General features: G+C 46.1%; 57 protein-coding genes (2 of these 57 cut by a window edge). 53 read left to right on the top strand and 4 right to left on the bottom strand.

Going from position 1 to position 57,671, the window contains the following annotated elements; translation table 11 throughout:
- From OCV77_RS05810 to spoIVB, 37 genes are all read left to right on the top strand, one after another.
- On the top strand, positions 1 to 297 hold the 3' end of the coding sequence (locus OCV77_RS05810) for a sugar phosphate nucleotidyltransferase (RefSeq protein WP_262574012.1). It extends 1,017 nt beyond the left edge of the window; only the last 297 of its 1,314 coding nucleotides appear in the window; the start codon falls outside the window, past its left edge; it ends in the stop codon at positions 295 to 297.
- 92 nt (positions 298 to 389) lie between these two features.
- Positions 390 to 1,700, top strand: a complete 1,311-nt coding sequence (locus tag OCV77_RS05805; protein WP_118797828.1) for a UDP-glucose dehydrogenase family protein — start codon at positions 390 to 392, stop codon at positions 1,698 to 1,700.
- 11 nt (positions 1,701 to 1,711) lie between these two features.
- The gene (locus tag OCV77_RS05800; RefSeq protein WP_262574011.1) at positions 1,712 to 2,665 is read left to right on the top strand and encodes a CPBP family intramembrane glutamic endopeptidase; all 954 of its coding nucleotides are present in this window, start codon (positions 1,712 to 1,714) and stop codon (positions 2,663 to 2,665) included.
- 128 nt (positions 2,666 to 2,793) lie between these two features.
- Positions 2,794 to 3,258 carry a ribosome maturation factor RimP gene (locus OCV77_RS05795; RefSeq protein ID WP_118797830.1) on the top strand — a complete coding sequence of 155 codons (465 nt, stop codon included), beginning with the start codon at positions 2,794 to 2,796 and terminating at the stop codon, positions 3,256 to 3,258.
- Between the two features lie 18 nt (positions 3,259 to 3,276).
- Entirely contained in the window at positions 3,277 to 4,416 is a 1,140-nt protein-coding gene (nusA, locus tag OCV77_RS05790) for a transcription termination factor NusA (RefSeq protein WP_262574010.1), read from the top strand.
- A 14-nt stretch (positions 4,417 to 4,430) separates the two neighbouring features.
- A complete protein-coding gene (gene rnpM, locus OCV77_RS05785; protein ID WP_317246621.1) occupies positions 4,431 to 4,700 on the top strand; it encodes an RNase P modulator RnpM in 270 nt (89 codons plus the stop codon).
- On the top strand, positions 4,693 to 4,995 hold the full coding sequence (locus tag OCV77_RS05780; protein WP_317246620.1) for a L7Ae/L30e/S12e/Gadd45 family ribosomal protein: 303 nt from the start codon (positions 4,693 to 4,695) through the stop codon (positions 4,993 to 4,995). Before rnpM ends, OCV77_RS05780 begins: the two co-directional genes overlap by 8 nt.
- An 18-nt stretch (positions 4,996 to 5,013) precedes the next feature.
- Positions 5,014 to 7,851, top strand: a complete 2,838-nt coding sequence (infB, locus tag OCV77_RS05775) for a translation initiation factor IF-2 (RefSeq protein WP_262574008.1) — start codon at positions 5,014 to 5,016, stop codon at positions 7,849 to 7,851.
- The gene (rbfA, locus tag OCV77_RS05770; protein WP_118797835.1) at positions 7,848 to 8,228 is read left to right on the top strand and encodes a 30S ribosome-binding factor RbfA; all 381 of its coding nucleotides are present in this window, start codon (positions 7,848 to 7,850) and stop codon (positions 8,226 to 8,228) included. The genes infB and rbfA overlap by 4 nt, the downstream gene beginning before the upstream one ends.
- A complete protein-coding gene (locus OCV77_RS05765; RefSeq protein WP_118797836.1) occupies positions 8,215 to 9,201 on the top strand; it encodes a DHH family phosphoesterase in 987 nt (328 codons plus the stop codon). Before rbfA ends, OCV77_RS05765 begins: the two co-directional genes overlap by 14 nt.
- Before the next feature lie 6 nt (positions 9,202 to 9,207).
- The gene (truB, locus tag OCV77_RS05760) at positions 9,208 to 10,137 is read left to right on the top strand and encodes a tRNA pseudouridine(55) synthase TruB (protein WP_262574005.1); all 930 of its coding nucleotides are present in this window, start codon (positions 9,208 to 9,210) and stop codon (positions 10,135 to 10,137) included.
- 15 nt (positions 10,138 to 10,152) lie between these two features.
- The gene (locus OCV77_RS05755) at positions 10,153 to 11,088 is read left to right on the top strand and encodes a bifunctional riboflavin kinase/FAD synthetase (protein ID WP_118797838.1); all 936 of its coding nucleotides are present in this window, start codon (positions 10,153 to 10,155) and stop codon (positions 11,086 to 11,088) included.
- A gap of 80 nt (positions 11,089 to 11,168) precedes the next feature.
- Positions 11,169 to 12,188, top strand: a complete 1,020-nt coding sequence (locus OCV77_RS05750) for a C40 family peptidase (RefSeq protein ID WP_262574004.1) — start codon at positions 11,169 to 11,171, stop codon at positions 12,186 to 12,188.
- A 181-nt stretch (positions 12,189 to 12,369) separates the two neighbouring features.
- Positions 12,370 to 12,636 (top strand): 30S ribosomal protein S15, encoded by a 267-nt coding sequence (gene rpsO / locus OCV77_RS05745; RefSeq protein WP_118797839.1) that lies wholly within the window; start codon positions 12,370 to 12,372, stop codon positions 12,634 to 12,636.
- A gap of 155 nt (positions 12,637 to 12,791) precedes the next feature.
- On the top strand, positions 12,792 to 14,882 hold the full coding sequence (locus tag OCV77_RS05740; RefSeq protein WP_262574003.1) for a polyribonucleotide nucleotidyltransferase: 2,091 nt from the start codon (positions 12,792 to 12,794) through the stop codon (positions 14,880 to 14,882).
- Between the two features lie 167 nt (positions 14,883 to 15,049).
- Entirely contained in the window at positions 15,050 to 15,985 is a 936-nt protein-coding gene (gene spoIIIAA, locus OCV77_RS05735; RefSeq protein WP_262574002.1) for a stage III sporulation protein AA, read from the top strand.
- Positions 15,975 to 16,496, top strand: coding sequence for a stage III sporulation protein AB (locus tag OCV77_RS05730; RefSeq protein ID WP_262574001.1), 522 nt, complete (start codon positions 15,975 to 15,977; stop codon positions 16,494 to 16,496). Before spoIIIAA ends, OCV77_RS05730 begins: the two co-directional genes overlap by 11 nt.
- A 17-nt stretch (positions 16,497 to 16,513) precedes the next feature.
- Complete coding sequence (gene spoIIIAC / locus OCV77_RS05725) at positions 16,514 to 16,708, top strand: stage III sporulation protein AC (protein ID WP_262574000.1); 195 nt, start codon at positions 16,514 to 16,516, stop codon at positions 16,706 to 16,708.
- 13 nt (positions 16,709 to 16,721) lie between these two features.
- The gene (locus tag OCV77_RS05720) at positions 16,722 to 17,111 is read left to right on the top strand and encodes a stage III sporulation AC/AD family protein (RefSeq protein ID WP_262573999.1); all 390 of its coding nucleotides are present in this window, start codon (positions 16,722 to 16,724) and stop codon (positions 17,109 to 17,111) included.
- A gap of 1 nt (position 17,112) precedes the next feature.
- Positions 17,113 to 18,168 carry a stage III sporulation protein AE gene (locus OCV77_RS05715; RefSeq protein ID WP_262573997.1) on the top strand — a complete coding sequence of 352 codons (1,056 nt, stop codon included), beginning with the start codon at positions 17,113 to 17,115 and terminating at the stop codon, positions 18,166 to 18,168.
- Between the two features lie 7 nt (positions 18,169 to 18,175).
- Complete coding sequence (locus OCV77_RS05710; protein ID WP_262573995.1) at positions 18,176 to 18,685, top strand: stage III sporulation protein AF; 510 nt, start codon at positions 18,176 to 18,178, stop codon at positions 18,683 to 18,685.
- Entirely contained in the window at positions 18,676 to 19,296 is a 621-nt protein-coding gene (locus OCV77_RS05705; RefSeq protein ID WP_262573993.1) for a stage III sporulation protein AG, read from the top strand. The genes OCV77_RS05710 and OCV77_RS05705 overlap by 10 nt, the downstream gene beginning before the upstream one ends.
- Before the next feature lie 21 nt (positions 19,297 to 19,317).
- Positions 19,318 to 20,040, top strand: coding sequence for a SpoIIIAH-like family protein (locus tag OCV77_RS05700; protein ID WP_317246626.1), 723 nt, complete (start codon positions 19,318 to 19,320; stop codon positions 20,038 to 20,040).
- 45 nt (positions 20,041 to 20,085) lie between these two features.
- Positions 20,086 to 21,237 carry a phosphopentomutase gene (locus OCV77_RS05695; protein WP_262573991.1) on the top strand — a complete coding sequence of 384 codons (1,152 nt, stop codon included), beginning with the start codon at positions 20,086 to 20,088 and terminating at the stop codon, positions 21,235 to 21,237.
- A 29-nt stretch (positions 21,238 to 21,266) separates the two neighbouring features.
- Positions 21,267 to 22,859: a peptide chain release factor 3 gene (locus tag OCV77_RS05690; protein ID WP_118797848.1), complete on the top strand. Its 1,593-nt coding sequence runs from the start codon at positions 21,267 to 21,269 to the stop codon at positions 22,857 to 22,859.
- Positions 22,860 to 24,041: a transglutaminase domain-containing protein gene (locus tag OCV77_RS05685; protein WP_262573990.1), complete on the top strand. Its 1,182-nt coding sequence runs from the start codon at positions 22,860 to 22,862 to the stop codon at positions 24,039 to 24,041.
- An 87-nt stretch (positions 24,042 to 24,128) separates the two neighbouring features.
- Positions 24,129 to 24,503, top strand: a complete 375-nt coding sequence (locus OCV77_RS05680; protein ID WP_262573989.1) for an Asp23/Gls24 family envelope stress response protein — start codon at positions 24,129 to 24,131, stop codon at positions 24,501 to 24,503.
- Positions 24,504 to 24,528: 25 nt separating this feature from the next.
- A complete protein-coding gene (nusB, locus tag OCV77_RS05675; RefSeq protein ID WP_262573987.1) occupies positions 24,529 to 24,939 on the top strand; it encodes a transcription antitermination factor NusB in 411 nt (136 codons plus the stop codon).
- Positions 24,939 to 26,132, top strand: a complete 1,194-nt coding sequence (xseA, locus tag OCV77_RS05670) for an exodeoxyribonuclease VII large subunit (RefSeq protein ID WP_262573985.1) — start codon at positions 24,939 to 24,941, stop codon at positions 26,130 to 26,132. The genes nusB and xseA overlap by 1 nt, the downstream gene beginning before the upstream one ends.
- A 4-nt stretch (positions 26,133 to 26,136) precedes the next feature.
- On the top strand, positions 26,137 to 26,349 hold the full coding sequence (xseB, locus tag OCV77_RS05665) for an exodeoxyribonuclease VII small subunit (RefSeq protein WP_262573984.1): 213 nt from the start codon (positions 26,137 to 26,139) through the stop codon (positions 26,347 to 26,349).
- Positions 26,339 to 27,241 carry a polyprenyl synthetase family protein gene (locus OCV77_RS05660; RefSeq protein ID WP_118797854.1) on the top strand — a complete coding sequence of 301 codons (903 nt, stop codon included), beginning with the start codon at positions 26,339 to 26,341 and terminating at the stop codon, positions 27,239 to 27,241. Before xseB ends, OCV77_RS05660 begins: the two co-directional genes overlap by 11 nt.
- A gap of 28 nt (positions 27,242 to 27,269) precedes the next feature.
- The gene (dxs, locus tag OCV77_RS05655; RefSeq protein ID WP_262573982.1) at positions 27,270 to 29,135 is read left to right on the top strand and encodes a 1-deoxy-D-xylulose-5-phosphate synthase; all 1,866 of its coding nucleotides are present in this window, start codon (positions 27,270 to 27,272) and stop codon (positions 29,133 to 29,135) included.
- A 20-nt stretch (positions 29,136 to 29,155) separates the two neighbouring features.
- Positions 29,156 to 30,052 (top strand): TlyA family RNA methyltransferase, encoded by an 897-nt coding sequence (locus OCV77_RS05650; RefSeq protein ID WP_262573981.1) that lies wholly within the window; start codon positions 29,156 to 29,158, stop codon positions 30,050 to 30,052.
- Positions 30,053 to 30,056: 4 nt separating this feature from the next.
- A complete protein-coding gene (locus OCV77_RS05645) occupies positions 30,057 to 30,914 on the top strand; it encodes an NAD(+)/NADH kinase (protein WP_118797926.1) in 858 nt (285 codons plus the stop codon).
- 4 nt (positions 30,915 to 30,918) lie between these two features.
- Positions 30,919 to 31,371: an arginine repressor gene (gene argR, locus OCV77_RS05640; RefSeq protein WP_262573979.1), complete on the top strand. Its 453-nt coding sequence runs from the start codon at positions 30,919 to 30,921 to the stop codon at positions 31,369 to 31,371.
- A gap of 28 nt (positions 31,372 to 31,399) precedes the next feature.
- Positions 31,400 to 33,079: a DNA repair protein RecN gene (recN, locus tag OCV77_RS05635; protein WP_262573978.1), complete on the top strand. Its 1,680-nt coding sequence runs from the start codon at positions 31,400 to 31,402 to the stop codon at positions 33,077 to 33,079.
- A 154-nt stretch (positions 33,080 to 33,233) separates the two neighbouring features.
- The gene (spoIVB, locus tag OCV77_RS05630; protein WP_262573976.1) at positions 33,234 to 34,535 is read left to right on the top strand and encodes a SpoIVB peptidase; all 1,302 of its coding nucleotides are present in this window, start codon (positions 33,234 to 33,236) and stop codon (positions 34,533 to 34,535) included.
- Here the strand turns inward: spoIVB and OCV77_RS05625 are convergent, their stop codons facing one another.
- Together OCV77_RS05625 and OCV77_RS05620 are read right to left on the bottom strand one after the other, a co-directional pair.
- Entirely contained in the window at positions 34,536 to 35,234 is a 699-nt protein-coding gene (locus OCV77_RS05625) for a 5'-methylthioadenosine/adenosylhomocysteine nucleosidase (protein ID WP_262573974.1), read from the bottom strand.
- A 35-nt stretch (positions 35,235 to 35,269) separates the two neighbouring features.
- On the bottom strand, positions 35,270 to 35,749 hold the full coding sequence (locus OCV77_RS05620; protein WP_262573972.1) for an S-ribosylhomocysteine lyase: 480 nt from the start codon (positions 35,747 to 35,749) through the stop codon (positions 35,270 to 35,272).
- A gap of 93 nt (positions 35,750 to 35,842) precedes the next feature.
- Between OCV77_RS05620 and OCV77_RS05615 the strand changes: the two genes are divergently transcribed.
- Both OCV77_RS05615 and OCV77_RS05610 read left to right on the top strand, forming a co-directional pair.
- Positions 35,843 to 35,992 (top strand): hypothetical protein, encoded by a 150-nt coding sequence (locus OCV77_RS05615; RefSeq protein WP_262573971.1) that lies wholly within the window; start codon positions 35,843 to 35,845, stop codon positions 35,990 to 35,992.
- A 50-nt stretch (positions 35,993 to 36,042) separates the two neighbouring features.
- Entirely contained in the window at positions 36,043 to 37,056 is a 1,014-nt protein-coding gene (locus tag OCV77_RS05610; protein ID WP_262573970.1) for an aldo/keto reductase, read from the top strand.
- Between the two features lie 20 nt (positions 37,057 to 37,076).
- Here the strand turns inward: OCV77_RS05610 and OCV77_RS05605 are convergent, their stop codons facing one another.
- Both OCV77_RS05605 and OCV77_RS05600 read right to left on the bottom strand, forming a co-directional pair.
- Positions 37,077 to 38,216 carry a DUF4317 domain-containing protein gene (locus tag OCV77_RS05605; protein WP_262573968.1) on the bottom strand — a complete coding sequence of 380 codons (1,140 nt, stop codon included), beginning with the start codon at positions 38,214 to 38,216 and terminating at the stop codon, positions 37,077 to 37,079.
- 13 nt (positions 38,217 to 38,229) lie between these two features.
- Positions 38,230 to 42,471 carry a 2-hydroxyacyl-CoA dehydratase gene (locus OCV77_RS05600; RefSeq protein ID WP_262573967.1) on the bottom strand — a complete coding sequence of 1,414 codons (4,242 nt, stop codon included), beginning with the start codon at positions 42,469 to 42,471 and terminating at the stop codon, positions 38,230 to 38,232.
- Positions 42,472 to 42,692: 221 nt separating this feature from the next.
- Here OCV77_RS05600 and OCV77_RS05595 point away from each other — a divergent pair, with 221 nt between their 5' ends.
- The 14 genes from OCV77_RS05595 to OCV77_RS05530 all read left to right on the top strand — a co-directional run.
- The gene (locus OCV77_RS05595) at positions 42,693 to 43,583 is read left to right on the top strand and encodes a rhomboid family intramembrane serine protease (protein WP_262573966.1); all 891 of its coding nucleotides are present in this window, start codon (positions 42,693 to 42,695) and stop codon (positions 43,581 to 43,583) included.
- A gap of 14 nt (positions 43,584 to 43,597) precedes the next feature.
- A complete protein-coding gene (locus OCV77_RS05590; RefSeq protein ID WP_262573965.1) occupies positions 43,598 to 44,347 on the top strand; it encodes a sigma-70 domain-containing protein in 750 nt (249 codons plus the stop codon).
- A gap of 24 nt (positions 44,348 to 44,371) precedes the next feature.
- Positions 44,372 to 44,815 carry a hypothetical protein gene (locus OCV77_RS05585; RefSeq protein ID WP_262573963.1) on the top strand — a complete coding sequence of 148 codons (444 nt, stop codon included), beginning with the start codon at positions 44,372 to 44,374 and terminating at the stop codon, positions 44,813 to 44,815.
- A gap of 17 nt (positions 44,816 to 44,832) precedes the next feature.
- Positions 44,833 to 47,760: an insulinase family protein gene (locus OCV77_RS05580; protein ID WP_262573962.1), complete on the top strand. Its 2,928-nt coding sequence runs from the start codon at positions 44,833 to 44,835 to the stop codon at positions 47,758 to 47,760.
- 46 nt (positions 47,761 to 47,806) lie between these two features.
- Entirely contained in the window at positions 47,807 to 48,895 is a 1,089-nt protein-coding gene (locus OCV77_RS05575) for a DUF4349 domain-containing protein (protein ID WP_118797868.1), read from the top strand.
- Positions 48,888 to 49,790 carry a GTPase Era gene (gene era / locus OCV77_RS05570; RefSeq protein WP_262573960.1) on the top strand — a complete coding sequence of 301 codons (903 nt, stop codon included), beginning with the start codon at positions 48,888 to 48,890 and terminating at the stop codon, positions 49,788 to 49,790. Before OCV77_RS05575 ends, era begins: the two co-directional genes overlap by 8 nt.
- Positions 49,791 to 49,840: 50 nt before the next feature.
- Positions 49,841 to 50,017, top strand: a complete 177-nt coding sequence (locus OCV77_RS05565) for a hypothetical protein (RefSeq protein ID WP_262573958.1) — start codon at positions 49,841 to 49,843, stop codon at positions 50,015 to 50,017.
- Positions 49,956 to 50,606: a DNA repair protein RecO gene (gene recO / locus OCV77_RS05560; protein ID WP_118797870.1), complete on the top strand. Its 651-nt coding sequence runs from the start codon at positions 49,956 to 49,958 to the stop codon at positions 50,604 to 50,606. Before OCV77_RS05565 ends, recO begins: the two co-directional genes overlap by 62 nt.
- A 59-nt stretch (positions 50,607 to 50,665) precedes the next feature.
- Positions 50,666 to 51,283 (top strand): hypothetical protein, encoded by a 618-nt coding sequence (locus OCV77_RS05555; RefSeq protein WP_262573956.1) that lies wholly within the window; start codon positions 50,666 to 50,668, stop codon positions 51,281 to 51,283.
- Positions 51,284 to 51,310: 27 nt separating this feature from the next.
- Positions 51,311 to 52,699, top strand: coding sequence for a glycine--tRNA ligase (locus OCV77_RS05550; RefSeq protein ID WP_118797930.1), 1,389 nt, complete (start codon positions 51,311 to 51,313; stop codon positions 52,697 to 52,699).
- A gap of 18 nt (positions 52,700 to 52,717) precedes the next feature.
- Positions 52,718 to 55,372, top strand: coding sequence for an alanine--tRNA ligase (gene alaS / locus OCV77_RS05545; protein WP_262573954.1), 2,655 nt, complete (start codon positions 52,718 to 52,720; stop codon positions 55,370 to 55,372).
- Between the two features lie 143 nt (positions 55,373 to 55,515).
- Positions 55,516 to 55,692, top strand: coding sequence for a 30S ribosomal protein S21 (rpsU, locus tag OCV77_RS05540; RefSeq protein ID WP_004222305.1), 177 nt, complete (start codon positions 55,516 to 55,518; stop codon positions 55,690 to 55,692).
- Positions 55,693 to 55,868: 176 nt separating this feature from the next.
- Positions 55,869 to 56,462: a putative ABC transporter permease gene (locus OCV77_RS05535; protein WP_262573953.1), complete on the top strand. Its 594-nt coding sequence runs from the start codon at positions 55,869 to 55,871 to the stop codon at positions 56,460 to 56,462.
- Between the two features lie 120 nt (positions 56,463 to 56,582).
- On the top strand, positions 56,583 to 57,671 hold the 5' portion of the coding sequence (locus tag OCV77_RS05530; RefSeq protein ID WP_262574155.1) for a D-alanyl-D-alanine carboxypeptidase family protein. It continues 33 nt past the right edge of the window; only the first 1,089 of its 1,122 coding nucleotides appear in the window; it begins with the start codon at positions 56,583 to 56,585; its stop codon lies beyond the right edge, outside the window.

The raw sequence follows: 57,671 nt of genomic DNA, 5'->3' as shown, positions 1-57,671 counted from the left end.
AGCTTCCGGGTACTGGATGTAGAAGAAGAAAGTATGACGATCAAGGTCATACTGAATCCTGGGCATAAGATGAACTATCACAGCCATGAGCACAGAAATGAGATCTGGAATGTGATCGCAGGAAACGGAAAGGCGATCCTGGATGGCAGGGAGCAGACGGTAAAACCGGGTGATGTGCTTTATATGCCGGCAGGCTGCAGGCATACCATTATTGCAGATACAGAGCTTAAGGTCATTGAGTCACAGCTTGGAAGGGATATTACCGTACAGGACAAGATCAAGTATCCGATGCCCTGAGAAGAATTTGCAAGACAGTACAGTTTGAGGTAATATAAAAAGAAAAGATAGAATACCACTGCGAAGGCAGGGATAAGAAAGGTAAGAATAAAATGAAGATAGCAGTAGCAGGAACCGGATATGTAGGACTGGTAGCAGGTGTATGCTTTGCAGAGAAAGGTTATGATGTTACCTGCGTAGATGTAGATGAGAAGAAAATAGAAATGATGCGTCAGGGGATTTCGCCTATTTATGAGGACGGACTGGAAGAACTGATGCAGAAAAACAATGCAAGAGGAACGCTGCACTTTACCACTGATCATGTAGCAGCTTATAAGGATGCAGATGTTATTTTTATCGGTGTCGGCACGCCGGAAATGCCGGATGGCAGTGCCAATTTAAGCTACATTGCCACTGTATCCAGGCAGATTGCAGAATCTGTGGAGAAGGACTGTCTTGTTGTTGTGAAGTCCACAGTACCTGTAGGAACCAATGACAAGGTAGAGCAGTTTATCAAGGATTTCCTTGTCCATAATGTGGAAGTGGAGGTTGCTTCCAATCCGGAGTTCCTGGCACAGGGAACTGCAGTCCATGATACTCTTCATGCAGCAAGGATCATCATCGGTACAGAGAGCAAAAAGGCAGAAGAGCTGCTGAAGAAGATCTATGAGCCGTTCGGACTTCCCATTGTATCTGTCAAGAGAAGATCAGCAGAGATGATCAAGTATGCCTGCAATGATTTTCTGGCACTTAAGATTTCCTATATGAATGATATTGCCAATCTCTGTGAGCTGGTTGGTGCAGATATCAAGGATGTGGCAGAAGGCATGCGTTATGATGAAAGGATCGGTTCCCGTTTCCTGAATGCCGGTATCGGCTATGGCGGAAGCTGCTTCCCCAAGGATACCAAGGCACTGAAATTCCTGGCAAGAGAGCATGGCTACCAGCTTCGGACGGTGGAAGCCTGCGTGGCAGTGAACAGTGACCAGAAGACCAGACTGTTTGAAAAGGCAAAGGACAGAATGATCTCCTTCAGCGGACTTAAGGCAGCAGTCCTTGGACTTACCTTTAAGGCCGGAACAGACGATTTAAGAGAAGCACCTTCCATTGACAATATCAGACTGCTGTTACAGAACGGTGCTGACATCTATGCGTATGATCCCAAGGGGGAGGCAAGGGCAAAGACTCTTTTCCCGGAAGGAAAGCTGGATAAGGGAACCATGAATTATGTGTCCTCCCCGGAGGAAGCACTGGAAGGAGCCAATATCTGCTTTGTGTTTACCGAGTGGAAGGAAATGAAGGAGCTGACACCGGCAGATTATAAGAAAATGATGCATACACCACTGGTATATGATGGACGTAATCTTTATGCACCGGAGGCTATGAAGGCAGCAGGTGTTGAGTATTACAGTATCGGACGATAGAGGGCAGGCATATGGAAAGAGATAAGCTGGATGAAAAACGGATTTTTCTGTTTCTTGCAATTACATTCCTGATCACTTATGTAATAGAGATTGTTTTTATAGCACCTATGGCGGGAAGCGGGGATGCAAGCAGAGCCATGATGGCACAGAGCCTGATCGCAGCGGTGATGTTTGTGCCGGCGGTCAGTGTGGCGCTGACAAGGCTGCTGACGAAGGAAGGCTTTGCCATTAAGGAGCTGCATCTGGCATTTAAGTGGAAGGGCAACCAGAAATATTATATGCTGGTCTGGCCGGGACTTGCCGGAATGATCCTTCTTGGTGCTATCCTGTATTTCCTGATCTTCCGGGAACAGTTTGACAGTAACCTTGGTTATATCGGGGCATTGCTTACTGCACAGGATGGAAATACCTATACGACAGGACAGCTCTGGCAGTACATGTTCTTTCAGCTTCTGATCGGAGTGGTATTGTCACCGCTTGTCAATCTTGTGAACTGCTTTGGTGAAGAGTGGGGCTGGCGGGGCTATCTGCTTCCGAAGCTTTTGAAATGTATGCCGGTGGTACCAGCGGTACTTCTGGATGGTGCGATCTGGGGACTTTGGCATGCACCACTGATTGCTCTGACCGGCTATAATTATGGAATCGGTTATGCAGGATATCCGGTGACCGGAATCCTCGCAATGTGCGTATTCTGCATGGCAGTGGGTACGATCTTTTCCTACACAGAGATCAAGACGGGAAGTTGTATTCCTTCCATTCTTGGACATGGAATGATCAATGGTTTTTCCATGATAGGAGTATACTTTACTTCTTTAGCACATCCTTACAATGTATTCCTTGGACCTATGCCGCTTGGCTTCATTGGAGGTCTGTTTATCCTGATCATGGCCGGGGTACTTCTGTATCAGCTGGATCAGGAGGAAAAAGCCGCAAAATCAACAAAGGAACAGGTAAAAGATTTGTAAAACCCTTGCAATTTGTAGACAGGAGTGCTACAATGCAGATGTTGTTAAATGATTACAGTTTTAAGTGGACTTGCGAGAGTCCACTTTTTTACTGCCGTGTGTAATGAAAATACAGGAGAGGAAGAGAGATGTCCAAGAAGGAAAATTATGAATCAAAGACAGAAGCGCTTCTTCTTCCCATCGCAGAAAAGAATCATGTGGAGATCTATGATGTGGAGTATGTGAAGGAAGGAAGTGAATGGTATCTTCGAGCATATATTGACAGGGAGGGCGGCGTCAGTATCAATGACTGTGAGGCTGTGAGCCGGGAGCTGTCCGATGCCCTTGACAGAGAGGATTTCGTAGAGGATGCCTATATCCTGGAGGTAAGCAGTCCCGGACTTGGAAGGGTACTGAAGAAGGATAAACATCTTCAGAGAAGCCTGGGAGATAAGGTAGAGCTTAAGACCTATAAGCCGGTAAACGGAAGCCGTGAGTTTGAAGGGATCCTGAAGGGCTTCGATGGCAGTACAGTGACAATACAGAATGAGGAAGAGGAACTGCAGTTTGACAGAAAAGATATTGCCGTAATAAAACTGGCATTTGATTTTTAGCGAGGAAAGGATAAGAAAATGAACAAGGAATTAATGGAAGCACTGGACATTCTGGAAAAAGAAAAGGAGATCAGCAAGGAGACACTGTTTGAGGCAATCGAGAATTCACTTCTGACAGCCTGCAAGAACCATTTCGGAAAGGCAGATAATATCAAGGTAGAGATTGACAGAGATACCTGTGATTTCCTCTGTTATGCAGAAAAGGAAGTAGTGGAAGAGGTAGAAGATGACTGTCTGCAGATCTCTCTTGAGGATGCACAGAAGATCAAGGCAGATGCCAAGATCGGTGATATGATCCACGTAGAGATCAAGTCCAAGGAGTTTGGACGTATTGCTACCCAGAATGCAAAGAATGTGATCCTGCAGAAGATCCGCGAGGAAGAAAGAAGCGTGATCTATAATCAGTATTATGAGAAGGAAAAGGATGTTGTTACCGGTATTGTACAGCGTTATGTAGGAAGAAATATCAGTATCAATCTTGGTAAGGCAGACGGTATCCTGAATGAGAGTGAGCAGGTAAAGGGCGAGGTATTCAAGCCTACCGAGAGAATCAAGGTTTACATCCTTGAAGTAAAGAATACACCTAAGGGACCGAGGATCCTGGTGAGCCGTACCCATCCTGAGCTGGTAAAGAGACTATTTGAGGCAGAGGTAACTGAGATCAAGGACGGAACTGTAGAGATCATGAGCATTGCCAGGGAAGCAGGAAGCAGGACTAAGATGGCAGTACGTTCCAATAATCCCAATGTAGATGCGGTAGGTGCCTGCGTAGGTATCAACGGTGCAAGAGTAAATTCCATTGTAGATGAGCTGCGTGGAGAAAAGATCGATATCATCAACTGGGATGAGAATCCTGGTAATCTGATTCAGAATGCACTTTCACCGGCTAAGATCGTGGCAGTATTTGCAGATCCTGATGAGAAGACAGCCAAGGTAGTTGTTCCGGATTATCAGCTTTCCCTTGCAATTGGTAAGGAAGGACAGAATGCAAGGCTGGCAGCAAGACTGACAGGCTATAAGATAGATATTAAGAGTGAGACCCAGGCAAAGGATGCTCCCGGCTTCCGTTATGAAGATTATATGGACGAATATGATGAATATGACGATGAAGAATATGAAGAGGGATATGCAGAGGAGTCTGACAGCACACAGGAATAGGAAGGAGTATTTGCATGGCGAAAAAAATTCCGGTAAGACAGTGTGTTGGCTGTGGTGAGATGAAGAACAAGAAGGAAATGATGCGGGTTCTTCGTACACCGGAGGGAGAAACCGTGCTTGACAAAACAGGCAAGAAAAATGGCAGAGGCGCATATCTTTGCATATCGAAGGAATGCCTTCAGAAAGCCAGAAAAAATAAAGGACTGGAACGCTCCTTTAAAATGAGTATTCCAAATGAAGTTTATGACAGCCTGGAAAAGGAGTTTGATGAAGAGAATGGATAGGATCTTATCCCTGCTGTCACTTTCCGCAAAGGGAAGAAATCTGGTCAGTGGAGAATTTTTGGCAGAAAAAGCGATAAAGGAAGGAACGGCGAAGGTCGTGATCGTATCAGAGGATGCCTCGGAGAATACGAAGAAGCATTTCCGTGATATGTGTAATTACCGGAAGATACCGGTTTTCTTCTATGCCACAAAGGAAGAGCTCGGAAAGGCAATAGGCAGGGAAATGAGGGCATCTCTTGCAGTAACAGATGCCGGAATGGCAGCAAACATAATCGGACATTTGGAAGAAAGGTAATGAGACGGAGGTAGTAGAATGGCCAAAATGAAAGTGCATGAATTAGCAAAAGAACTGCAGAAGCAGAGCAAGGAGATCCTTGCATTTCTGCAGGAGCAGGGAATAGAAGCCAAAGCACCTCAGAGTACACTGGAGGAGGATACCGTGGCACTCGTGAGAAAGAGCTTTGGGGCAGATACAGGAAAAACAGAAGAAAAGAAAGCAGCTCCCGTGAAGGAAGAAAATGCAAAGGCACAGACAGCACCGGCAAGGGATCAGGGCACAGAGGAAGCTCCGAAGAAGAAAAAGAAGATCATTATTGTCAGCAACAATAATGGCAGTAATAATTTTTCCTCTCAGAGACCGGGTAATAACAGACCGGGGCAGGGCGGCAATGGCAGACAGGGAAACAATGGCGGAAACCGCCAGAACAGACCTGCGCAGGAAACCCATCACAGGATCATCAAGCCTCTGACTGCACCTTCCATGCCCGATACCATGAAACCGGACTTCAAGCAGAATGCAAGGAGAATGGAAGAAGAGAGAAATGCAGCCAGAAATCAGGCAAGAAGAGAAGCTGAGGCTGCTGCAGCAGAGAGCGCGCAGAGAAGACCTGCCCCTTCCCAGAATCAGGGTCAGAGACAGACACCGAATCAGAATCAGCAGTCAAGGGAACAGGCACCTGCCAGACAACAGGGCAGAGAGGAAAGATATCAGAGAAATGAAAGATCACAGGAGCAGAGACCGCAGAGAAATGACGGCAGAGGAAGCTTTTCAGGCAATCGCCCGAATAATGCGGGCGGCAGGAACGATTTCCGCAGGGATGGCGCTCCTTCAAATGGCAGCAGACCTTCGGGAAGTAACGGACGTCCTGAAAGAAGCAATGGCGGGCAGGACAATCGATTTAAAAAGCCTGAAAGACAGGGTAAAGGTTTCATGGCAGATACCCCGATTAAGGATGCCGAGAAGCATAGAGATGAAGAAAAGCGTAGGAACAGCCAGGAGCGTGACAAGAAGTCCAAGAAGGACTTCATGTACGAAGAGGACGAAACTGCACTGAAGAATAAGAACAAAGCCGGCAGATTTATCAAGCCTGAGAAAAAGCAGGAAGAGCCGGAGGAGCAGATCAAGGTGATCACTCTGCCGGAATCCCTTACGATTAAGGATCTGGCGGATAAGATGAAGCTGCAGCCTTCTGCGATCATCAAGAAGCTGTTCCTGCAGGGACAGATCGTGACTGTTAATACAGAGATCTCCTACGAGGAAGCTGAGAACATTGCCATTGATTATGATATTATCTGTGAGCAGGAGGTCAAGGTAGATGTGATCGAGGAGCTTCTGAAGGAGGATGAGGAGAAGGAAGAGGATCTGGAGAGAAGACCTCCGGTTATCTGCGTTATGGGTCACGTTGACCATGGTAAGACATCACTTCTTGATGCCATCCGTAAGACCAATGTAACAGATAAGGAAGCAGGTGGTATTACACAGCACATCGGTGCGTATACTGTAAATGTAAAGGGTCAGAGCATTACCTTCCTGGATACACCGGGACATGAGGCCTTTACAGCAATGCGTATGAGAGGTGCAAACTCCACGGATATCGCTATTCTGGTAGTAGCAGCAGATGACGGTGTTATGCCTCAGACGGTAGAGGCGATCAACCATGCCAAGGCAGCCGGTATTGAGATCATTGTTGCAGTCAACAAGATCGATAAGCCTGGTGCCAATATTGATAAAGTAAAGCAGGAAATGACAGAATATGAGCTGATCCCTGTAGACTGGGGCGGAAGCACAGAGTTTGTGCCCGTTTCAGCCAAGTCCGGGGAGGGAATTGATACCCTGCTTGAAACAATCCTTCTGACAGCAGAGATCATGGAGCTGAAGGCAAATCCTCACAGACGTGCAAGAGGTCTTGTGATCGAAGCAGAGCTTGACAAGGGACGCGGACCTGTGGCAACAGTTCTGGTACAGAAGGGTACCCTTCATGTAGGAGACTTTATTTCTGCAGGAGCGACTCATGGCAAGGTAAGAGCCATGGTAGATGATAAGGGCAGAAGAGTGAAGGAAGCACTGCCTTCCACACCAGTTGAGATCCTGGGTCTTTCTGATGTACCAAGTGCAGGTGAAGTATTTATCGCACATGAGAGTGATAAGGTAGCGAAGTCCTATGCAGAGACGTACCTTGCACAGAACAAGGTGAAGAAGCTGGAAGAAACGAAGGCCAAGATGTCCCTGGATGATCTGTTCAGCCAGATCCAGGCAGGCAATCTGAAGGAGCTGAACATTATCGTGAAGGCAGATGTCCAGGGTAGTGTAGAAGCAGTAAAGCAGAGTCTGATGAAGCTTTCCAATGAAGAGGTTGTTGTAAAGTGCATCCATGGCGGCGTTGGTGCCATCAATGAATCCGATGTTTCCCTGGCAAGTGCATCCTCAGCGATCATCATCGGATTTAATGTACGTCCGGATGCCATGGCGAAGACCATTGCGGAAAGAGAAGGCGTAGATATCAGACTTTACAGAGTAATCTATCAGGCAATCGAAGATATCGAAGCTGCCATGAAGGGTATGCTGGATCCTGTTTACGAGGAGAAGGTGATCGGTCATGCGGAAGTAAGACAGATCTTCAAGGCATCAGCAGTTGGAAATATTGCAGGATCCTATGTTCTTGACGGTGAGTTCAGAAGAGACTGTAAGGTTCGTATCACCAGAGAAGGGGAACAGATCTATGAAGGCGAGCTGAAGTCCCTGAAGAGATTCAAGGATGATGTGAAGGAGGTCAAGGCAGGATTCGAATGTGGTCTCGTGTTCGAGGGCTTTGATCAGATGCAGGAGCTTGATATCGTGGAAGCCTATATTATGGTGGAGGTTCCAAGGTGAGAAAGAACAGCATGAAAAATACAAGGATCAATGGTGAGGTGCAGCGGGTTCTTGCCGAGATCATCAGAGGTGGCATCAAGGATCCAAGGATCAGCCCGCTTACCTCTGTGCTTTCCGTAGAGGTGGCACCGGATCTGAAGACCTGTAAGGCATGGATCAGCGTGTATGGAGATGAAAAGGCAAGGGAAGATACTCTTGCCGGGCTGAACAGTGCCGAAGGATATATCAGAAGCCGTCTTGCAAAGGAGATCAATCTTCGGAATACACCGGAGATCCGGTTTATCGTGGACGAATCCATTGCTTACGGTGTCAGGATGTCCAAACTGATTGATGATGTCATCAAAAAGGACGAAGAAGGGCAACATGAAAGTAATTGATATTTATGAAGAAGTAAAAGCCGCAAAGACCATTGGGATCAGCGGACATATCCGCCCTGATGGGGACTGTGTCGGTTCCTGCCTTGGATTATATCTTTATCTGAAAAAGAAGTGCAGTGGGGCAAGGGTACAGGTAATGCTGGAGAAGCCGGGAGATATTTTTTCCTGTATCAGCGGCTTTGATGAGATTGACAGTACCTTTTCCGGGCAGCAGGAACCATATGATGTGTTTATCGCACTGGACTGTGAAAAAAGCAGGCTGGGTGAAGCAGAGAAATTTTTTGATCAGGCAGGAAAGAGGATCAATATCGATCATCATATCAGCAATGAAAATGGCTGTGGGGATGTAAATTATGTGATCCCGACAGCAAGCTCAGCCAGTGAACTGGTCTATGATGTGATCCGGAAGGAAGAGCTGGATGCAGAGATTGCAAAGGCGCTTTACATAGGGATCATACACGATACTGGTGTGTTCCAGTATTCCAATACATCACCAAAGACCTTGCAGACCGCATCTCATCTGATCTCATATGGGTTTGATTTCCCGGCACTGATCAGCAGTACCTTTTATGAGAAGACCTATATCCAGAATCAGATCCTGGGAAGGGCGCTCCTGGAAAGCATTCTCTTTATGGATGGCAGATGTGTGGTCAGCATGATCGATAAAAAGACCATGGCATTTTATAATGCAGATTCCCATGATCTGGAGGGTATTGTAAGCCAGCTCCGTAATACCAGAGGTGTAGAATGTGCTATCTTTATGTATCAGACGGGGACTTTGGAGTATAAGGTGAGCCTGCGGTCAGCCGGGATCATAGATGTAGCAAGAGTAGCAGCCTTCTTTGGAGGTGGCGGACACATCCGGGCAGCCGGTGTGACCATGCAGGGAACGTTTCATGATATTGTGAACAATCTTTCCGCGCAGATTGCACTGCAGTTTGAGGAAAACGCAGATAAAAAAGAAGCAGAGTGAGAAAATATGTACCACGGAATTATCAATGTATATAAGGAGAAGGGCTTTACTTCTCATGACGTAGTGGCAAAGCTGCGTGGCATTTGCAAACAGAAAAAGATCGGACATACAGGAACCCTTGACCCGGAAGCGGTGGGGGTTCTTCCTGTTTGTCTTGGGTCAGCAACAAAGCTCTGTGATATGCTGACAGATAAAACCAAAGAATATGTGGCTGTACTTAAGCTTGGAGTAGTGACAGATACACAGGACCTGACAGGAACGATACTGGAAGAGCATCCGGTCACTGTGACAGAGGAACAGATCAGAGAGGTCATTTTCTCTTTTCAGGGGGATCAGCTGCAGATTCCACCCATGTATTCTGCCCTGAAGGTGAATGGAAAGAAGCTGTATGAGCTGGCGAGGGAAGGAAAAGAAGTGGAGCGGGCAGCAAGACCCATTACCATCCATGAGATCGAGATTCTTAAGGAGGAGCTGCCGGAGATCACAATCCGGGTGAGCTGTTCTAAAGGAACCTATATCCGTACTCTCTGCCATGATATCGGACAGGCACTTCTTTGCGGCGGAGCCATGGCATCTCTGACAAGGACCAGGGTAGGAAGCTTTCAGATCGGACAGGCTTATCCACTTGCAAAGCTGCAGCAGCTTTCGGATGAAGGAAGGCTTTCAGAAGCCGTTCTTCCGGTAGAAGAGGTGTTTTCGCATCTTCCTGTCATGCATGTGGAGGAAGCGGGCATGAAAGCACTGCTGAATGGAAACCAGCTCAAAAAGTCGGAGCTGGAAGCAGCGGGAACAGAAAAGGCTGCGGCAGTAAAAACGGAAGAGGCATCGGGATACCGGGTGCGGATCCACGGGCTGGATGACAGGTTCTACGGCGTTTATGAATATATAGAAGAAAAGGGACTGTACTGTCCTGTGAAGATGTTTTTCCCGGAATAGAAAGGCCGGTATGATATGCAGATTATTCAAGGCACAACAGCGTTTGAAATAGAAGGAAAAAGTGCAGTAGCAATTGGAAAGTTCGATGGCATCCATGAAGGACACAGACTGCTGCTTTCCCATATTCTGAAGGAAAGGGAGAACGGCAGGAGGTCTGTCGTATTTACCTTTGATCCGCCGGCTTCTGTTTTCTTTGGAAAATCAGGAGAAGGACAGCTGACGACCAGAAGGGAAAAAAGGCAGATCTTTGCAGAACTGGGGATAGATGTGCTGGTGGAATTTCCACTGACTGCGGAAACTGCTGCTATCAGTCCGGAGAAATTTATTGAAGAGATTCTTTGCGGGCAGCTTCATGCAGCTTATGTAGCAGCGGGAACAGATCTGTCCTTCGGGTACCGGGGACAGGGAAATCAGGAGCTGCTGCAGAAGATGGCAGATACCTTTGGCTATGAGGTGGATATCGTAGATAAGATCAGAAAGGATGGCAGAGAGATCAGCTCATCCTATGTCCGTGAGGAGATCGAACAGGGACACATGGAGATGGCAGCTGAGCTGCTTGGCAGTGCATATGAGGTTTCAGGCGTGGTGGAAGAAGGAAAACGGCTTGGAAGAAGACTTGGGATGCCGACCTTAAATCTTTATCCGGAGAAGGATAAGCTTCTGCCGCCAAGGGGAGTATATTATTCCATGGTCTTCTGGGATGGAAGGGAATATCCGGGTATTACCAATATCGGACACAAACCAACGGTGAATAATACGTCTCTGATCAGTGTGGAAACCTATCTTTATGATTTCAAAGAAGATATGTATGGAAAAGAGATCCGGACGGCACTTCTTCATTTTAAAAGACCGGAGCAGAGGTTTGGCAGTGTGGAAGAGCTGAAAGCACAGATGGAAAAGGATATTGCAGCGGGAAGAATATACCACAAATTGCCAGTGCAGTATATTTGACAGATAATATATAATTTGTTATAGTGTTGTTGCAAATTTGTAATGATTTTGTAACAAAGTGATATCTGGAGGAATGTTTTTTGAATAGGAAAGTAATAAATGGAGTCGCAGCTCTCTGCATGGCTGGTATGCTTCTGGAGCCCGTCATGACGGTAAATGCAGAAGAACTCCTGACAGCGGGAGTAGGGGATCTGTTTTCCAGCGAGTTGACAGAGGATCAGTACAAAAAAATCGCAAAGGAAGCAGAAGGCACCAGATGGGGATATACGGAGCTTGGGATCTGCAACGTGGAAGAGAATAATCTGAACGTGCGTCAGGAGCCTGATGAAAATGGAAAACTGGTCGGAAAGCTTCCCAAGGAAGCCGCATGTGAGATACTGAAGGAAGAGGGAGACTGGACTTATATAAAGTCAGGAAAGGTAGAAGGCTATGTGAAGACGGAATATCTGCTTTCAGGTTATCAGGCGGAGAAAAAGGCAAAGGAGACAGCAAAGACAGTGGCTGTTTCTTCAGCAGATGCTCTGAATATCAGGGAAGAGCCTGATACAGCGGCAGAAGTGGTAACACAGGTGGCAAAGGGAGAAGAGCTGGAGATCTCCGAGATCATGGAGAATGGCTGGATCAAGGTATTCCTGGATGATGAAGAGGTGTACGTTTCCGGTGATTATGTGGATGTGAAGTCAGATCTTGTAACAGCAGTCACTATGACAGAGCTTCTTTATGGACAGGGCGTATCTGACGTGAGAGTGGAGCTCTGCCAGTATGCCAAGCAGTTTCTGGGGAATCCCTATGTATGGGGCGGCACCAGCCTGACAAAGGGGGCAGACTGCTCCGGATTTGTCATGAGTATTTTCAAGAAGTACGGGGTCAGTCTGGCTCATTCTTCTGTAACTCAGTCAAACAGCGGCAAAAAGATCTCAGCAGATGAGCTTCTGCCGGGAGATCTGATCTTCTATGCCAAGGGAGGAAGGATCAATCATGTGGCTATTTATATCGGAGGCGGACAGGTGATCCATGCCAGCAGTCCAAAGACGGGGATTAAAATATCTAATTACAATTATCGGACACCTGCCAAAATGGTACGTGTTCTGCAGGCATAAAAGGCGGAATGACAGCTGGAATACCGGGGCGGATATCGAGCTGGATATCAATAAATTTTCACTTTACAGTCAGCAAAAAATGTGCTATCATTCAAACGTATGAATTGAGCCCGGACCCAACTTGTGGAAACTCCAACCCTGGTTTAGTCTGTGGCGGTTTAAGAATAAGGAGGAGAAATCAATGATTTCAAAGGAAAAGAAAACCGCGATTATGAAAGAGTATGCTACCTGTGAGAACGATACAGGATCACCTGAAGTACAGGTTGCAGTTCTGACTGCAAGAATTCAGGAGCTTACTGAGCATTTAAAGCAGCATCCCAAGGATAACCACTCCAGAAGAGGTATGTTCAAGATGGTTGGTCAGAGACGTGGTCTGCTGGATTATCTGAAGAAGAAAGATATCAACAGATACCGTGCACTGATCGAAAAACTGGGATTAAGAAAGTAATATCGGTTTTTAAGGCGGAGCGCTGAAGAGATTCGGTTTCTCCGCCTTTTAATTCATGCAGCAGGTTTGCCATGGAAGCATGGAGCTGTTATGCATATGGCCGGAACAGGGGTCTGTACCGGCTGGTAAGGATGAAGAGAGAAAAGGAGAAGATTATGTACAAGACGTTTTCAATGGAACTTGCCGGACGTACACTCAGTGTTGATGTCAACCGTGTAGGCAAGCAGGCAAACGGATGCGCATTCATGCATTATGGTGATACTACCGTATTATCCACTGCAACAGCATCTGAGAAACCAAGGGATGGAATTGATTTCTTCCCACTTAGTGTAGAATATGAAGAGAAGCTTTATGCCGTAGGTAAAATTCCCGGAGGCTTTAATAAGAGAGAAGGAAAGGCAAGTGAGAATGCGATTCTGACAAGCCGTGTTATTGACAGACCCATGCGTCCTCTGTTTCCCAAGGATTACAGAAATGATGTTACTCTGAATAATATGGTTATGAGTGTAGATCCTGCATGCCGTCCCGAGCTTGTTGCCATGCTTGGTGCTGCAATAGCAACCTGCATTTCCGATATTCCTTTTGATGGACCCTGTGCTATGACTCAGGTTGGCATGATAGACGGAGAATTCGTTATCAACCCAAGCCAGGAGCAGTGGAAGAAGGGAAATCTGAACCTGACAGTTGCCTCCACCAGAGAAAAGGTGATCATGATCGAAGCAGGAGCCAATGAGATTCCGGAAGCTACTATGATCGAAGCAATCTACAAGGCTCATGAGATCAACCAGACGATCATTGAGTTTATTGATAAGATCGTTGCTGAGGTTGGAAAGCCAAAGCATACTTATGAGAGCTGTGCAGTTCCGGAAGAGCTGTTTGCAGCGATCAGGGAGGTCGTAACTCCTGAAGAAATGGAAGAAGCTGTATTTACAGATGAAAAGCAGGTTCGTGAAGAGAATATCAGAGTGATCACTGAGAAGCTGGAAGAAGCTTTTGCAGAGAACGAAGAATGGCTTGCCCTTCTTCCTGATGCAATCTATCAGTATGAGAAGAAGACTGTCCGCAAGATGATCCTTAAGGATCACAAGCGTCCTGATGGACGTGAGATCACACAGATCAGACCTCTTGCAGCAGAAGTTGATATTATCCCCAGAGTTCATGGCTCTGCAATGTTCACAAGAGGACAGACACAGATCTGTAATGTATGTACTCTTGCTCCTTTGTCAGAACAGCAGAAGATCGATGGACTTGATGAAAATGAAGTAAGCAAGCGTTACATGCACCATTATAACTTCCCTGCATATTCTGTAGGTGAGACCAAGGTTTCCAGAGGACCCGGAAGAAGAGAGATCGGACATGGTGCACTGGCAGAGAGAGCACTGATCCCTGTGCTTCCTTCTGAGGATGAGTTCCCTTATGCGATCCGTACAGTATCTGAGACCTTTGAATCCAACGGTTCTACATCTATGGCATCTACCTGTGCATCCTGTATGTCACTGATGGCTGCTGGTGTACCGATCAGGAAGATGGTTGCAGGTATTTCCTGTGGACTTGTTACAGGTGAGAGCGATGATGATTTTGTGCTTCTGACAGATATCCAGGGACTTGAAGACTTCTTTGGAGATATGGACTTTAAGGTGACAGGTACTACAGAAGGTATTACTGCGATCCAGATGGATATCAAGATCCACGGACTGACAAGAGCGATCGTAGAGGGCGCTATTGCAAGATGCCGTGAAGCAAGACTCTTTATCATGGATAATTGCATGAAGAAAGCGATCGCAGAGCCCCGTAAGGAGGTTGGTCCTTATGCACCGAAGATCATTTCCCTGCAGATCGATCCTGAGAAGATCGGTGATGTTGTTGGACAGAGAGGAAAGACCATCAATGAGATTATCGCCAGAACCGGCGTTAAGATCGACATTACTGATGAAGGTAAGGTATCTGTATGCGGAACTGATCCTGACATGATGGCAAAGGCGCTTGAGTATATCAAGACCATTGTGACAGATTATCAGGAAGGGCAGATCTTCACGGGTGTTGTTGTCAGCATCAAGGAGTTTGGTGCATTCGTTGAGTTCGCACCCGGCAAGGAAGGAATGGTTCACATTTCCAAGATCGCCAAGGAAAGAATTAATCGTGTAGAAGATGTTCTTACCTTAGGAGACAGGGTAACTGTTGTATGCCTTGGCAAGGATAAGATGGGCAGAATGAGCTTCTCCATGAAGGATGTAGCACAGCAGTAAAGAATTATCAGAAAACATTATAAATAAAGAAATACGAAACTGCCGGCAGGGTAAAAACCTGCCGGCTTTTTTGCACTCCTTTGGCAGAAAGTCAGCCGGATCATTTATCTGTCTGTCATATATCCGGGGCTTTTTCATATACTGAGATATAGGAAAAGGAGGACAAGATGAACGCAGAGGAGATTTTACATATTTTTCCGCAGGCGGTCAGGGGACGGTTCAGAATGGCTGCGGAAAAAGCAGAAGGTCTGCAGGAAATCAGATTTGCAGTAGGAAGACCGGTACGTGTCATTATGGAGGAAGGGGAATTTTTCCTTAGGAATACCGGAAAGCTGACAAGGATCATAGCAGAAGACTGCTGGATCCTGCAGGAAAAGGAAATGGCGCAGTTTCTGGATCATGTCTGCAGCTATTCCCGGTATGCCTACGAAGAGGATATACGGCAGGGATTTCTCACGGTTCCCGGCGGGCACCGGATCGGGATCGCAGGACAGGTTATCCTGAAGGAGGATGGAGGTATAAAAAATATGAAATATATCAGCTATGCCAATATCAGGATTTCCCATGAAATTCCGGGAGCTGCCGGTCTGCTGATGCCATATCTTTATGAAAAGGGAAGGATACTGAACACAATTCTGATCGGACCTCCGTTAAGCGGCAAGACAACGGTGCTCCGGGATATGATCCGGCAGCTGTCCTATGGCGGCGGGGCACACAGGGGGAGGCAGGTGGCAGTTGTAGACGAAAGATCCGAAATTGCCGGCTCCTATATGGGGATACCGGGAAATGATCTGGGACTTCGGACAGACATACTGGATTCCTGCCCGAAAAGTCTTGGTATGCTGCTTCTTGTAAGATCCATGGCACCGGAGGTGATCGCAGTAGATGAGATCGGGGGCAAAAGGGATGCAGATGCGATCCTGGAAATCATCAGATGCGGCTGCAGTGTGATCGCTACCATGCATGGAAGCTGTATGGAAGAAATGAAGGAGAGGGGAATACCGGAGACACTGTTTGACTGTGTGGTACTTCTTGAAAGGCGTGGGAGGGAAGGAGAACCTTTTTCTATTCTGAAACGGGATGGGGAAGGATATGATAGGTAAAATTCTTGGGGTATTCGGACTGCTGACAGGATCGATCGGATTTACAGCCGAAATCTGTATGGGTAGGAAAAACCAGATTCTGCTGCTGAAGGAGATCAGGGAAATGTTTTGTCTGATCCAGGGAGAGATTGACTATACAGCATTACCGCTTCCTGAAATTTTCAAAAATCTGTCAGAAAAAATAAAGGAACCGCTTTCAGGTGCGCTGAGGGAAGCTGCTGGCAGGCTTACGATGGAACAGGGGGAAACAATCAGGGAGCTCTGGCAGAAGGAGATGGAAAAGGCGCTTGCTTCTTATCATTTGTCCGGGAACCAGAAACAGATCCTGTTTTCCTTTCCGGACGGATTTACAGAAAACGAATACAGAGGACAGGCAAGAGCGATAGACCGGTACATAAGGGATATGGATCGTGAGATACAACAGTGTGAGGAGGAGCTTAAGAGTAAGAACAGAATTATAATGAGCCTTGGAATTGCAGCAGGACTGTTTCTTGTGATCGTTTTGCTGTGACAGGAGCAGGAGGAGCAATGGGAGTAGGGCTGATATTTAAAATAGCTGCAGTGGGGATACTGGTGACAATCTTAAGTCAGGTACTGAAACATAGTGGAAGAGAGGAACATGCCTTTCTGATCAGTCTTGCCGGACTGATCCTTGTGCTGACATGGATCCTGCCATATATTTATGATCTGTTTATAATGGTACAGGATCTTTTCCAGTTCTGAGAGGAGGATGACAATGGATATGCTGAAAATTGGGATTCTTGGGCTGACGGGTGTTATGCTTGCGATCCAGTTTAAGGGTACCAGGGCAGAGATCAGTCTGTATATGGGAGTAGCGCTTTGTATTCTTATTTTTGCTTTTTCAATGGAAAAGATCGGTAGTATCATATCCCAGATCCTGTCCCTGAAAAAGTATATCGGAGGAAGTGAAGCCTGGCTTGCCCTGATCCTGAAAGCAGTAGGGATCACCTATATTGGGGATTTCTGTGCCAGTGTCTGTAAGGATGCCGGATATCAGGCTGTGGCCGGACAGATTGAGATCTTTGCCAAGCTTTCTGTTCTATGCTTCAGTCTGCCGGTCATGGCTGCGGTCGTTGAAAATATCAGTACAATTGTAGGGGGATAAAATGAACGACTATTTAACGGAACAGATGGAGGAGCTTAATCTGACCGCTGCATCAGAGTCATTTACGAAGCTGTTTCCGGGATATCAGATCGATATGAATTCTCTTTTTAATCTGATACTGGAAGGACAGGCAGGGGAGGCTTTTAAGATGATCACACAGGCGGTAAAGGAGGGATTTGCCGGGGATCTTGCAGGTATGAAGACATTGCTGGTGAGCATTTTGCTGATCGGTATCTTTTCTGCATTGTTGTCTGATTTCTCGGATGTTCTGGCGAAGGGGAATACAAGAGGAACAGGATTCTATCTGCTGTATCTGATTCTTCTTTCCACATTGACAGGAGCTTTTACCGTGATCTCCAGGATTACAGTTGCCACCTTTGAAAATATCATTCTTTTTGTAAAGCTGTTTGTCCCATCATGGGCAGTGAGTGTTTCCGTTTCACTTGGAACAACGACAGCCTCTTTTTACTATGGAATGATGCTGCTTCTTGTATGGGGGATCGAGGAGATCCTTCTTTCGGTCATGGTTCCTTTTATTTACAGCTATGTGATCCTGGCACTCCTCTCAGCCCTGTTTCCGGAAGAAAGACTGAATCTCCTGCTGGATTTCATGAAAAGGATCGCAGATTTTGCCTTTAAGGTCATGCTGGCGCTTGTTACAGGAATGTCCTTTGTACAGGCACTGATCATACCGGCAGTAGACGGACTTAAGGTATCGGCAATGAAGAAGGCCATGCAGGTGCTCCCGGGGATTGGCGGAGCAGTAGAAGGCGTGGCAGAGCTAGTACTGGGGTCAGCAGTGCTTATCCGGAATACTATGGGAATTTTATTTCTGGTACTGCTTCTCCTGATCTGTGCATTGCCGGTTTTTAAGATCCTGGTGCTTTCCGGACTGATCCGGTTTGGCGCTGCGCTTTGCAGTGTGGTTGGAGATAAACGGCTGTCCGGATGCGTGGACAAGGTAGGAGAAGGGTGTTTTCTGCTTCTTCGCTGTGTTCTTACCGGCATGGCATTGTTTCTGATCGTGGTGGCAATCGTGTCGTGTATTGTGAGGTGAGCATTATATGACAGAGATTATCCGGGAAACAGGAATTTTTATCATCGTGGCAGAGGCTATGGTTTGTCTTGCCCCGTCAGAGGTATACAAAAAGTATATCAGGCTGATCGTTGGAATGGTTCTGGTGGTACAGCTGGCATTGCCGGTTCTTTCCCTGTTTTCAAAAAATGGAGCCTTATCTGATCCCGGTAAAGTCCCTGCTTATGAAATGGAAATAGAATTTCGTACAGATGGGAAGCAGAAAGATCCTGTGCAAAGACAGATGGAAAAGGAGATTATGCAGAGACTTGGGCAGCTGGAAGAGGTACAGATCCTGGATATAGAGTTGAAGGAAAGAGAAGACGGAAACATGTATCTTCTTGTCGTACTGGAAGCACCGGGAAAAGATGGCCTGTGGGCAGAAAACAGCACGATAGAGGGAAAGGAAGAGTGGCTGCAGCAGAAAAAGCAGTATATTGCGGAAATGCTGCAGATGGATATGTCGGATATGGAGGTTGAAGTGTCTGAATGGAGATAAAGAGGAAAGAAAAGCTGTTCAGATCCCTTGCAGGGAAAAAAGAGAATTTTCTGATCCTGTTTCTGGCCGGGATTCTGCTGCTTGTGATCGCATGGCCGGCAGAAGAAAAAAAGAAGGAAAGCAAGTACGGTTTTTGGGACAGCCAACATGATACGATAGTATCAGAGGGAAGTGAGGATGCCAGTCTTCCGGAGATGACGGCGGATGCAGAAGCAATGCGGGAGTATGCGACTGTGATGGAAGGACAGCTGGAGGATTTCCTGTCTTCTGTGGAAGGAGCAGGTGATGTAAAGGTATTCCTGACGCTGAAGGGATCCGGTGAAGCTGTAATAGAAAAGGATACAGAGTCATCTCTGGATTCCAGTACGGAGGTAGAGGGAAGCGGCAGCAGGAATGCGGCAGAATCTACTGAAAAGATGGTTTCAGTTTACACAGAGGATGGCACAAGACCCTTTATAAAAAAGGTGATCTATCCAGAAGTAGAAGGTGTTGTTGTCTGCGTAAGCGGCGCAGATCAGGGGAAAATAAATAAAAACATTACGGAGGCAATTCAGGCATTATTCGGGATAGATGTACATAAAATAAAAATAATCAAAATGAGTTCCAGATAAGGAGAAACGGCGTTGAAAAATATGATGAAAAAGAATCAGATCATGATCACGGCTCTGGCAATTATGATCGCAATTGCGGGATATCTGAATTTTGCAGGTTCTAGGATCTCGGAGGAGGAGATCATGGAAACCGGTGCAGATTCTGCTGTGACTGCAAAAGAAGATGCACCTGATACGGAGGATACACAGGTGGCCTCACTATTTGAGATCTCTGACGAAGATATGGAAGCAGCGGAAAACTATGATATTGCGAGCCTGGATTCGGATGTAGTCAGTGAGGAACCTGATTACCTTGATGAGACCATGCAGGAAAGTATGGCAGAAAACACAGGGGATGAGCTGTCAGATCAAAGTGTACCGGGGGAGGCTGTATTTACGTCATCCTCCAGTCTTGACAGCCTGTCTGGTGCAAAGCTTTTGAAGGAGCAGGTACGTGCCAGAAATAAGGAGACGCTTCTGGAGATCATCAATAACGTAAATATCAGTGATGAGCAGAAGCAGGAAGCTATTGACGGCATGATCGCGATCACAGATGCGGCAGAAAAGGAAACAGCGGCCGAGATCCTGCTGCAGGCCAAGGGCTTTGATGATGCGGTTGTGAGTATTGCAGACGGCATGGTGGATGTGGTGATAAATACCAGTGACCTGACCGAAGCACAGCGTGCCCAGATCGAGGATATTGTAGTGCGCAAGACAGGGATCGGAGCGGAAAATATTGTAATCAGTACTACTACAGCAGAATAAAATGTGATATTCTATACAAGGACAGAGAAAGAGAGGAATTCTGTAATGGCAAGAGTATTTTTGATCGTGCTTGACAGTCTCGGGATCGGAGCAATGCCGGATGCAGGTCAGTTTGGAGATGAAGGAACCAATACACTGCGTTCTGCAACCGGCGGTTCTGATGCACATTACCCTAATCTGAAGGAAATGGGGCTTTTTAATATTGATGGTGTGGATTTCTCGAAAGGTACCAGAGAGCCATCTGCGGCATATGCCAGGATGACGGAGAAATCCAGAGGAAAGGATACCACGATCGGTCACTGGGAGATTGCGGGAATTATTTCAGAAAAACCGCTCCCGGTTTACCCGGATGGATTTCCGGAGGAGATCCTTGCGCCGTTTAGGAAGATGACGGGCAGGGGTGTTCTGTGCAACAGACCTTATTCAGGCACAGAGGTTATCAAAGATTATGGAGATGAACATGTAAGGACAGGAGATCTGATTGTCTATACTTCGGCAGACAGTGTATTTCAGATCGCAGCCCATGAGGATGTGGTTCCGGTAGAAACGTTATATCATTACTGCGAAGAAGCAAGAGGGCTGCTTACAGGGAAGTATGGTGTCGGAAGAGTGATCGCAAGGCCCTTTACGGGGGAGAGCGGTCATTATGTGAGGACGCCAAGAAGACATGATTATTCACTTCTGCCACCTGCAGAAACGATGCTGGATGCATTGAAGGCAGCAGGCAGGGATGTGATCGCAATAGGAAAGATCCGGGATATTTTTGCCGGAAGAGGTATTACGGAAGCAGTATACACCAGTGGAAATACAGAGGGCATAGCCAGGACACTTGCCTGTATGGATCGGGATTTTGACGGATTATGCTTTACGAATCTTGTTGATTTTGATATGCTGTACGGGCACAGAAATAACTGTGAGGGCTATGGAAGGGCACTGGAGGAATTTGACAGGGCTCTGCCTGGGATGATGGCGAAGCTTGGGGATGGAGATGTTCTGATGATCACAGCCGATCACGGATGTGATCCCGGTTATACGGTGTCTACGGATCATTCCAGAGAATATACGCCTTTTCTGATGTATGGAAAGAAAATCAAACCTGCGGACTTAGGAACGAGGGATACCTTCGCAGATATCGGTGCAACTGTGCTTGATTATTTCCAGGTACCATCAAAAATCGCAGGCACATCCATGCTTTAAATACAAAACGATCACTTGGAGGAAAAAACGTGGGAAATTACGATAAAGAAATCAACAGAAGACGTACGTTTGCGATCATCTCGCATCCTGATGCAGGTAAGACGACGCTGACAGAGAAATTCCTTTTGTATGGAGGCGCTATTAATCTGGCAGGAAGTGTAAAGGGAAAGGCGACGGCCAGACATGCTGTATCTGACTGGATGGAGATCGAGAAGGAGAGAGGTATTTCCGTTACTTCTTCTGTTCTGCAGTTTGAATATGACGGCTTCTGCATCAACATTCTGGATACACCGGGGCACCAGGATTTCTCAGAAGATACTTACCGTACACTGATGGCAGCTGACTCAGCAGTCATGGTCATTGATGCATCCAAGGGTGTAGAGGCACAGACAAGGAAGCTGTTCAAGGTCTGCGTCATGAGAAAGATCCCGATCTTTACTTTTATTAACAAAATGGACAGGGATGCCAATGATACCTTTGAGCTTCTGGATGAAATTGAAAAAGAGCTTGGTATTGCCACCTGTCCGGTTAACTGGCCTATTGGTTCCGGTAAGCGTTTCAAGGGAGTATATGACAGGCATAAGCAGGAGGTGATCACCTTTTCAGATACTGAGAAGGGAACCAAAGAGGGGGAGACTAGGCATATTCCTGTGGCCGGAAGAGAAGAGCTGGATACAGTGATAGGAGAGGAAGCAGCAGAAACGCTGATGGATGAGATTGATCTTCTGGACGGTGCGAGTGCGGAATTTGATCTGGAAGCCGTGCAGGCAGGTGAGCTGACACCGGTATTTTTCGGTTCAGCCCTTACCAATTTTGGCGTGGAATTTTTTCTGCAGCATTTCCTTAAGATGACAACAACTCCGCTGCCAAGAAAGGCGGATATCGGACTGATCTCACCTACAGAGAATGACTTTTCTGCTTTTGTGTTCAAGATACAGGCCAATATGAATAAAGCACACCGTGACAGGATCGCATTTATGAGAATCTGTTCCGGTAAATATGAGGCAAGCATGGAAGTCAAGCATGTACAGGGAAATAAAATCATGCGTCTTTCACAGCCCCAGCAGATCATGGCGAGCGAAAGAAAGATCCTGGAAGAGGCCTATGCCGGTGATATTATCGGGGTATTTGATCCTGGTATTTTTTCTATCGGGGATACGCTGTGTATGCCAAAGGAACAGTTCTGCTATGAGGGGATCCCGACCTTTGCCCCGGAGCATTTCGCAAGGGTAAGGCAGATCGATACTATGAAGAGAAAGCAGTTTGTGAAGGGGATCACCCAGATTGCACAGGAGGGTGCAATCCAGATTTTCCAGGAATTTAATACCGGTATGGAAGAGATCATTGTCGGTGTGGTAGGTGTATTGCAGTTTGATGTCTTAAAATACCGTCTGGAAAATGAATATAATGTTGAGATCAAGCTGGAGCCGCTGCCTTATGAGCATATCAGATGGATCGAGAATAAAGATATTGATCTGACAAAGCTGACAGGTACCTCCGATATGAAGAAGATCAAGGATCTGAAGGGAAATCCGCTTCTGCTGTTTATTAATTCCTGGAGCATAGGTATGACTCTTGAGAGAAATGAAGGACTTGTATTATCAGAGTTTGGACGTGATTAAATGAAAAACAGATGGCTTTCGACAGCCCTGATCCTTTCTTTGATGCTTACCGGATGTACGTCTGGTGAAATGGGAATGGATCAGGAACAGGCGAAGGAAACTCCGGCCGTGGAAGAACAGATTCCAAGAACCGGTGAAATGAATAGTGATGTGGCGGAAAGCCTGAAAAAAAGGCAGAATGGCCAGTTCTATTTTGATCAGCTTCACAGTGAGGATCAGACTGTATATGTGGAGATTTTGGACATTCTGCAGCATTTTCAGAAGGATATTCCGTTATCCTGTCTTGAAACAGACACCATAGAGAGGATATTCCAGTATGTGCTGAACGACCATCCGGAGATATTCTATGTGGAGGGATATACATTTACCAGATATACCCTTGGCAGTGAGGTAAAGAAGATCACATTTTCCGGAACCTATACCATGGATGAGGAAGAAGCAGAAAGCCGGAAGAAGCTGATCCGGGATTATGCAGTAAACTGCCTTACGGGCATCACTCCTGACATGGACGACTATGAAAAGACCAAATATATTTACGAGTATATCATTAATTCTACAGAATACGATTCAGAGGCGCCGGATAATCAGAATATATGCTCTGTTTTTTTGTATGGAAGGAGTGTGTGCCAGGGATATGCCAAGGCAACACAGTATCTGCTGAATCAGGCAGGAATAGATGCAACGCTTGTGATGGGAAGAGTGCTTTCCGGAGAGGGACATGCCTGGAATCTGGCAAGACTGGATGGAAGCTGGTATTATATAGATACTACCTGGGGGGATGCTTCCTATCAGATGGTAGAGGGCAGCACAGAGGGTGAGGAGAGCATACCGCCGATCAATTATGATTATCTGTGTGTAACAACAGTTCAGCTGACAGCGACACATTCTATTGATACGGGTGCGTCCATGCCGGTATGTGATGACATGACGGATAATTATTATGTCAGGGAAGGCAGATATTTTACTTCTGTAGACAAACAGAAGCTGGAAGAACTGTTCCAGATGGCATATGATACGGGAAGCACTTATGTGACGCTGAAATGTTCAGATGAGGCAGTTTATGAGGAGATGATCCGGTATCTGATCAAAGAACAGGGGATCTTTTCCTACCTGCATGGTGCAGAGGGCACAGTATCCTATGCGGATAACAGGGAGCAGCAGAGCCTGAGCTTCTGGCTGTAAGAGGAAAATTGGATTTAGGCTTTCCAAAAAACGTATTTTTTGGTATGATGAAAGTCAGATGACTGACATAAAGAAAGGAACAGGATCATGGAAAAGACAATGGAACAGAACACTTATGTATTACAGGATGATGATAGTTTTGGAACCGTCAAGATCGCTGATGATGTAGTAGCAGCTATTGGCAGTATCGCTGCAACTGAGGTTGAAGGCGTAGTTTCCATGGCTGGAAATATCGGCAATGAGCTGGCAAGTAAAATGGGAGTTAAGAGTCTTGCAAAGGGCGTAAAGGTAGAGGTCAATGGCAAGAATGTGAAGGCAGATATTACCCTGATCGTGAAATATGGATACAGCATTCCGGCGATCTCCCAGAAGGTGCAGGACAAGGTAAAATCTACGATCGAGAGTATGACAGGTCTGAATGTAACAGATGTGAATATCAGAGTTGCCGGCGTTGGCATGTGAGAAAGAATACAGGCAGGATAAACAAATGACCAGAAGAGAACTGAGAGAGCAGATATTCAAGCTTCTTTTTCGTGTGGAGTTTAATAACAGAGAGGAAATGCCGGAGCAGACAGAGTTTTTCTTTGAAGAAGAGGAAAATCAGGCTGATGTGGCAGATACTGCTTATATTACAGACAAGCTGAACAGGATTCTTGAGAAACTGACAGAAATCGATGCTGCATTGAATGAAAAGGTGGAAGGCTGGGATACAGGCAGAATGGGTAAAGTGGATCTGACAGTCCTGCGTCTTGCTGTTTATGAAATCTTATTTGATGAAGAGATACCTATAGGAGTAGCAATTAATGAAGCTGTAGAGCTTGCCAAGAAGTTTGGACAGGATTCTTCATCTGCATTTGTCAATGGTGTTCTGGCAAAATTTGTTCAGGAAGATAAATAATGCAGAATGTTTACACTGTTGGACAGGTAAATTCATATATTAAAAATATGTTTTCCCAGGATTTTTTATTGCAGTCCCTTTTTGTGAAGGGAGAGGTAAGTAACTGTAAATATCATTCCTCGGGACATATTTATTTTACGCTGAAAGATGGAAAAGGAACGATTTCCTGCGTGATGTTTGCTGGAAACCGTTCCGGTCTTGCGTTTCGGCTTACTGAAGGAATGCAGGTCATTGTACAGGGAACAGTTGATGTTTATGAAAGAGACGGAAAGTATCAGCTGTATGCCAAAAATATTACCAGAGACGGTGCAGGTGCCCTGTATGAGAAATATGAACAGCTGAAAAAGGAACTGGAAGAAAGAGGGATGTTTGCAGCCGAGTATAAGAAGGCGATCCCTCCTTATATTAGGACACTTGGTGTTGTCACAGCACCGACGGGTGCGGCAGTCAGGGATATTATCAATATCGCGACCAGGAGAAATCCCTATGTGCAGATAATCCTTTATCCGGCAATTGTACAGGGAGACGGTGCAGCAGAAAGCATTATCAGGGGAATACATGCACTGGAGAAACAGAAGGTAGATGTCATTATTGTAGGAAGAGGCGGTGGCTCTATAGAGGATCTCTGGTGCTTTAATGAAGAATCAGTAGCAGAAGCTGTTTTTGACTGTGGGATCCCGGTCATATCAGCGGTGGGACACGAAACAGATACTACGATCATTGATTATGTATCGGATCTGCGGGCACCTACACCATCAGCGGCAGCGGAGCTTGCTGTGTATGATGTGAAGGCATTTATGGAGCGGCTTTCCGGGCAGAAAACGGTCTTAAACCGTACACTGGAGCGGAAGCTTACCTATTGCAGGCTGCAGCTTAAAAATCAGGAAGCCAGACTGAAAATGAATTCTCCAATTTCCCGGATCCGTGAAAAGAAAATGTGGCTGTTACATACAGAAGAACAGCTTATGGCGCTGATGAATGGCAGAACAGGGGAAAGCAGACATCAGCTTGCTTTATATATTGAGCAGCTTAAGGGGCTGTCACCACTGGATAAACTGAACCAGGGATTTTCCTATGTGGAGGATGCAGAGGGCAGATGCGTAAATGATGTAGAACGTGTCCATACAGGAGATGAACTGAAGATCTATGTGAAAAATGGAAGTTTGTATGCTTCTGTAACAGGAAAGGAATAAACGAATGGGGGAAGAGAAAGAGATCTCACTGGAAGAGGCCTTTACCAGGTTACAGGAAACGATTGAAAATCTGGAAAAGGATGATATTACGCTGGAACAGTCTTTTCAGGAATATCAGAAAGGTATGCTTCTCGTCAAAAAGTGTAATGAAATTATTGATAAAGTAGAAAAGAAAGTTCTGGTGCTGAATGAAGATGGGGGTACAGATGAATTTTAATGAACAGCTGCAGCAGAAGGCTGCTGATGCAGAAGATATTCTAAAAAAATATCTTCCGGAAGAGGAAGGGTATCAGAAAAAAGTGATCGAGGCCATGAACTACAGTGTTCTGGCAGGGGGAAAAAGACTCAGACCGGTTTTGATGAAGGAGAGCTTTCTTCTGTTTGGAGGGCAGGGAGAAGTGATCGAGCCTTTTATGGCAGCTCTTGAAATGATCCATAATTATTCTCTTGTACATGATGATCTGCCGGCTATGGATAATGATGAATACCGGAGAGGAAGGAAGACGACCTGGACCGTATATGGAGAAGGTATGGCAGTACTTGCAGGAGATGGACTTCTGAACTATGCCTATGAGACAGCTGCCAAAGCTTTTGACAAGGCTGATGACCTGGAAGAAATGAAGCGTGTTGCCAGGGCACTTCAGATCCTTGCAGAGAAGGCCGGTATTTATGGAATGATTGGAGGACAGAACGGGGATCTGGAAGCAGAAGAGGGAAAGCTTCCACTTACAGAGGAGCTGCTTCTGTTTATCCATGAAAAGAAAACAGCGGCATTGATCCAGGCAGCTCTTATGATCGGTGGTATTCTTGCAGGAGCATCAGATACAGAGATCAGGTCTCTTGAGAAAGCGGCTTATGATATTGGAATCGCATTCCAGATCCAGGATGATATCCTGGATGTAACAGGCAATGAAAAAATCCTTGGAAAACCCATTGGCAGTGATGAGAAAAATCACAAGCTTACCTATGTATCATTAAATGGACTCGAAAAATCAAAGGAAGATGTAAAGCGGCTTTCTGGAGAAGCAGAAGAGATCCTTAGTTCCTTTCAGGAGAAAAATCCGTTTCTGATCAGCCTGATAGATTCCCTGATCACACGGCAGAAATAGACCGGACAGAAGAAAAGAAGGTGTTTATATGTTACTTGACCGAATCAATGCGGTAAATGATATTAAGAAAATCGATCCGGAAGATTATCCTGCACTGGCGGAAGAGATCAGGCAGTTCCTGATCGGACATATTTCCAAAACCGGAGGGCATCTGGGCTCAAACCTTGGTACGGTAGAGCTGACAATGGCACTGCATCTTTCTTTTCAGCTTCCGGAGGACAAGATCATATGGGATGTGGGGCATCAGTCTTATACTCATAAGCTTCTGACAGGCCGTAAGGATCAGTTCGACAATTTACGTAAGTTCGGAGGTATGAGTGGATTCCCCAAGAGGAAGGAAAGCAACTGCGACAGCTTTGATACCGGACACAGTTCAACCTCTATTTCTGCAGGACTTGGTCTTGTCAAGGCAAGGGATATCCAGGGGCAGAAGAACAGTGTCATATCTGTGATCGGGGATGGTTCCCTGACAGGCGGTATGGCCTATGAAGCGCTGAACAATGCAGCAAAGCTGGAAACCAATTTCATTATTGTTTTAAATGACAACAATATGTCCATATCAGAAAATGTAGGCGGCATTTCCAAGTATCTGAATAATATCCGTACAGCGAATGCCTATCTGGATATCAAAGAGGGTGTGTATAATACTTTGAAGGATATACCAAGGGGTGACCGGATCGTTGAGGGTATCCGTAAAGCGAAGAGTGGCTTTAAGCAGCTTGTGGTTCCTGGAATGTTTTTTGAGGACATGGGGATTACCTATCTTGGACCGGTGGATGGGCATAATATCCCCGCGATGCTTCGTATGTTCCAGGAAGCGAAGCGTGTGAGAAATACAGTTATTGTACATGTGATCACACAGAAGGGAAAAGGCTTTGAGCCGGCAGAGAGACATCCGGCAAGATTCCATGGAGCGGAGCCATTTGATACAGAAACAGGAATTCCCTTAAATCCGAGAACAACAGCTAATTATACCGATATTTTTTCAACTGTGATGTGTAAGCTGGGAGCAAGGAATGAAAAGGTGGTAGCGATCACGGCGGCCATGCCGGATGGAACCGGTTTAAGGCGGTTCCGGAATATGTATCCGGACAGGTTCTTCGATGTGGGAATCGCAGAAGAACATGCTGTCACCTTTGCAGCAGGGCTTGCTGTTGGCGGCTTGAAGCCAGTAGTGGCAATCTATTCTTCCTTCCTGCAGAGGGCATACGATCAGATCATCCATGATGTCTGCATCCAGAATCTGCCGGTTGTGTTTGCTGTTGACAGAGCGGGTATTGTAGGAAGTGATGGAGAAACACATCAGGGAATCTTTGACCTTTCCTATCTGTCTTCTATTCCCAATATGCATGTCATGGCACCGAAAAACAAATGGGAATTATCTGATATGATGAAATATGCGTTAAGCCTGAATGCACCGGTGGCGATCCGTTATCCGAGGGGGGAAGCTTATGCCGGATTAAAGGAATTCCGGGCACCGATAGAATCCTTCCATGCAGAGGCCATTTATCTGGAGAAGGATGTCTGTCTTTTGGCAGTAGGAAGTATGGTAAAGACTGCAGAAGAGGTCAGAAGGCTGATCCGGGAAGCCGGCTATGGATGCAGTCTGATTAATGCCAGATTTGTGAAACCGATCGATGAAAAGGCTGTAGAATATGCCAAGAAGCATCATGGTATCACAGCTGCCATGGAGGAGAATGTGGCGAGCGGCGGCTACGGAGAAAGAGTCAGAGAGTACTTTGATACCCTTCCGGGTGAAGGGGAGCTGCTGAATTTTGCAATTCCGGATGAATATGTAGAGCATGGCAACGTAGATCTCCTGAAAAAGGAGATTGGTATTGATGCAGAAAGTATTGCTGGTGCAATACTTGCCAGATTAAAGGAAAGAGAATGACAGGAAGCTGGGAATCATAGATGAAAGAACGACTGGATGTGATATTAGTTCAGGAGGGATATGCTGCCTCCAGGGAAAAGGCAAAAGCCATTATCATGGCAGGAGATGTTTTCGTGGATGGACAGCGGGAAGACAAAGCCGGAACTACGTTTGAGCTTTCAAAGATCAGACTGGAGATCCGGGGCAATACACTGCCCTTTGTCAGCAGAGGGGGCTTAAAGCTGGATAAGGCAGTGAAAAAGTTTGGATTTTCCCTGCAGGATAGAATATGCATGGATATTGGTGCATCGACTGGGGGATTTACAGACTGTATGCTCCAGAATGGGGCAAAAAGGGTTTATTCTGTAGATGTCGGACACGGGCAGCTTGACTGGAAGCTTCGGAATGATGAGCGGGTTGTCTGTATGGAAAAAACGAATTTCCGTTATCTGAAACCAGAGGATATTGAGGATACACCGGATTTTGCATCAGTGGATGTTTCTTTTATATCCCTGACCAAGATCCTGCTGCCGGCAAGGGCGATCCTTTCAGAAGAAGGGGAAATGGTATGCCTGATCAAGCCGCAGTTTGAAGCTGGACGGGATAAGATCGGGAAAAAGGGTGTTGTCAGGGATAAAGCGGTACATGAGGAAGTCATCCGCAAGATCATTGATTATGTTTATATGATCGGATTTGATGTGCTCAGCCTTGACTATTCACCGATCAAGGGACCGGAGGGAAATATTGAATATCTTGTCTATATCCGTAAGAATGAAGAGCGGATCAGGGGAACAGAAGCTGTGACAGAGACAGAAGCAGAAGAAATGTTAAAAGAGATTACAGAAAAGAAAAGTGGTTATTCTTATCAGGAAACAATGAACAAACTGATCACAGAGACTGTTCTGCTGGCACATGAGGGGCTGAATGCAGGAGAATAGAGCCGTGGAAAATTTTTATATCATAACGAACCGCTCCAAGGATCCGGATTATCAGGTTACAAATCAGATCCGGGACTTTCTGCAGAAAAAAGGAAAGAACTGTTATATCCAACAGGATAATCAGAAGAGGAAGGAAAAGGGGCATACAGACAGCACAGGGGTGCCAGAGAACATAGACTGCGTGCTTGTTCTAGGTGGTGATGGAACCATGCTGCAGGCAGCGGCGGATTTGGCGGATCTGACAGTGCCATTCCTTGGGATCAATCTGGGTACCCTGGGATTTTTGGCAGAAGTCAATAAGACGGATATTGAGCATGCTCTGCTTCGTCTGATCGAAGGAGATTATGAGATCGAGAAGCGTATGATGCTGACGGGGGATGTATTTCAAGAGGACAGGGATATGCCGGAGGATTCCACGCAGGCACTCAATGATATTGTGATTACCAGAAAGGGAAGCCTGCAGATCATTATATTTACGATCAGTGTTAACGGGCAGTTCCTGCACAGATACAGTGCAGATGGCATGATCGTGGCAACACCTACAGGCTCTACCGGTTATAATCTGTCGGCAGGAGGTCCCGTGGTGGATCCCAAGGCGCAGCTCATGGTGATCTCACCGATCTGTCCACATTCCATGCAGCACAGCAGTATTGTGCTCTCACCGGAGGATGAAGTGACTATCAGTATAGACACAGGACATGATGGGACAGTTCAGGAGGTCGAGGCAAGCTTTGATGGAAATCACAGAGTGACGCTCCGTACAGGAGACAGGATCGTGATCAGACGCTCCAGCAGGACGACAGGGATCATCAAGCTGAGCAGGGTCAGCTTTCTGGAAAGCCTTCATAACAAGATGGGATAGAAAAATGAAAAAAAGCAGACATGAAAAAATTAAAGAACTGGTAGAGCAATATGAGATTGAAACCCAGGAGGAGCTGGCAAATCGTCTGAAGGAAGCCGGCTATCATGTGACTCAGGCTACGGTATCAAGAGATATCAGAGAGCTGAAGCTTTCCAAGATCTCCGGTGGGGATGGAAGACAGAGATATACGATACTGCCACACAATGATCATTATCTGAGCGATAAATATATCCGTGTATTAAAGGACGGGTTTGTTTCCATGGATATGGCACAGAATATACTTGTAGTGAAGACAGTATCCGGTATGGCCATGGCAGTGGCAGCGGCAATCGATGCCATGAAGCTGAAGGAGATTGTCGGATCTATTGCCGGGGATGATACGATCATGATAGCAGTCAGAACAACAGAGGAAACGGAGACCGCTATGGGAAAGATCCGCAGTGTACTGGAAGAATAACTGTTTTGCACTGGCAGGAGGAATAAAAATGCTGGAAAGCTTACATGTAAAAAATCTGGCTTTGATTGACGAAGCAGAAGTGGAATTTAAAAAAGGACTGAATATATTAACCGGTGAAACAGGTGCCGGAAAATCTATTATTATAGGATCTGTCAATCTGGCACTTGGCGCAAAGGCAGATAAGGACTATATCAGAACCGGTGCTGAATATGCACTGATCGAGCTTGTTTTTTCCCTGAATGAAGAGCAGAAGAAAAGAATAGAGGAGCTGGAGTTCCCTATAGAGGATGATACACTGATCCTGCAGCGTAAGCTTATGCAGGGGAGGAGTATATGCCGGGTAAACGGAGAGAGCGTGAGCATGGGACAGCTCCGGCAGCTTTCAGGTGTACTTCTTGATATGTGTGGACAGCACGAGCACCAGCAGCTTTTAGGCAGGGAGAAACCGGCACAGCTGCTGGATGCTTTTGCAGGGAAAAAGCTTGCAGAACTGAAAGATAATCTGAAAAAGAGTTACCGGGAATACAGGCAGCTGCAGAAGGAGCTTTCGGAGAATGCCCTGGATGAGCAGACAAGAAAAAGAGAAATGGATCTGCTTTCCTTTGAAGTAAATGAAATCGAAGAAGCAGCATTGATTCCAGAAGAGGAAGAAGAACTGGAAAAAAGCTATCGTAAAATGAGCAGTGCCAGACAGCTTCAGGAAACGGCAGGTCTTGTTTATGGTATAACCGGCTATGAAGAGGATGGCAGTGCCGGAGAACTGATCGGAAGGGCAGTCAGGGAACTGAAGAATGTGATCATGCTGGATGAAGAAGCAGGGATACTTGCAGACCAGCTTCTTGAAATAGACAATCTGCTGAATGATTTTAACAGATCCATGGCAGATTATCAGGAAAGCCTTACCTTCGATGAGGAAGAGTATGCAAGGATAAGAGACAGACTGGATCTGATCAACCATCTGAAGGGAAAGTATGGACAGACTGTTGAAGCAGTGCTTCAGGAGCTGGAAGAAAAGAAAAAGAGGCTGATGCAGCTTTCAGATTATGAGGAATATTATCGGCAGCTTTCGGGAAAGCTGGCAGAAGAAAAGGAGAAGCTTCTTCAGTGTTGTAAGGCGGTATCCGGGATACGGAAGGCGGAAGCAGAGGAATTATCAAAGAAACTGGCAGAAGCAATGAGAGATCTGAATTTCCTTAATGTAGATTTTGCAGTTACCGTTATAAGTGATGAGGAATATCTTTCCGAGCAGGGCTATGACAGAACAGAGTTCCTGATCTCTACCAATCCTGGAGAAGCAAAAAAGCCTCTTTCCCAGGTAGCAAGCGGGGGAGAGCTTTCCAGAATCATGCTGGCATTCAAATCGGTGTTCGCGGATACAGAAGAAACACCTACTCTCGTGTTTGATGAAATCGATGCAGGGATCAGCGGAAAAACAGCATGGAAGGTATCAGAAAAGCTGGGACAGCTCTCCAGGGAGCATCAGATCATCTGTATCACTCATCTGCCGCAGATCGCAGCCATGGAGGATGTGCATTTTCTGATCGAGAAACAGATCGAAGGGGAACGGACGGTGACAAGGATCCGGGAGCTTAAGGAAGAAGAGAGTGCTCTGGAGCTGGCAAGACTCCTTGGCGGGGGCGAAGTGACAGAGGCTGTTATGACTAATGCCAGAGAGATGAAGCAGATGGCTTTAAAATCCAAGAATTAGTAACATAAAAAAATCCATATTTCACATACTAAAAGGGACATGCAAAGAGCGTGTTCCTTTTTCTTTGAGTTTGAAGGGATACGGGAAGTGCCGGCAGAAGTGAGAAAAATTATTTCAAAAACCTTCTGTATGGAAAAGAGAAGGATGTGAAGGCTTGGAACAGATCAAAAGGAATAATAGAAATAAACTGGCAGCCTACCGGTTTTTCTTATATATACTGCTGATATTTGGAACAGGAATGACGACTGCATTTGGATATTATAGTCTGTGGTGCAGAATTCCGGCGACTATTATGGTGAAATCAGGTATGGAGGAAACATTTGATTTCCAGGTACCTGCCAAAGGCATTCTGTATAAGGAAGCGGTGGAAACATCGGCGGCCGGACAGAAGACGATCGCAGATAGTGGGCTGATGGTAGATTTCAGCAGACCGGTAACGATGAAAGCAGAGCAGATTGACAGCTATAAGCTGAAGGTAAGACTGTTTGGTGTCATACCGCTCAAGGATGTTTCTGTGGAAGTTATTGATGATGTCAGATTGAAACCGGTGGGAATCCCGATTGGGATATATGTGAAGACTGAAGGCGTTCTGGTGGTTGGTGTTGGGGAATTTGAGGGAGAAAGCGGGGAGAGCTGCAGTCCTGCCCATTACATTCTTCAGCCAGGGGATTATATCCTTGAGGTCAATGATGAACCGGTAAAAGGGAAAAAACAGTTTATGGAAACAGTGAGCTGTTGTGAAGGACAGAATCTGATTCTGAAGATAAAAAGAAATGAAGAGGAACTGTATGTGATGACAAAGCCGCAGCTAAATGAACAGGGAGAATATAAGCTTGGCATCTGGATCAGAGATAATGCACAGGGGGTTGGAACCATGACCTATATAGATGAAACGGGACATTTTGGAGCACTCGGACATGGGATCAATGATGTGGATACCAGCACGCTTATGGCTTTGCAGAAAGGAACACTGTATCATACGGAAATCATCGGGATCACAAAGGGAAGCAATGGATCACCAGGAGAATTGACGGGGTTTATCGAATATGATGACAGAAATATTCTGGGAACCATAACGGAAAATACGACAAGAGGGATCTTTGGTGTCTGCTCTCCGGATATTGCAGGTGAGGAGCAGGAAGCCCTTCCTGTAGGACTGAAGCAGGAGATCGAGGCTGGTCCTGCACAGATACGCTGTTCTATTGGTGGTGATATTGAAAACTATGAAGTAGAGATCACGGATATCAATCTCGGAAATGATAATATCAACAGGGGAATTGTCCTGCAGATCACAGACGAGAGGCTGTTATCTGAAACAGGTGGGATCGTACAGGGAATGAGCGGCAGTCCGATCATCCAGAACGGAAAGATCATCGGTGCTGTCACTCATGTTCTTGTACAGGATTCCACAAAGGGATATGGTATCTTTATTGAACGGATGCTGGAGAAAAACTGATTAGATTCTTTTTACCAGATCCGCAACAAGGCGGGCAGAATGTCTGGCAGCTGCCTCTTCAAACACAGGATAGTCTACTTCTGCTGAGCCGTCCGCCTTGTCTGAGATTGCACGGATGATAACAAAGGGAATATGGTTCAGATAAGCACTCTGGGCGATGGAAGCACCTTCCATTTCAGCACAGTCACCGTGGAAGACCTGGATCAGGCGTTCCTTTACCTTAGAGGAGGAGATAAACTGATCTCCACTGACAACACGTCCAAGATGAACCTGCAGATCCGGATTTACTTCCCTGCAGGAAGCAATGGCAAGGGAGGCAAGCTGATCATCAGCCACAAATTCACAGATGCCAAGCTGGGGTACCTCGCCTGGCCTGTAACCAAAGATGGTAGCATCCACATCATGATGCATGGCGTCCCTTGATACCAGAATATCTCCGATATCCAGTGCGGCATTTAAGGAACCGGCAACACCGGTATTGATGATATGTGTTACAGTAAATTTATCTGTGAGGATCTGTACGCAGAGGGCGGCATTGACCTTGCCTACACCGGAACGTACGATAACGACAGCAGCGTCATTTAAAGTACCTTCATAAAAGTCCATGCCGGCACAGGTGGTAACAGAGGAAACGGTCATGGCTTCCTTCAGTGTGCTGACTTCCAGCTCCATGGCTCCGATGATTCCGATTTTTTTCATATGTCTATAGTCCTTTCTGTATTTGCTTTGAAAATTTATTCCGGATAGATCAGACGGTCTTCCCTGATCCCGTATAAAACCTGATCCAGATATTTCCTGGCGAGATAGTTTGCCATGGAAAGGTTCATGTCCAGATAGTTGCCGCAGTCTCTTTTTGCAGCGCCGGGTACTTCACCTTTAAAATCTCTGACAAATTCAAATAATTCTGTTACAAGAGGAACTACCTCTTTTGAACTATAATCCCCTGCAAGAAGCATATAAAAGCCGGTACGGCATCCCATGGGACCAAAGTAAATGGTCTTGTCTTTAAAAACGGGATGGTTCCTGAGGAAGGTGGCACCAAGATGCTCGATCGTGTGAACCTCTGCCGTGTTCATAACAGGCTCTTCATTGGGGCTTGTCATGCGCAGGTCAAAGGTAGTGATCGTTTCAGCACCGACAGAGTCCTTACGGGAAACATAGATACCTGGCTGGAGCTTTATGTGATTGACGGTAAAACTTGCTATTTTTTCCATAGGGTTGATCCTTTCTTTTAATATGAAATATTTCACAATAATGTCCATGCCCATTATAGCGAAAAAGGGAAGGCTCCGCAACCGGAAAAGCAAGTGGGGATTAGGGATAAAATAATTATTCCAAGAGAAGGAAAAATAGAGTATAATCACCTTAAAATGGTACTGGGGTCACAAGCCACAGAAGTTAATGATAACGGGGAAGAAAAAGTTGACAGAAGAGAAATATACGATCAACAGGTATAAAAAAGAGGAACTGGCAGAACAATAGAATTTACTAGGGAGGAAATAGAACAATGGGAGAATATACTGCAAGTAAAACAAGATATCAGGAAAATGATAATACAGGCTTTTATAGAAGATGTGGAAGGAGTGGACTGAAGCTTTCTTCCCTTTCGCTGGGGTTCTGGCATAATTTTGGTACGAATGATAATTACGAGAATATGAAGCAGATGTGTTTTGCAGCCTTTGATCATGGTATTACCCACTTTGATCTTGCCAATAATTACGGACCGGTACCGGGAAGCGCAGAGAGTAATCTGGGACGGATCCTGAGGGAAGAAATGAATGCCTACAGGGATGAACTGATCATCAGTACCAAGGCAGGCTATGATATGTGGGAAGGACCTTACGGTGATTTTGGCAGCAGAAAATATCTGATCGCCAGTCTGGATCAGAGCCTGAAGCGTATGGGACTGCCTTATGTGGATATTTTTTATCATCACAGAATGGATCCAGAGACACCACTGGAAGAGACCATGGAGGCACTTGCACAGATCGTAAGGAGCGGAAAGGCATTGTATGTGGGACTTTCCAATTATGATGGAGAGACGATGGCGAGGGCAGAGAAAATACTGGATGAGATGCATTGTCCATTTGTGATCAATCAGAACAGCTATAATATCTTGAACAGAACGGTAGAGCACAACGGTATCCTGAAGCAGGGCTACATTTCCGGTAAGGGCATGATCTGCTTCTCACCACTGGCACAGGGTATGCTCACAGACAGGTATCTGAAGGATATACCGGCTGACAGCCGAGTGCTGAGGGATGGTCGTTTCCTGCACGAGGATCAGATACTTTCCACAAGACCGCTGCTGCTTAAGCTGGATGAGATCGCAGAAAGCTATGGTATGTCACTGTCAGAGCTGGCAATCGCATGGCTCTTACAGAAAAAGGAGGTTACAAGTGTCCTGATCGGAGCTTCCAGGCCGGAACAGATCCTGAAGAATCTGGAAGCAGTCAGAAAGCATGAAAAGGCTAAGCTTCCGGAGGAAGAACTTCAGAAAATAGAGGAAGCTATAAAATAATAATGACAAAAAAGGGCTTCCTATTCGGGAGCCTTTTCTGCTACAGACACATTGATGCCATTGACTTCCACCTGATCATTGATCTCAATGACAAGACAGCGTCTGCCGTCTACCATCATGGTGTTGACAAGATCGGCACGGTCAGGGTTGACCTTTACGACAACATCAGGGGTTTTGACCTCAAAGGATCTTGTGCTTGCCACATTGCTGACAAAGAGAGCCGTGTCATCACCGGCAGCAGCATCATAAAGAGCATCAAAGTCCTTCAGCTTTTCTTCTTCCACACCGCTTTTTTCAAGGAGGTTCTTGACTTCCTTTTTATCAAGAGTAAGCGGCTCAGGGATTTCTTTATGCTCTTCGATCATTTCAGCAAGGTTTTCGTGGATGTTTTTTACAACTTCATACTCGCAGTCTTCACCGAGAGTTTCCTCGATAATGGTCTGGAAGGTTTCCTTCTGGCTTCCTGCAGATAAGGGCAGAGAGCAGCCAAGGATCCCTTCTACGAACTCACTGTGTGGTTCTTCCGGGTTCTTGTTAAAGAACAGCGTGCTGTGGATATCGGTCGCTCTGTCGTTAAAGGAAGGGAAGAGAAAGCCTGTTTCCGGCATATTGACAACCCAGTCCCTGATCCGGTTATGGAATTCATTTAGGGAGGCATCATAGCTGAGACCCGGCTTTGACAGGGCTACAGGACAGATGCAGCAGAGCAGATATTCAAATACAGTATCGGAGGCGTCATCCATGGTCATGCCATCCAGCGCCTTTCCGGGAACATCATAGGCATCATGGATCAGCAGGATCAGATAGTTGCCTACATATTCGTAGGAGCCGATCACACGGTCATAAAATTCCTCCAGGAGGGCATCATCCTTCAGCTTGCTGTCACGAAGCTTTAGGAGAAATTCCTGGGTGCCGCCTTCAAGCTCTGTATCTGTCGGAAACTCCAGATTCAGCAGATTCTTGCCAATGCTTCCGGAAAGAGTTTTCCGGAGTAGTTCAAAATATTTGAAGATTTCTTCTTCAGGAAGAGAAAGAAATGCTTCCTTAAAATCAGTTTTTTTATTCTTTTCACCGTCTATATAGCAGCCGCAGATTCTGGTGATGGAGCAGCTGCTTGGGGTAAACAGTCGTTTGATCTCATTGATTTCCTGTTTGATCATAAGAATTCCTTTCTCAGTCTGCCTGATTCTGTGCTTTTAAATTCTTCTGGGCGGTGGAAAGCATCAGCTTGATACGGTTTAACTGGTTTACCTCGCTGGCACCAGGATCATAGTCGATGGCTACGATATTACTTAACGGATAGTGCTTTCTCAGCTCCTTGATAACACCCTTGCCTACGACATGGTTTGGCAGGCAGCCAAAGGGCTGTGTACATACGATGTTATTGACGCCGCTGTGGATCAGCTCGATCATTTCACCGGTCAGGAACCAGCCTTCACCGGTCTGATTGCCGATAGAAACGATTTCCTTCGCATATTCTACGGTCTGGTAGATCCGGCAGGGCGGCTCAAAGTGGACACTCTTTTCAAAGGCCTTTCTGGCACCGCTGCGCAGATATTCAAGGCCATCAATGCCAAGCCTTGAAATGAAAGCAGTTTTCTTACTCATGCCTAGCTGGTCTGCCTTGTAAATCTGGTTGTAGAAGCAGTAGAGCATGAAGTCCAGAAGATCCGGAACGACAGCTTCGGCACCTTCTGATTCCAGCAGCTCGACCAGATGGTTGTTGGCTGCAGGTGCATATTTGACAAGGATCTCACCTACTATGCCGACTCTTGGTTTCTTCCTGTCAGTGATGGGGATGGCATCGAACTCCTCAATCATCTGACGGCACATCTTCTGGAAGGTGAAGAAATTCATATGCTTTGCAGAAACAAAGGCACAGCATTTCTCAACCCATTTCTGGTGGACAGCTTCGACACTGCCGGGTTCCTTTTCATAAGGGCGCATACGGTATACACAGCGCATGAAAATATCACCAAATACGGCAGCATAGGCAGCACGCATCAGCATTTCCAGATTCAGGTGGAAGCCGGGGTTGCTTTCGATACCGGCCATGTTCAGGGAAATAACAGGAACCTGTGGCATACCGGCCTTTTCCAGGGCACGGCGGATAAAGCCTACATAGTTGGTAGCACGGCAGCCTCCGCCTGTCTGGGTCATGATGACAGCAACCTTGTTGACATCATATTTGCCGGACAGAAGGGCATCCATGATCTGACCTACTACCATAAGGGAAGGATAGCAGGCATCGTTGTTTACATATTTCAGTCCAACATCTACCGCATGGCGGTTGTCATTGGAAAGCACTTCAAAGTGATAGCCGCAGGCCTTAAAGGCAGCGGAGAGTACATCAAAGTGGATCGGAGACATCTGGGGACAGAGGATTGTATAATCCTTCCGCATCTCCTCGGTAAAGGGTACTTTATAAATAGCGGAGGAGTGGATCTCACGCTCCTGATGCTTCTGCTCCCTGACACGGATCGCAGAGATCAGGGAACGGATACGGATTCTTGCCGCTCCCAGGTTATTAACTTCATCGATCTTCAGACAGGTATAGATCTTGCCGGAACCGGAAAGAATATCATTTACCTGATCCGTAGTAACAGCATCCAGTCCACAGCCAAAGGAGTTAAGCTGGATCAGATCCAGATTGTCCACGGTTTTTACATAGCTTGCTGCAGCATAGAGTCTTGAGTGGTACATCCACTGGTCGGAAACGATCAGTGGGCGTTCCGGCTTTGCCAGATGGGAAATGGAATCCTCAGTCAGTACAGCAATATGATAGGAGTTGATAAGCTCTGGAATACCGTGATTGATCTCAGGATCGATATGGTAAGGACGGCCGGCAAGAACAATACCGCGGTTACCGGTCTCCTTCATCCATTTCAGAACCTCTTCACCCTTATGCTGCATATCCCTTCTGGCCGCTGCCAGCTCCTCCCATGCAAGATGAACTGCTTCAATAATCTCAGAAGATGGAATTTCTTTAAATTCCTTGATCAGGGCATCGGAGATCGTCTTCTCATCCTGGAAGGACATAAAGGGATTACGGAGAATGGCTTCTCCCCGCCCGATCTCCTCCACATTATTCTTGATATTTTCAGAATAAGAGGTAACGATTGGACAGTTATAGTGATTGTTTGCCTCGTCAAATTCCTTTCTTTCATAGAACAGCGCCGGGTAGAAGATAAAGTCTACCTTCTGGTCGATCAGCCACTTCACATGTCCGTGTGCCAGCTTGGCAGGATAGCATTCGGATTCACTGGGAATGGATTCAATACCAAGCTCATAGATCTTGTGCGTGGACAGTGGGGAAAGGATAACCCGGTAGCCGAGGCGTGTAAAAAACGTAAACCAGAACGGATAGTTTTCATACATGTTCAGGACTCTGGGGATACCGACATTGCCACGCTTTGCCTCGTCAGCGGGAAGCGGTTCGTAGTCAAATACCCGCTTTAGCTTATATTCAAACAGGTTTGGCATATTGTCGGCATTTTTCTGCTTGCCAAGACCTCTTTCACAGCGGTTTCCGGAAATATACTGTCTGCCGCCGGAGAATTTGTTGATGGTCAGACGGCAGTTGTTGGTACAGCCACGGCACTTTGCCATGCTGGTCTCAAACTGCAGGGAAAGGATCTTGTTCATGGGAAGCATGGTGGTTTCCTGTCCGCAGGTATACCGCTCCCTGGCAACGAGGGCAGCACCAAAGGCTCCCATGATACCGGCGATATCCGGACGGATGGCTTCGCAGTCTGCGATCTTTTCAAAGCTTCTGAGGACGGCGTCATTGTAGAAGGTACCGCCCTGTACGACGATGTTTTTTCCAAGCTCGTCAGCACTGGATACCTTGATAACCTTAAACAGGGCATTCTTGATAACAGAGTAGGCAAGTCCGGCGGAAATATCCGATACGGAGGCGCCCTCCTTCTGTGCCTGCTTTACCTTGGAGTTCATGAATACGGTACAGCGGGTACCAAGGTCAATGGGATGCTCCGCAAAGAGAGCAGTCTTCGCAAAGTCTTCTACGGTATAGTTCAGGGACTTGGCAAAGGTTTCAATAAAGGAACCGCAGCCGGAGGAGCAGGCTTCATTTAACTGCACGCTGTCTACGGTCTGATTTTTGATCTTGATGCACTTCATATCCTGACCGCCAATGTCGAGGATACAGTCTACATTGGGATCAAAGAAAGCGGCTGCATAGTAATGGGCTACCGTTTCTACCTCTCCGTCATCCAGAAGGAAAGCTGCCTTCAACAGGGCTTCGCCGTAACCGGTAGAGCAGGAGCGGACAATATGTGCCTTTTCGGGAAGCAGCTCACTGATCTCCTTCATGGAGCGGATCGCTGTCTTTAAGGGGCTTCCATCATTACTGCTGTAGAAGGAGTAAAGGAGCTTTCCTTCTTCGGAAACCAGAGCGATCTTGGTGGTGGTACTTCCGGCATCGATACCAAGGAAGCAGTTACCCTCATAGGTGGAAAGGTCAGCAGTCTCTACATGGTGGCTGGCATGACGCTTCTTGAAGGCTTCATATTCAGCCTTACTTGAAAACAGAGGCTCCATACGTTCCACCTCAAATTCCATTTTGATATTGGAAGAAAGCTTCTTCACCATTTCTTCCATGGAGTAGGAGACATCTTCTTTGGCATTCAGGGCAGAACCGATAGCGGCAAACAGATGGGAGTTTTCCAGGTCAATGGTGTGTTCCTCATCCAGCTTCAGGGTACGGATAAAGGCAGCCTTCAGTTCAGATAGAAAGTGAAGGGGACCGCCAAGGAAAGCAACGTGGCCACGGATCGGCTTGCCGCAGGCAAGTCCGCTGATGGTCTGGTTGACAACTGCCTGGAAAATGGAGGCAGAAAGGTCTTCCTTGGTAGCACCTTCATTGATCAGGGGCTGGATGTCGGATTTGGCAAATACACCGCAGCGGGCTGCAATGGTATATAATGATTGGTAATTTTTGGCATATTCATTCAGACCGGAGGCATCTGTCTGCAGAAGAGAAGCCATCTGGTCAATAAAGGAACCGGTACCGCCGGCACAGATTCCGTTCATACGCTGTTCCACATTGCCGCCTTCAAAGTAGATGATCTTGGCATCCTCACCGCCAAGCTCGATGGCAACGTCTGTTTTGGGAGCGATTTCCTTTAAGGAAGTGGCAACAGCTACAACCTCCTGTACAAAGGGAACTTTTAGATGATTGGCAAGGGTCAGACCGCCGGAGCCTGTGATCACAGGATGGACAGTCAGGTTTCCAAGCTTCTGATAGGCATCCTGAAGGAGGGAAGAAAGGGTCTCCCTGATGTTGGCAAAGTGCCTTTTGTAATCAGAAAACAGGATTTGATGCGTTTCATCTAAAATTGCGATTTTTACGGTAGTGGAACCAATGTCGATTCCAAGAGTATATGTATGGTCCATGAAAATAACCACCTTTTTCTTCTTATTTTATGTGTCCGACAAAGCTGGACATATTTAGTTATTATACGACAGCACTTTTTAAATTGCAATGTGGATAAATTAACATTTTGTTAAGAAAGGATAGTCTGTTTCTTAAATTTCTTCCGTGAGTTTACAATTTACCGGCAGAATGATAAAATGTAGCATATTAAGCTGAAAAGAAAGACCGGAGGAGCTCTTTTATGAAACCTATGAGTAATTTTGAAAAAAAATTCGGCAAATATGCCATCAGGAATATTTCCCTGGTACTGATCCTGTTTTATGCCTGTGGATATCTGATCAGCTGGATTAATCCGGTGATGCTGAATTATCTGACTTTAAATCCCTATGCGATCCTGTTTAAAGGACAGGTATGGCGTCTTGTTACCTGGCTGATCGTACCGCCGGAAAGCTTTGATTTCTTTACCCTGATCATGCTGTATTTCTATTATTCGATCGGGACCAGCCTGGAAAGGGCATGGGGAACCTACCGGTATAATGTATACCTTTTGCTTGGTATGGTCTTTACGGCGGTGGGCGCCTTTGCCATGATGGGCTTTGTTTATCTTTTCCAGGGAGAAGTGCTGGTAGCAGTTGGCGCAGAGAATTATTTCACTCTGATTTCCGGTATGTTCAGCACCTATTATGTGAATATGTCCATATTCCTTGCGTTTGCAGCAACCTTTCCGGATATGCAGGTCCTGCTGTTTTTCTTCATTCCGATCAAAGTCAAGTTCCTTGGTATTATCTACGGACTGATTCTGGTGTATAATTTTATTGCAGGCTATGGAAATCCTTACCTGACAGCAGCAAACCGTTTTGTCATAGCGGCGTCTCTGCTGAACTTTGGTGTATTTTTCTTTACCAGCAGGAGCAGGATCCATATGTCACCAAAGCAGATGAAGAGAAGACAGGAATTCAAACGGGAGGTAAAGAATTCTTCTAAGATCACAAGACACAAATGTGCGGTCTGCGGAAGGACAGAGGAAACCAATCCGGAGCTGGAGTTCCGTTTCTGCTCCAAGTGCGATGGCAATTATGAATATTGTCAGGAGCATCTGTTTACACACGTGCATGTAAAGCGTAATTCATAAAGAAGGAAGAAAAGATGGAAGAAAATCAGGAGATTTTATTTGCAAAAACACTGGAGAAGGTAAAGCGTCTTGCCAGAGAACAGTGCAACAGTATCCGGAAGGAACAGGTAGAAGAAGCGTTTCAGGTGCTGGCTCTTTCAAAAGAGCAGCTTGCCATGGTGTTTGAATATCTGGAGAAGTATCATATCACGATAGGAGAAAGCGCTGCAGAGGAGGAAGATATCCTTTCTGAAGAGGAGATCGATTATCTGGAAGAGTACAAAAAGGAACTGCTGGAGCTTCCTGTGTTTTCAGACGGAGAGAAGGATGCTTTTACGTTATCTGCCATGGCAGGAGAAACAGATGCACAGGGCAGGCTGATCCAGGTGTATCTGCCTAAGGTGGTGGAGATCGCAAAGCTTTATGCGGGGCAGGGTGTTTTTGTGGAGGATCTGATCGGAGAAGGCAACGTGGCACTTTCCATGGGTGTGACCATGCTTGGATGCCTCGAAAAGAAGGAAGAAGCCGAAGGAATGCTGATGAAAATGGTCATGGATGCCATGGAGGATTTTATCAGTGATAGCATGGAAGAAACCCAGAAGGACAATAAGGTTTTAAAAAAGGTAAACCAGGTGGCAGAGAAGGCAAGGGAGCTGTCTGAGGAGCTGCGCAGGAAGGTTACAGTAGAAGAACTGTGCACAGAGACAGGGCTGAGCGAAAAGGCAGTCAGGGATGCCATGCGTCTGTCAGGTTATACGATAGAGGATATCGAAAATCCCTCATGAGAAAGACCTGTAAAGGAGAATGGAATGGACGAGAGGCAGAGAATGGAAGAACTGCAGGATACGGACTTTAAATATGTGATGCAGGATACAGGCAATATTTATATTGGTGCCAGACTGACCTATGCGGAGCTGATGGATCAGGAGATGCTTCCCTTTAAGATGAAAACGATCATACAGCATTATTTTCTGAAGGAAACCTCGCTGGAAACTACGCTGGAAAGTGAATTTTATTACCTGGAAAAGGGCAGCTTTTTATATGAAACCTTTGCACAGCTCCGGATCAAAGTAAAGGTCAATGTACTGACAGAGAAGAAATCCCTGTTTGGAAAGAAAAAGATGGTTTACACAGAGAAGATCCTGACCCTGAAGGAACTTACGGAGATGAACCTTGCAAGGAAGAAAGCTTCCGGGATGATCATCAGGGAAATCATCGTATCAAAGCTTGGTCTTATGACCTTCAGTGTATAAAAGAAAGGATAGCATTTATGTCACAGAATCTTGAAAAATTAACAGCCTATGAAATTCTGGAAAAGAGACAGATCAAGGATCTGAATTCCGAAGGATATCTGCTGAAGCACAAAAGGACAGGAGCACATATTACCCTGTTATTAAATGATGATGAGAACAAGGTATTTTATATTGGCTTTAGGACACCGCCAAAGGACAGCACGGGGGTTGCCCATATCCTGGAGCATTCCGTACTTTGCGGTTCTAAGAATTTTCCGGTGAAGGATCCCTTTATTGAGCTTGCCAAGGGTTCCCTGAATACCTTCCTGAATGCCATGACCTATCCAGATAAGACAGTTTACCCGGTAGCGAGCTGCAATGACACAGACTTTAAGAATCTGGTTCATGTCTATCTCGATGCCGTATTTTATCCGAATATCTACAAGGAAGAGAAGATCTTCCACCAGGAAGGCTGGCACTATGAGCTGGAAAATAAGGAAGATGACCTGAAGATCAACGGTGTTGTTTATAACGAAATGAAGGGTGCCTTTTCTTCCCCGGATGATGTGGCAGAGAGAGAGATCATGAATTCCCTGTATCCGGACATCACTTACGGACTGGAATCCGGCGGAGATCCTGAGGATATCCCTGATCTTACCTATGAAGAATTTCTTTCCTTCCATCAGAGATATTATCATCCGTCCAACAGCTATATTTACCTGTACGGTAATCTGGATGCGGAAGAATATCTGACCTTCCTGGAAGAGAATTATCTGAAGGATTTTGACAGCCTTACGATTGATTCAGAGATCCGGCAGCAGGAGCCTTTTGCAGAGAAAAGGGAGATCGTAAAGGAATATTCCATTATGGAGGATGAACCTGTCAGGGAGAACACCTATCTGACCTATAATGTTTCCATGGGAAGCAGCCTTGACAGAAAGCTGTATGCGGCAATGGATATTCTTGACTATGTGCTCTGTTCTGCACCGGGAACACCGGTAAAGCAGGCTCTGATTGATGCAGGGATCGGCAAGGATGTTTACAGCACCATGGAAAATGGGATTGCACAGCCCTACTTCAGTATCGTAGCCAAGAATGCGGATGAAGACCAGAAGGAAGCCTTTGTTTCCGTGATCGAGGATACTCTGAAAAAGCTGGTGGAGGAAGGTATCGACAGAAAGGCACTGCAGGCGGCTGTCAATTACTTTACCTTCAAATACAGAGAAGGGGATTTTGGCTCCTATCCGAAAGGACTGATGCTTGGTCTGCAGGCAATGGACAGCTGGCTGTATGATAAGAAAGAGCCTTTTATGCATATCGAGGCCAATCAGACCTATGAGGAGCTGAAGGAGGCTATTACAGAGGGCTATTATGAGGAGCTGATTGACAGATATCTGCTGAAGAATCCGCATAAGACGATCCTTACCGTAAAGCCGGTACAGGGACTGACCACAAGGAAGGATGAAGCCCTTCATGACAGACTTCAGGCATATAAGAATACACTTTCCGAAGAAGAGGTTCTTGCTATTGTGGAGAATACAAAAGCACTCCGGGAATATCAGGAGGCACCTGATACGAAGGAAGCGTTAGAGACGATCCCTCTTCTGAAACGGGAGGACATGAAGAAAGAGGCCACTCCTTATATCAATGAAGAAAGAAAGCTGGCAGGAAGTACCCTGCTTGTGCACGATATCTTCACCAATGGGATCGCTTATATCAAGCTTTTATTTGATCTGAAACAGGTGCCGGCAGAGCTGTTCCCTTACGTTGGTATCCTGAAAAGTGTTCTGATGGGTGTCAACACAGAGCATTACAGCTATGGAGAGCTGTTTAATGAGGTCAACTGCAAAACCGGTGGGATTGATGTACAGGCAGGAACCTATGGCAATGCAAAAGATCTTTCAAAGTTCCTGGCTACGCTGGAGATCAAGACCAAAGTATTTTATGAAAACAGGGATGAGGCACTTGACCTGATCAGGGAGATCCTGCTGACATCTGATTTTACAGATGATAAGAGGCTGAAGGAGATCATTGCCGAGTGCAGAAGCCGGATGCAGGCTTCCATGACAGGATCAGGACATACTGTTGCTGCACTGCGTGCACTTTCCTATTTCTCCCCGACAGCAGCCTGTGCACAGCAGCTTTCCGGTATGGTACAGTGTAGACTCCTGGAAGATCTGGACAGCAGCTTTGAGGAGAAAAAGGAATTCCTGAAAAAGAACCTGAAGGCACTGATCCATTATATTTTCCGTCCGGAAAACCTTCTGATTGACTATACAGGCACGGAAGAAGGACTTGCCGGTATTGAAGAGAAAATCGCAGAGTTCAGAAGTACTCTTTTCACAGACGAGGTATCAGGAACTCCTTATGTACCGGAGCTTTCGAAGAAAAATGAAGCCTTTATGACAGCCGGACAGGTACAGTATGTATGTCGTGCCGGCAACTTCCTGAAAAAGGGACTTCCCTTTACAGGAGCACTGAAGGTTTTAAAGGTCATGATGGGCTATGAATATCTGTGGACGCAGGTCAGGGTAAAGGGAGGAGCCTACGGATGTATGTGTACCTTTTCAAGAAGCGGAGATTCCTACTTTGTTTCCTATAGGGATCCGAACCTCGAAAAGACCATTGAAACCTATCAGGAAGCTGCTGATTATGTGAAGAATTATGTGGCTGATGAAAGAACGGTAACACAGTTTATCATAGGTGCGGTCAGTGAACTGGATACACCTATGACACCAAAGGGCAGAGGAAATTATTCTCTTGCAGGGTATCTGACCGGTCTTACGATGGACAGGATCCAGCAGGAGAGGGATGAGCTGCTGGCAACTACAGCAGAAACGATAAAGGGACTTTCCTGTTATATCGAAGCCTTTATGAAGGATGACTGTCTCTGCGTAGTAGGAAACGGAGAGAAGATAAAGGAAGAGAAGAAACTGTTTCTTTCTGTGGATCAGCTGTTCCATTAAAGGGATCAGCTTCCCGGAAGGAAGTAAATGCAAAGGAGGGGAAAGGATGAAAAAGGAAAACACAGAAACAGGAAACAGAACCGGAGAATGGAAAACCAGAAGACGGACAGGCTTTCTGGCAGCAGGACTGGCTGCTGCATTACTGACATTTACGGGCTGCGGCAGTGCGTCTTCGGATATGGCTATGATGACCACATCCAAGTCAGCAGACGGTGCTTATGAAAGTGCTTTTTATGATACCGGGGATGTGTATGCCAACGAATATGAGTATGATACTGCTGAGGCGGTGGCAGAGGAGGGTGCCCCGGAGGAGGTCGCCGTACAGGATACCAGCCGGAAGCTGATCCGTAATGTTTCCATGGATGTGGAAACAGAGGAGTTCGAGACACTTTATGCAAGGGTGAATGAAAAGACAAAGGCGTATGGCGGCTATGTGGAATCCAGCAATGTTTATAATAACAGCAGTTATTATGGGGAGAGCCTGCGAAATGCCAGCCTGACTATCCGGATCCCCCAGGATAAGCTGGACAGCTTTCTTTCCAATGTGGCAGAAATCTCCAATGTAACAAGCAGAAGTGAAAATGTGACAGATGTGACGCTGCAGTATGTGGATATGGAAAGTCATAAGAAAGCGCTGGAGGTAGAGCAGGAAAGACTGCTTGACCTGCTGGAGCAGGCAGAAAGTGTAGAAGATATCATTACAATAGAGAGCAGGCTGTCTGATGTGCGGTATCAGATCGAAAGCATGGAGTCCCAGCTCCGTACCATGGACAATCAGGTAAATTACAGTACTGTGAATCTTTATATTAATGAAGTGAAAAAGCTGACACCGGTAGAAGAACAGGATACCTGGGAGAGGATCAGCAGCGGCTTTATAAACAGTCTGGAAGATGTAGGAGAGGGACTTTCCGAGTTTGGAATAGGTGTTCTGATCGATCTGCCTTATATTGTTGTATTCCTGATCGTGCTTCTGATATTTGTACTTGTGATCAAGGGGATCGTGAGAGGACATAAGAAAAGAAAGATAAAAAAGGCACAGAGAGCAGAGGAAAAAGCAGCGAAGAAGGCTGCAGATGCTGCCAGGGCTGCAGTGCAGAATACAGAGAGCACAGAAAAGGAAGAAAAACATGAATGACCAGTATAAATCCGGGTTTGCCGCACTGATCGGCAGACCCAATGTAGGAAAATCCACTCTGATGAATAATCTCATCGGACAGAAGATCGCGATCACCTCAAGAAAGCCGCAGACTACCAGAAACCGGATTCGCACGGTTTATACCTCTGATGAGGGACAGATCGTCTTTACCGATACACCGGGTATCCACAAGTCCAAGAACAAGCTTGGGGAGTATATGGTGGGAACGGCAGAAAGTGCGATCAGGGAGGTGGATGTGATCCTTTTCCTGGTAGAACCCACCGATTATATCGGAGCAGGGGAGAAGCATATCATTGAGCAGCTTTCAAAGCAGAATACACCGGTTATCCTTGTGATCAACAAGATCGATATGGTGAAGAAAGAAGAGCTGCTGCACTTTATCGATGTGTACCGGAAGGAAATGGATTTTGCAGAGATCGTTCCGGTTTCTGCCCTGAAAAAGGAAAATACAGAGGAGCTGATCTCCTGTATTATGAAATATCTGCCCTATGGACCTGCCTTTTATGATGAGGACACCGTGACTGACCAGCCACAGCGTCAGATCGTAGCGGAGCTGATCCGGGAGAAGGCACTGCGCTGTCTGGATGAGGAGATCCCACACGGCATAGCGGTTACCATTGAGAAGATGAAGTGGAGAAAAGATATTGTAGATATTGATGCGACCATTATCTGCGAAAGAGAATCCCATAAGGGGATCATCATCGGCAGGCAGGGCAGCATGCTGAAGAAAATTGGTACAGAAGCCAGAAAAGATATTGAGAAGATGCTGGGTTCCAGAGTGAATCTGCAGCTCTGGGTCAAGGTCAAGAAGGACTGGAGAGACAGTGATTTCCTGCTGAAAAATTTCGGCTATAATCAGAAGGATTACGAATAGAAAAATAAAAAAAGCAAACCCTAATAGGAAACAGGATCAGGGGGCGCAAGATGAAGGAAACAGATTACTGGGAGCAGTTTTTAAAGACAGGAAAGGTAGAGGATTATCTTTCCTACTCAGCCGGAAAGCAGGAAGAAGGCAGACAGGAAGAGGGAGAAGAGAAAGGTGCAGGATTTGTGCAGCGTTACCGGCCTGATACTGAAGGCGGAACCTTTCGGGGAATATGACAGAAGAGTTGTGATGCTGACGAGGGAAAGGGGGAAAATAGCAGCCTTTGCCAAAGGGGCAAGAAGACAGGGCAGCAGGCTGCTTGCTTCCACCAATCCCTTTTGCTTTGGAGAATTCAGGCTGTATGAGGGAAGAACATCCTACAGCATATCCGAAGCATCGATCCAGAATTATTTTGCCCCCTTAAGGGAAGATTTTGAAAATGCCTGCTATGGAATGTATTTCCTGGAAGTAATGGATTATTATACCAGAGAAAACAATGATGAAAAGGAAATGCTAAAGCTTCTCTATCAGTCCCTCCGGGCTCTGTGCCATAAAAACCTGGATAACCGGCTGGTACGGTACATATTTGAGATCAAGGCGCTTGCGTTAAATGGAGAGTATCCGGGATTGCCGAAGGATAAGAGCTATGAAGAATCTACAGCTTATGCAGCTGCGTTTATCGTGGGAACACCAGTGGAAAAGTTGTATACTTTCACAGTGACAGAAAAAGTACTGAAGGAACTGCAGGAAATTACGGATGAGTTCCGAAAGCGGTTTATAGACAGAAATTTTAAAAGTCTCGAAATATTGATTGAAAAACCATAATAAGTCATATATAATAGTTGGGTATAAATTGCAGGCGTGGGAGGAAGAGTTCAGCATCTATGTGGAGAAGCAGATTAGTTTCACCAAAGAAAAAGACGAATGCCCTTCTTGTACTGCTGCTGGCGACGGCTTTGACCAGTGGGTGTGGCAGTGAAACAGAGGAAAGCAGGGCAGAACTGCAGAAGGATGGCAGCGTGAAGAGTGTCATAAGCGAAAGCTTTGACAAGTCAGATTATGATATTAATGAGCTGCAGCAGATGGTTCTGGAGGAATCGGCCTCCTATAACAGAAGTGTGGGAGACAGTGCAGTTTCCGTAGAGAAGGTTTCTGAGAAGGATGGGACAGCCAGTGTGAAAATGACCTATAGGAGTGCAGCGGACTATGCGGCCTTTAATGACGGCATTTTTTTTGTGGGTTCACCGAAAGAGGCAGAGGAAGAGGGCTACAATCTGAATAAGGTTCTGAGCAGCACCAGGAATCCTCTGGAAACGGTAGGGGAAGCTGACATTCTTGACATGGACGGTGATGTAAGGATCCTGATCACGGATATGAAGGATCCGGTGGTTCTTGACGGCAAGGCGATCTACACAAGTGACAATGTGCAGACAGATAAGAAATATAAGACAGTTACCCTGAAGGAAGAGTCTGGGGAGCCTGCCTATATCATCTATAAATAATTAAAACAAATGAAAGGTATGTGTGTTATGGAAAAGACAATGGACAAAATTGTTGCTCTGGCGAAATCAAGGGGATTTGTACATCCTGGCAGTGAGATCTACGGAGGACTGGCTAATACCTGGGATTTTGGAATTCTCGGTGTGGAACTGAAAAATAATATCAAGCAGGCATGGTGGCAGAAGTTCGTAAAGGAAAGTCCAACCAACGTAGGTGTGGACTGCGCCATCCTTATGAATCCCCAGACATGGGTTGCATCAGGACATCTGGGAAGCTTTTCAGATCCCCTGATGGACTGCAAGGAATGTCATGAGAGATTCCGCGCAGACAAGATCATTGAAGATTATGTACAGGAAAAGGGAATCAGGCTGGAATCAGCAGTAGATGGCTGGACACAGGAGCAGATGAAGAATTTCATTGAAGAGAATCAGATCCCCTGCCCGAGCTGTGGCAAGCACAATTTCACCGATATCAGACAGTTTAACCTGATGTTCAAGACCTTCCAGGGTGTTACCGAGGATGCGAAGAATACCGTATATCTCCGTCCGGAAACAGCACAGGGTATTTTTGTAAACTTCAAGAATGTACAGAGAACGTCCAGAAAGAAGATTCCTTTCGGTATCTGTCAGGTAGGCAAGTCCTTCCGTAACGAGATCACACCCGGCAATTTCATTTTCCGTGTCAGGGAATTTGAGCAGATGGAAATGGAGTTCTTCTGTGAGCCAGATACAGACCTTGAGTGGTTCGCATACTGGAAGAAATACTGTATCGACTGGCTGAAGTCCCTTGGCATGAAGGAAGAGGAAATGCGTGTCCGTGACCATGACAAGGAAGAGCTTTCCTTCTATTCCAAGGCTACTACAGACGTAGAGTTCCTGTTCCCCTTCGGATGGGGCGAACTGTGGGGTATCGCAGACAGAACCGATTATGACCTGACACAGCATCAGAATGTATCCGGTCAGGATCTGACATACTTTGATGACCAAAAGAACCAGAAATATATTCCTTATGTTATTGAGCCTTCCGTAGGTGTGGAGAGACTGTTCCTTGCATTCCTCTGCGGCGCTTATGATGAAGAAGAGATCGGCGAGGGAGATGTACGTACTGTGCTGCATTTCCATCCGGCTCTTGCACCGGTCAAGATCGGTGTGCTTCCGCTTTCCAAGAAGCTGAATGAGGGTGCTGAGAAGGTATTTAACCAGTTATCCAGGAAATACAACTGTGAATTTGATGACAGAGGGAATATCGGAAAGAGATACCGCCGTCAGGATGAGATCGGAACACCCTTCTGCATCACCTATGACTTTGATTCTGAGACAGACGGCTGTGTAACTGTCAGATTCAGAGACTCCATGGAGCAGGAGCGTGTAGCGATTGCTGATCTGGATGCTTATTTTGCAGATAAGTTTACTTTCTAATATGAGGAGAATAAGGAAATGAAACAATTCACTTCAAATGAACTGAGAAATGCCTGGAAGCAGTTTTATATTGAAAGAGGACATGTGGATGTAGGAGCAGTTTCCCTGGTATCTGACGGGTCTACCGGTGTACTTTTCAACGTAGCCGGCATGCAGCCCCTGATGCCGTATCTGCTTGGAAAGAAGCATCCTCTTGGAACAAGACTTTGTAACGTGCAGGGCTGTGTCCGTACCAATGATATTGATTCCGTAGGTGACAGGAGTCATGTAACCTTCTTTGAAATGCTGGGAAGCTGGAGCCTTGGCGATTATTTCAAGAAGGAGCGTTGCCAGTGGAGCTTTGAACTGCTGACACAGGTATTCGGATTTGATGCAGACCATCTTGCAGCCACTGTATTTGAAGGTGATGAGAACGCACCAAGGGATGAGGAAGGTGCAAAGTACCGTATCGCTTCCGGATTTAAAAAAGAAAATATTTACTATCTTCCTGCAGAGGATAACTGGTGGGGACTGGAATACGGACCCTGCGGTCCTGACAGTGAGATGTTCTATATTGCAGACAGACCGGACTGCGGACCGGACTGCGGACCCGGCTGTGACTGCGGCAAATATACCGAGCTTGGTAATGATGTATTCATGCAGTATGAGAAGCACCATGACGGACATCTGACACCCTTAAAGCAGAAAAACGTAGATACCGGCTGGGGACTTGAGAGAATTCTTGCTTTCCTGAACGGTACAAGGGATGTATACAGAATTGACCTGTTTGCACCTGTTATTGCTTATATTGAGCAGGCTTCCGGTACAAAGTATGAGGAAGATGAGAAGCTGACCAGATCCATGAGAATCCTGGCAGACCATATCCGTACCAGCGTGATGCTGATCGGAGACGAAGCGAAGCTTCTTCCCTCCAATGCAGGTGCTGGCTATGTGCTGCGCCGTCTGATCCGCCGTGCGGTAAGACATGGAAGAGTACTGGGGCTCAGTACACAGAATCTTCTGCATATAGCAGAGATGTATATTGATACGATCTATGCAGAGAGTTATCCGCTTCTGAAGAAGAACAAAGAGTTTGTGCTGACAGAGCTGAAGAAGGAGATCGACCGCTTCGAAAGCACTGTAGAGAATGGTATGAAGGAATTCAAGAAGATCCTGGAGCAGAAGAAGGAAGCAGACTCTGGCCAGATTGACGGTAAATCCGCATTCTATCTCTATGATACCTTTGGATTCCCGATCGAGCTTACGGTAGAGCTTGCCGGTGAGGAAGGGCTCTCTGTAGACGAGGATGGATTTGCGAAAGCAATGGAAGAACAGAAGCAGAAGGCAAGAGACAATCAGAACTTTTCAACAAGGCTTTCTGCTGATAATGGATTATATGAGAAACTGGATGCCGGTATTGTGAGCGAATTTATCGGTTATGATACCCTGAAGGCAGAAGAGACCATCGCAGCAGTGAATAATGGCAGCGAGTGGAAGGATTCCTTAAAAGAGGGAGAAGAGGGAACTGTTATTACAGCAAAGACTCCTTTCTATGCAACCATGGGTGGACAGAAGGGTGACTTTGGTGTGATCATGACAAAGAACGGTACCTTCGATGTGCAGGAAACAGTGAAGCTTCCCGGTGGAAGGATAGGACATATCGGTAAGGTTGTTTCAGGAAGCATTGCAAAGGGAGAAACAGCAACGCTTGAGGTATCTGCCCTGAACAGAAGCAATACCTGTCGAAACCATACAGCAACCCATCTGCTGCAGGAGGCACTACGTGAAGTGCTTGGTGATCATGTAGAGCAGTCCGGCTCCTATCAGGACGGCGAAAGAACACGTTTTGACTTCAGCCATGGACAGGCTATGACGGCAGAAGAGATAAAGAAGGTTGAAGCGATCGTTAATGAAAAGATCGCAGAGGATCTTCCTGTGGAAACAAAGGTGATGAGCCTTGAGGAAGCAAAGAAGACAGGAGCCATGGCACTCTTTGGTGAGAAATACGGAGATACCGTAAGAGTTGTCATGATCGGTGATTTCTCCAGGGAATTATGTGGTGGTACCCATGTAGGACATACCGGAGATATCGCATCCTTCAAGATCCTTTCTGAGTCCGGTGTAGCTGCAGGAATCCGTCGTATAGAAGCACTCACAGGCAGAAATGTAACTGCTTACTATCAGGAAATGGAAGAGAAGCTGGCAGAAACAGCCAGGATCTTAAAAACAACTCCGGCCTCTCTTACTGAGAGAGCAGAGCATCTGATGGCTGAACTGAAGGCTCTGCAGAGTGAAAATGAGTCCTTGAAGAGCAAGGCCGCAAAAGAAGCACTTGGCGATGTCATGGATCAGGTTGTAGAAGTAAACGGTGTGAAGCTGCTGGCAACAAAGGTATCAGGCGTTGACATGAACGGACTGAGAGAGCTGGGAGACCAGTTAAAGTCCAAGATCGCAGAGGGCATAGTTGTTCTGATGTCTGATCTTGACGGTAAGGTAAACATGGTTGCCATGGCAACAGATGGTGCGATGAAGAAGGGTGCCCATGCAGGCAACCTGATCAAAGGAATTGCAGCACTGGTTGGCGGTGGCGGCGGTGGACGCCCGAATATGGCTCAGGCTGGTGGTAAGAATCCTGCCGGTATTGATGAGGCTATTAAAAAGAGTGCTGAGGTTCTGAAAGAACAGATCAAATAATTAAAATTCGTGATGAAATAGCAAATTATGGGTTGACTTACGAGTGAAATATGTATATAATCATTCATGTGTATGTGAATGCACAAGAATAACCCAATCAGTCAATGCTGCTAGGAAGGGACTGAAGGGAGGTCAGGTGCGAGATGTCAAACGTAATCGTTAAAGAAAACGAGACTTTAGATAGCGCTTTACGTCGTTTCAAGAGAAGCTGCGCAAAAGCTGGTATCCAGCAGGAGATCCGTAAGAGAGAGCATTACGAGAAGCCCAGCGTAAGACGTAAGAAGAAATCTGAAGCTGCAAGAAAACGTAAATACAACTAATTATAGCCAGGAAAGTCTCTGATGTATGTCAGAGACTTTTTTGCGCCAAAGGAAATTACTTAATGTTCCAATGACATAAAAAGCCTCCGGGCGGGACTGAAAATGTTCTTATTTGAGTTGCATGTGAAGAGTTTTTCTGATATGATTCGTTATGTCTTATAAAGGGGGACATGATTATGTGGACAAGAGAATTATTTGGCTCAGATGTATACCATCTGATTGCTGCTTTTATTATTTACAGTGTTCTGGGATGGTTTGTGGAATCAGCGTACATGTCATTCTGCAATCATAGGCTGACAAACAGGGGTTTTGCCAAAGGACCCTTCTGCCCGATATATGGATTTGGCGCAGTGATTGGATATCTGGTATTGAATCCGCTTTCTGGTCATTATGTAACATTGTATCTGACAGGGGCTTTCCTGGCTACTACTTTTGAATATCTGGTAGGGATCATGATGCAGAAGCTTCTGGGAGAGGTCTGGTGGGACTATACAGAAAAGCCGATGAACTATAAGGGGATCATCTGCCTCGAAAGTACCATTGCCTGGGGCTTTTATGCGATCATTATTACCATGTTTTTACATGAAAGGGTGCTGCATCTGATTGATGCTATGGATATGGCCTATGGACGGATTCTCTGTATTGTGATCCTTGCCATTGTGACTGTAGACTATCTGATCCGGCTTTACCTTCTTTTTAAAACCAGTATTCAGGAAGAAAAGGACAGGTTGATCGATAAATATCGCTCTTTCCGGGCGAGATGGTATTAAAGAAGGGATCCTTTGCATGCCAGACGTTTTCTCTGCATATGCATGAATATAGAATATCTGTCAGGAGCATATGCGTTGAGAAGAATAAAAAAAACGTTGCTGTGTTGTCTTGTGAGTGGAATGCTCTTTGTGATGAACGTCCTGCCGCTGCAGGCTTCCCCGGCAGTAGAAGCGCCGTCCTATCTCTTGATGGAGGCCTCTACCGGCAGGGTCATCTGTGAACAGAATGCAGATGAAAGAAGAAGCCCGGCCAGTATCACGAAGATCATGACACTCCTTCTTATTTTTGAACACCTGAATACAGGCAGGATCACATTAGACAGCCAGGTGGTCACCAGTGCCCATGCCAAGTCTATGGGCGGATCTCAGGTCTTTTTGGAAGAGGGCGAGGTACAGTCACTGGATACGATCATTAAATGTATAGCAGTTGCTTCCGGCAATGATGCCAGTGTTGCTGCGGCAGAGTTTATTGCGGGAAGTGAAGAAGAATTTGTGCAAATGATGAATAACAAGGCAAAGGAACTCGGTATGGAAAACACCCATTTCGAGGATTGCTGTGGACTGTCAGATTCGGACGATCATTATACCACAGCCAGGGACGTTGCCATCATGTCAAGAGAGCTGATCACAAAATATCCCCAGGTTTTTGAATATACCAGGATCTGGATGGAGGATATCACACATGAAACCAGTCAGGGAACTTCTGTATTTACGTTATCCAGTACGAATAAACTGCTTAAGATGTATGAATGGACAACAGGACTGAAGACCGGCTCCACCAGTAAGGCACTGTATTGTCTTTCAGCGACAGCAAGTAAGGATGATATTGATCTGATCGCAGTGGTAATGGGATCCCCAAGTAATAAAGTGAGGTTTCAGGATGCCATGACGCTTTTGAACTATGGCTACAGTGTCAGTGCCCTGTATGAGGATGAAAATAAAGATCCGCTTGGAAAACTAAAGGTGGCAGGCGGTGTTGAAGATGAGGTGCCGCTCCTGTATGAAGGTACCTTCCGATATCTTGATATCGATGGTCAGAACCTGAGCCAGGTGGAAAAGACCATCAGCCTGCCTGAAGAAATACAGGCTCCTGTAGAACGGGGAGAGGCAGTTGGAGAAGCGGTATATTCGCTGAATGGGAACCGGATTGGCAGTGTATCCATCCTGGCAGAGCTTTCAGTCGAAAAAGCCCGATATGGAGATTATTTG

It is taken from the genome of Suilimivivens aceti, assembly GCF_025567405.1.
GTDB classification, from domain to species: Bacteria; Bacillota; Clostridia; order Lachnospirales; family Lachnospiraceae; genus Suilimivivens; species Suilimivivens aceti.
Note: the sequence above shows the minus strand (reverse complement) of the source record. Positions and strands in the feature narration are given on the sequence as shown.

Bases quoted from the DNA above. Each gene is read 5' to 3' on its own strand.
- OCV77_RS05805 (WP_118797828.1), top strand. From the start codon at position 390: ATGAAGATAGCAGTAGCAGGAACCGGATATGTAGGACTGGTAGCAGGT.
- OCV77_RS05800 (WP_262574011.1), top strand. From the start codon at position 1,712: ATGGAAAGAGATAAGCTGGATGAAAAACGGATTTTTCTGTTTCTTGCA.
- OCV77_RS05795 (WP_118797830.1), top strand. From the start codon at position 2,794: ATGTCCAAGAAGGAAAATTATGAATCAAAGACAGAAGCGCTTCTTCTT.
- nusA (WP_262574010.1), top strand. From the start codon at position 3,277: ATGAACAAGGAATTAATGGAAGCACTGGACATTCTGGAAAAAGAAAAG.
- rnpM (WP_317246621.1), top strand. From the start codon at position 4,431: ATGGCGAAAAAAATTCCGGTAAGACAGTGTGTTGGCTGTGGTGAGATG.
- OCV77_RS05780 (WP_317246620.1), top strand. From the start codon at position 4,693: ATGGATAGGATCTTATCCCTGCTGTCACTTTCCGCAAAGGGAAGAAAT.
- infB (WP_262574008.1), top strand. From the start codon at position 5,014: ATGGCCAAAATGAAAGTGCATGAATTAGCAAAAGAACTGCAGAAGCAG.
- OCV77_RS05765 (WP_118797836.1), top strand. From the start codon at position 8,215: ATGAAAGTAATTGATATTTATGAAGAAGTAAAAGCCGCAAAGACCATT.
- truB (WP_262574005.1), top strand. From the start codon at position 9,208: ATGTACCACGGAATTATCAATGTATATAAGGAGAAGGGCTTTACTTCT.
- OCV77_RS05755 (WP_118797838.1), top strand. From the start codon at position 10,153: ATGCAGATTATTCAAGGCACAACAGCGTTTGAAATAGAAGGAAAAAGT.
- rpsO (WP_118797839.1), top strand. From the start codon at position 12,370: ATGATTTCAAAGGAAAAGAAAACCGCGATTATGAAAGAGTATGCTACC.
- OCV77_RS05740 (WP_262574003.1), top strand. From the start codon at position 12,792: ATGTACAAGACGTTTTCAATGGAACTTGCCGGACGTACACTCAGTGTT.
- spoIIIAA (WP_262574002.1), top strand. From the start codon at position 15,050: ATGAACGCAGAGGAGATTTTACATATTTTTCCGCAGGCGGTCAGGGGA.
- OCV77_RS05730 (WP_262574001.1), top strand. From the start codon at position 15,975: ATGATAGGTAAAATTCTTGGGGTATTCGGACTGCTGACAGGATCGATC.
- spoIIIAC (WP_262574000.1), top strand. From the start codon at position 16,514: ATGGGAGTAGGGCTGATATTTAAAATAGCTGCAGTGGGGATACTGGTG.
- OCV77_RS05720 (WP_262573999.1), top strand. From the start codon at position 16,722: ATGGATATGCTGAAAATTGGGATTCTTGGGCTGACGGGTGTTATGCTT.
- OCV77_RS05715 (WP_262573997.1), top strand. From the start codon at position 17,113: ATGAACGACTATTTAACGGAACAGATGGAGGAGCTTAATCTGACCGCT.
- OCV77_RS05710 (WP_262573995.1), top strand. From the start codon at position 18,176: ATGACAGAGATTATCCGGGAAACAGGAATTTTTATCATCGTGGCAGAG.
- OCV77_RS05705 (WP_262573993.1), top strand. From the start codon at position 18,676: ATGGAGATAAAGAGGAAAGAAAAGCTGTTCAGATCCCTTGCAGGGAAA.
- OCV77_RS05700 (WP_317246626.1), top strand. From the start codon at position 19,318: ATGATGAAAAAGAATCAGATCATGATCACGGCTCTGGCAATTATGATC.
- OCV77_RS05695 (WP_262573991.1), top strand. From the start codon at position 20,086: ATGGCAAGAGTATTTTTGATCGTGCTTGACAGTCTCGGGATCGGAGCA.
- OCV77_RS05685 (WP_262573990.1), top strand. From the start codon at position 22,860: ATGAAAAACAGATGGCTTTCGACAGCCCTGATCCTTTCTTTGATGCTT.
- OCV77_RS05680 (WP_262573989.1), top strand. From the start codon at position 24,129: ATGGAAAAGACAATGGAACAGAACACTTATGTATTACAGGATGATGAT.
- nusB (WP_262573987.1), top strand. From the start codon at position 24,529: ATGACCAGAAGAGAACTGAGAGAGCAGATATTCAAGCTTCTTTTTCGT.
- xseA (WP_262573985.1), top strand. From the start codon at position 24,939: ATGCAGAATGTTTACACTGTTGGACAGGTAAATTCATATATTAAAAAT.
- xseB (WP_262573984.1), top strand. From the start codon at position 26,137: ATGGGGGAAGAGAAAGAGATCTCACTGGAAGAGGCCTTTACCAGGTTA.
- OCV77_RS05660 (WP_118797854.1), top strand. From the start codon at position 26,339: ATGAATTTTAATGAACAGCTGCAGCAGAAGGCTGCTGATGCAGAAGAT.
- dxs (WP_262573982.1), top strand. From the start codon at position 27,270: ATGTTACTTGACCGAATCAATGCGGTAAATGATATTAAGAAAATCGAT.
- OCV77_RS05650 (WP_262573981.1), top strand. From the start codon at position 29,156: ATGAAAGAACGACTGGATGTGATATTAGTTCAGGAGGGATATGCTGCC.
- argR (WP_262573979.1), top strand. From the start codon at position 30,919: ATGAAAAAAAGCAGACATGAAAAAATTAAAGAACTGGTAGAGCAATAT.
- recN (WP_262573978.1), top strand. From the start codon at position 31,400: ATGCTGGAAAGCTTACATGTAAAAAATCTGGCTTTGATTGACGAAGCA.
- OCV77_RS05625 (WP_262573974.1), bottom strand. From the start codon at position 35,234: ATGAAAAAAATCGGAATCATCGGAGCCATGGAGCTGGAAGTCAGCACA.
- OCV77_RS05620 (WP_262573972.1), bottom strand. From the start codon at position 35,749: ATGGAAAAAATAGCAAGTTTTACCGTCAATCACATAAAGCTCCAGCCA.
- OCV77_RS05610 (WP_262573970.1), top strand. From the start codon at position 36,043: ATGGGAGAATATACTGCAAGTAAAACAAGATATCAGGAAAATGATAAT.
- OCV77_RS05605 (WP_262573968.1), bottom strand. From the start codon at position 38,216: ATGATCAAACAGGAAATCAATGAGATCAAACGACTGTTTACCCCAAGC.
- OCV77_RS05600 (WP_262573967.1), bottom strand. From the start codon at position 42,471: ATGGACCATACATATACTCTTGGAATCGACATTGGTTCCACTACCGTA.
- OCV77_RS05595 (WP_262573966.1), top strand. From the start codon at position 42,693: ATGAAACCTATGAGTAATTTTGAAAAAAAATTCGGCAAATATGCCATC.
- OCV77_RS05590 (WP_262573965.1), top strand. From the start codon at position 43,598: ATGGAAGAAAATCAGGAGATTTTATTTGCAAAAACACTGGAGAAGGTA.
- OCV77_RS05585 (WP_262573963.1), top strand. From the start codon at position 44,372: ATGGACGAGAGGCAGAGAATGGAAGAACTGCAGGATACGGACTTTAAA.
- OCV77_RS05580 (WP_262573962.1), top strand. From the start codon at position 44,833: ATGTCACAGAATCTTGAAAAATTAACAGCCTATGAAATTCTGGAAAAG.
- OCV77_RS05575 (WP_118797868.1), top strand. From the start codon at position 47,807: ATGAAAAAGGAAAACACAGAAACAGGAAACAGAACCGGAGAATGGAAA.
- era (WP_262573960.1), top strand. From the start codon at position 48,888: ATGAATGACCAGTATAAATCCGGGTTTGCCGCACTGATCGGCAGACCC.
- OCV77_RS05565 (WP_262573958.1), top strand. From the start codon at position 49,841: ATGAAGGAAACAGATTACTGGGAGCAGTTTTTAAAGACAGGAAAGGTA.
- OCV77_RS05555 (WP_262573956.1), top strand. From the start codon at position 50,666: ATGTGGAGAAGCAGATTAGTTTCACCAAAGAAAAAGACGAATGCCCTT.
- OCV77_RS05550 (WP_118797930.1), top strand. From the start codon at position 51,311: ATGGAAAAGACAATGGACAAAATTGTTGCTCTGGCGAAATCAAGGGGA.
- alaS (WP_262573954.1), top strand. From the start codon at position 52,718: ATGAAACAATTCACTTCAAATGAACTGAGAAATGCCTGGAAGCAGTTT.
- rpsU (WP_004222305.1), top strand. From the start codon at position 55,516: ATGTCAAACGTAATCGTTAAAGAAAACGAGACTTTAGATAGCGCTTTA.
- OCV77_RS05535 (WP_262573953.1), top strand. From the start codon at position 55,869: ATGTGGACAAGAGAATTATTTGGCTCAGATGTATACCATCTGATTGCT.